Raw genomic sequence first — 45,363 nt, forward strand, 5'->3', positions numbered from 1 at the left:
CAAGGTGCGCGTCGCCATGAGCAACGCCTTCGCCATGGGCGGTACGAACGCAGTTCTGGCATTCAGGCAGGTGTAGAAGCCATGCAAGACGCCTCATTTGAGGTCACCTGTCGTATCTAGCTGCTTGAGGGGCGGGGCATTGTGATACAGGGAGAGCTGTGGGGTCCCTCCTTCTCGGCCTCGACGATGTGGAAGGAGCCTGTGCGGCGAAACGGGCTAGACGCCCCCAGGCCCAGAACTTGGGCGAAACCAACTCCCACCAAAGGACAGCCGGTTTAGTAGCCGAACAATGAAACCTCGCTCGACGAGCCGCCGTCTCTACTGTCTCCGGCCTCACGCGGTTGAAGCGAACAGCGCAGCAGCTACTGTTCCGCACAACTCGGATGGCAATTGGGACAAGTCCGCACATGTCGTCACGTACGCTGAACGCCGCAGGTACAGCCAAACTGGGGCGGGGCGTTTCTGCCGTTTTGATAGAATTCTATCAAACTGACAATTTTCCTTGCATAAATGCAAGGAGAGCTCGGTTGACTCCCCTCCTTTCTTGTCAAGGATGAGTTTGCAGGCTGCGGTGCGGCAGAAGCCGGACAGAACAGCGACCGGTCGAGTAAAGGCCTGCGCAAACCGCATATTGCGAGCGCCCGCGCGGAGGAAGACGCTCGTCCTGGTGAAAGGCAACGATGCTCAGGCGCCATTGCCATTTGCCGAGGGCGTCCGCGCGCCGAAAATTTCGAAGCAACAAAGGTGAGATCGAGAATGATGATGACGAAATACAACACAGCTCACCGTCCAGTGCAGTTCTACCGGCGGGTGGCGGAGTGGGATGGGCTGCCAAATGGAACGTAAAAAGATCAGCAAGGAGATGCTTGGCGATAGTCAGGCGCTGCGCAAGCTGCGTGAGCACCTTGTCAAGGTGGCCAAGGCGAAGACTACGGTCCTGTTGCGAGGTGAATCCGGAACCGGTAAGGAGCTGGTTGCCAAAGCCATTCACGAGCTCTCGCCTCGCGCCAAGCAGCCCTTCATCAAGGTCAATTGCGCGGCGCTCACCGAGACGCTTCTGGAATCTGACTTGTTCGGTCATGAGAAGGGTGCCTTCACCGACGCGAGCAGTTTGCGCAAGGGGCGCTTTGAGGCTGCCGACAAAGGCACATTGTTTCTGGACGAGATTGGCGAAATATCGGGCTCGTTCCAGGCTAAGCTGCTGCGTGTCCTGCAGGAGCAGGAGTTTGAGCGTGTCGGCAGCAACCACACCATTAAAGTCGATGTTCGCGTGATTGCCGCAACCAACAGGGACTTGGAAAAGGCAGTTCAACGCAAGGAGTTCCGGCAAGACCTCTATTACCGCATCAGCGTCGTCACTTTACGCGTGCCGGCATTGCGCGAAAGGCGAGGTGATATTCCGCTCTTGGCCGCTCAGTTTCTCAAGAATTTCAATACTGAGAATGATCACACGCTGACCTTCGCTCCCGAAGCGATTGAGGTGCTAATGAATTGCGAATTTCCAGGCAACATCCGAGAGCTCGAAAACTGCGTTCAACGGACGGCAGTTCTGGCGACGGGTCCATCAATCCTCAGAACTGACTTTGCCTGTTGCGTGGGTGAGTGCTTGGCCGCGGCGCTGTGGAAGAACGGACCGCCGACGTCAGAGAACTCGACTACGATCGAGCCTTCCGCCGCCCGTGCCGCCCCGCCCGTCGGCGACGGGCAAGCGCCGATAGGCCCTGCCACGACTCGTGGTAGGGTGCCCGATGCCGATACGGTCATTGCCGCCATGGAAAAGTGTGGCTGGGTGCAGGCAAAGGCGGCGCGCCTGCTCGGTTTGACCCCGCGCCAGATCGGCTACGTGCTGAGAAAACACGGCATCGAGATCAAGCGTCTCTGAAACAACCCGCCGAGCAAGAGCTGGAGCAGGTCAAGCATTGGTGCTCTGGCGCCGAGCCCATCGGCCACCTTACGAACGTGGGTGTGAACAGCGCTGCCAAGATTCCGGCCGTGTGCTTTCTACCACCAGTCGTACTGGGGCTCTGCGGCTGACAAAACTAAGAAGGAGGAATCCTATGGCTAGTAACTTCGCTCTACACCGCAAGGGCAAATCCAATCCGACGTGCCTGAAATCCAGAAATAATCGATGTATCATTGGTGACACGCCAGCATGCGTAGAGGCGACGCGCAGATCTCCGCTGGCGGGACCTGGTCGATACATAAGCTGATCGCTTGCCGCTCGATATCGCGCCAATCTGATCTGAAAGAAATAAGTAGTTTTGGGAATAGGGATTAAGCATGCCAACGCGCTTCAGAACGATCAAATTGTTTTTAGCAACAACGGCGCTCTTCGCACCAAATCTGTCCTTGGCCCAGGAATCAGTCGCGTCGCCTGCGCCGGTGGCAGATGCCGAATATTCCAGAAATTGGGGCCTGAGTATGATCAACGCCCTGCCCGCCTACCTTAAAGGCTATACGGGCAAGGGCGTCGTCGTTGCGATTGTGGATACAGGACTGGATATCAACCATCCCGAATTCGTGGCGCGCATTTCGAAGGCGCTGCACAACTTCGGGACGGATAAACGCTTGGCTGACGTCAGCCATTCTGTCGACAAAGACGGTGTGCCTGACGGACACGGGACCCATGTGGCGGGGATAATCGGCGCCGCGCGCGACGGCACGGGCATGCAGGGCGTGGCCTATGAATCGACAGTATTGCCCCTTCGAGCAGTGGATATCGGCGACCCAGATGATCCCGAGATGGACCCGACCAATGAAGCGATCGAATACGCGATTGGTGCGGGAGCTGGCGTGCTCAATGGGAGCTACGGGCCAGGCCTGTTGCTGGGGCGGTATCTCAAGGACGAGAACGGCCAACTGAAACTCGATGGCAAGGGATATGCCATCGATAATAAAAACTATGAGATTCTCGACTATCAGGCCATCTATGATGATCCGAGCAATCTCGTCGATACCTACAATACGTTGAAGAAGGCGGCTAAGGCGGACATCGTGCTCGTCTTCGCCGCCGGTAATGATGCCAGTACCGACGACCAACCCGGCGCTGCTTCGGCGATTCCCAGCGGCATCGGCACGTTGCCGTTAATAACGCCAGAAAATACCAAAGATGGAAATCTTTATAAGTTCATCGACACAAACGATCAAACAAACAAAGGTTTCGATTTCAATAACCCAAATACATACAAGATAGTGAGCGGGTCTGATGTCTCGAAGCTCGACTTCTCGGATCTGGCAGGCTCGCTGATAACAGTCGTTGCTGTCGGCAAGGATGGCAAGATTGCCAGCTATAGCAATAGATGCGGAGCCACAGCAGAGTGGTGCCTCGCGGCTCCGGGTGGCGATATTAATGCCGATCCCGATAATCCGATTGATGAGAACGGCATTTATTCTACCTGGCCACAAGGGGATCGGGCGAACAAGAACAACCCGTATAAGTACGAGGAAGGTACTTCCATGGCAACGCCGCATGTTGCTGGCGCGGCGGCAGTGATCCGGTCGGCATTCCCTTACATGAACGCCCGCCAGACCATTGAAACCCTCCTGACAACGACGACCACCAAAGGGTTCGAGGATGAACAAGTCTTCGGCCAGGGTCTGCTCAATCTCGGCGTTGCGATCGAGGGTCCGGGCGAGTTCCGCTACGCCGGCGTCTTCGACGTCGACACCAAAGGCTACTCCTCGATCTGGTCGAATTCAATCTCGGGCGCCGGAGACCTGACGAAGCGCGGCGAAGGAGCGCTGATCCTGTCCGGCGAAAACAGCTACAGCGGGCCGACCAAGGTGCTTGGAGGCATACTCGCCGTCGATGGCCGCATTGTTTCGAAGGTAGGCGTCTCGGCTACTGGTACCCTTACGGGTATCGGTGCAGTCGGCTCTCTTACGGTTGGCGCAGGCGGCACCGTCGCTCCTGGCAGCGTGCTCGATCCAAGCAAGGGGGTTGCAGTGCTCACCGTCAACGGTGACTTCGTGCAGCAGGCCGGGTCGACCTATTTGGCGGGTATCGCACCGAGCAAGGCTTCAGATCTCATCGACGTTGCCGGCAGTGCCGCCATCAACAAGGGAGCGAGCGTCAACCTGGTGCGTGAAGGTGCCGGGCATTTCTCAGTCGATACCCGCTACACGCTTCTGACCGCCGCTGGCGGCGTGATCGGGACCTACGGCGGGCTGACAGGAGGCCTCTTTACAGACTCGCCCTTCGTCGATTTCGAACTCGCTTATGACCCGACCAACGTCTATCTCGACGTCGATCGCAATTCTGTCACCTTTGCCGATGTCGGCAATACCTTCAATCAGCGATCCGTGGGCGCGGCTGCGGAAGCCCTTGGTTCCGGCAACACGATCCACGACAACATCCTCTTCCTGACGGGACAGGGATCCCGCAACGCATTCGATCAGCTTTCGGGCGAGATCCATGCTTCCGTTCACAGCGCCTTTGTCGAAGACAGCCATTTCGTCCGTGACGCCGCCGGCGATCGCATTCGCGCAGCGTTCGCAGGCGTGGGCGCATCAACCGTGCCGGTCATGGCATATGGACCGGAAGGCCCGGAACTGGCTCCCGCGACCAGCGAAAACTTCGCCGTCTGGGGCAGCGGTTTCGGCGCCTGGGGACATTTGGACGGAGACGGCAACGCTGCTCGCCTCGACCGCTCGACGGGAGGCTTTATTGCAGGCGGCGATGCGGCCATCGGCGAAAGCTGGCGGCTCGGGCTTCTTGCCGGTTATAGCCATACGTCCATCCATGTGGATGATCGCGCCTCCTCCGGCTCAGGCAACAATTATCACCTCGGGATCTACGCTGGCACGCAGCGTGGCCCTCACAGCTTCCGTTCCGGCCTTGCCTATACGTGGAACCGCATCGAGACCGGCAGGTCGGTGGCGTTTCCGGGCTTCTCCGACAGCCTTTCGGCCGATTACCATGCCGGCACGTTCCAGGCTTTCGGCGAACTCGGCTCTCGACTGGATACAGCTTCCGTATCTTTCGAGCCCTATGCGAACCTAGCCTATGTGAACTTCAACGCGGATGGCTTCACAGAGCATGGCGGTGCCGCTGCGCTTTCCGGAAAAGACCGGTCGAGCGACACGACATTCACCACGATAGGGCTGCGCGCCTCGACCGCTTTCCCGCTTGGTTCCGTCAATACAACCGCCCGTGGCGGTATCGGCTGGCGTCATGCGTTCGGCGATGTGGTGCCTGAAACGGCGCTTGCCTTCACAGGCGGCTCATCCTTCGCCGTGGAGGGAACGCCAATCGCAAAGAACGCTGCCGTCTTCGAAGCTGGTATCGATGTCAACCTTACCGACAAGGCAACCATCGGGCTTACCTATAAAGGTCAGCTTGCCTCGGACGCGCAGGAGCATGGCTTCAACGCCAAACTCAGTGTTCGGTTTTAATCGCCGCAAGGGAGGGCGATATGTCATGCCCGATTCCAGCAGCGAACTGACAGCCATCTCTATTGAAAGATCTTATCGCCTTGCAATGGCCGACCATCCTTCGGCCATTGCTGCTTTTGCTTTCCGGAAGGAGTGTTTCGTGAACAAAGTAATTCTAATTGCGATTTGGCAGGGTGCCTTTCTTTCGCTGCCGGGTGCAGTACGTCCGACGGCGGCAACTGGGTGAAGGACGAGACGCCGCGCAGTGCTGCCCAGCAGGACTACACTGAATGCAAGTATCAGTCGGAAATGGCGACGGCGACGATCGGAACGAATAGCCGCCCGAAAACGATGACAGATGCAATCGGGGACGGTGTCGGGGATCGTATCGTCAAGGGTATGGAACAAGGCAATCTCGTCAAGGATTGCATGAGAGCCCGCGGCTACACTCAATCCTGACAGGCAACTCATGGGCTTCCGCCGCTATCGAAGGGATTGTAAAGGACGCGTCGATCTTCGAGAAACGAGGAAGCGGCGTACGATTTCTGTCTCTGAGGGGCTGGGGTCCGACCATGACACGCCGAAGACAGGTGTACTGATACCGGTTACCCGGCGTGCGGTCTCGGCAGTGACCTTGCTGCTCTAGCGAATAAATTGCGCTACTGCCTGCTAGCCGACCCTAAGTCTGGCCTGCTTCAAATGAGGTTGATGCTCGGTCGGCCGAAGCGAATGAGCAGCCATCGCGGCAATGAAAACCTCGGGCGTTTTTAGGTAGCGCTCCAGCTTGTTCTCCCTCATGAGCACTACGAACAGAGCGCACGTTTTCGCCTGACAATTGACCGACTTGGTAGGGTTGAACTCTATGTCAGTGAAACCGGCATACCGCATTTCGCCGTCCACTCGATTTTTGAGCCATACACGGTGAGGAAAGATGGCATTGAGATAAAGCCAATCGTAGAACACGGTCGTGGGTTCTAGCGGGAACTCGAAGCCGTCGAATTTGAAGCCCACCAGTGCGCCGGATTCGCGGAGTCGTGGCTCGCGCTTCGCATCGCGCGGTTCAACCTCGTACAGATCGGTGTACGGCCCGCCACGCTCGAATACCTTACTTCCCTGAAAGGCGTTCTCCAGCGGTATCTCGCCGATGCTGGTCCTCACGCGCAGGTGAAACGCGCTAAGATGCTGGCCGGCGACTTCATCAGACTTGCTAGACACTTCTAGCAGCGGCGCATATCCGGCTTTCTTGGCGGCCTCATGCAGCGACCGTATATTCTTCTTCTTCTGAACCTCAGCGAAGCCACCGGCCCACGGAATTTCGAAATCCAATCGCCTGACGTAACCTTCGTCCTCGGTTGCAGGGATAAAGACTGGTCTCTCAGCCATTCTAAATGTTCCTTATTAAGCCCAGCAGAATGACATGGGGAACCAACACCTCGTATTTCTCCGCCTGAGTGAGACGCGCCTTAATCGCCGAATCCTTCCAGTCCGTTCGGGTGTAAAGTATCTCAAAATCGATTAGCGGTTCAGCCTCTCCGATAGGAATCGATTCGACGCCAGCTTTGTTCGCGACATCGTTGGTAAAACGAACACCCGTGAACTGCATTACCGAGGGGTGTATTTGCAGAAAGATCGTGTCCGTAATCCTCCCATCCTGCCGGGCAACGTACTCCATCGGATGGGTGCTACGAAAGCAAAGGTGGACGTAGTTGCCCATTCCCTTCAACGCGTCGGCGTCACGACTCCATTCATTGCCGCCCGGTGCCGGAACCTTGACCTTCTTCTGGTCAAGCTGCGCGAGTGGATAGAGTCCTCCCATTTCTTTAATCACCGGCAGGTTCCTCCGGTCGGTGAAGTGATAGAGCAGCGGCACCTTATCAAGAGTATCAATTGCCATGTTCCCCTCCGTCGCAGGCCGGTAGCAGCCTTGCCCCACACGGGTGGAATCTTACGGCAGTCATCGTCCGAACGCCATGATCCGAGGCGAGGTGTTCAGATTGGCGACGTTTCTCAATTGTTCTATACGATTAAAATAGAATTCTACATCGCCAACTATGGTTCGAAATCGTCGTGCACGGCAGCTCCACAACGATCATCATCCCGGATCGGACTGTGCGGGAGCTGCAATCGCAGCCGCGCGAAGGCGACCGTGTTGTCACGAGCAACGACGCGCTCCTCCTCGATGCACAGGATCTGGGCCAATTGCTGCGGGTCGGCGGCGACAAAGGCACTGTCTTCAACCGCGGCGGGCCTGGCGAAGCGGGCATTGTGAGCCGGCAGATAGGTCTGTGCGACGAAGCGGTTGGCGGCCTCGATATCAGCCATGCCGGCCAGTGCCAGTTCCCTCGGCAGTCGGTCCTGCAAGGTTGAGAACATCCGCTCGGAGCGGCCCCTGGCTCCAGGCGAATAGGCTGGAATATGTTCGATGCCGAGCCGCTCGAGCGCCCGACCGACCTGGGTCATGCGAATCTTGTCGACAGCCCCGCCCGCCTTGAGCGTCACGAAATAGTGTCTGCCACGATCGCTGTAGAGGCTTGACGGCAATCCCTTGGCGACAAAGGTCTCCAGAAGTCCCTGGAAGCTCGACGCCGTGCCTTCCTCCTCGATCAGAAAGGCCGAATAGATCGTGCTCGTCGCATCGTCCATAGTCACGATCAGATCCAGCATCGGCCCACTCGCCAGCCACTGATGACGGCTGCCGTCCTGGTGTAGCATCATCCCTTCGCACGGCTTCCTTTCCCGCTTGCGCCGGTGAGCACCGCGCCGCTTGGCCCGTTCCACCAGGCCCGCCGCGTGAAGCTGCGTCTTGATGAAGGTGTAGCCCCAGCTGAAATCGTGATCGCGCAGCAGGTGCTCGTGGAAATGCTTCACGTTCCAGCCAAGGTAGCGATGGCGATAAAGCTCCAGCATCTCCTCGATCGCCTCCACTGGCACCCGGCGCGTCGAAAGCTTGCCCAAACGCCGGTCCAGCAACCCAGCCTCCCCGGCCTCTTCGTAACGGTCGCGATAACGCCGAAATTGCCGCTCCGACATGCCCAGCAACTCGCCTGCCTCCATCATCGAGAGATCGCCGCCAGTCCAACGGCTCAATACGTCCCGAAACTTCTGTATTCTCCGTCCTGGAGCCACGCTGCCCGCTTCATCCCCAGCTTCCATTCGCTGGCGATGAAACCGGACAACTCCTGTGCTACCTAATCCGGACAAATCATGTGCTTACGACACGCCGGAGCGGAACGCTTGCCTGCGGCATCGCGGTCGGGTAATTGTTGCAGATACGTCGGCCCGAAGATCGGCATCGATTTTCGGGCCGACGCGTCGTTTCAATCGGATAGAGCGCCATTCTCGCCTCGAAGGCACGCGCGGCGCTCCACGACAAGGGGGCAACGGAGCTTTGCTGATGTCGGATTCGTCCAGGATTTGTGCGGTGGCCGCGGCCACCCTCATGGCGCTTTCCGCGTCGTTGGCAGCTCAGGAAGCCGGGCTGCCGGGCGGTGCTTCCTCGCTGAAGGAGACCTATGAGGACTGGGATCTCTCCTGCCAGGCCACGCCGACGCTGGTATGCGCGGCTACCTATCAGCAGTCGCAGCAGAACGGACGGCGCCTGCTTGCGGTCGAATTGGGCAAGGGGCAGGAGGACGGCATTGCGGGCAATCTCGTCCTGCCCTTCGGCCTGCAACTCGCCGTCGGCGCGACGCTTCAGGTCGACGATGGGCAAGCGGGCAAGCCGCTGCCCTTCTCGACCTGCCTGCCCGCCGGCTGCTTCGTGCCCCTCAGCTTCGACGCGAAAGCAGCCGCGTCGCTGCGCACGGGCACAACGCTCAAGGTCACGGTTAAGAGTCTCGACCAGAAGGATGTGCCCTTGTCGGTTTCATTGAAGGGTTTGACGGCGGCGCTGGACAGGTTGAAGGTGCTGCTCGGGGCTTAGATTGGGGGCTGGCTGGCTGATGATCTCGGTTGTCACTTTCCTTTGTTCCACTACGGCTTTTCGACATTTTGGTCAGATAATCCCCACGCGCGAGAAGCGCGCGGTCTCGGCCTGAGTGATCTCGGGCGGGCGAGTGGCGCCCGACGCTTCCGACTCCGCGGCAGCGATCCGCTCGATCGCCTTCTTCACCTTTGCACGAACATTCTCGTCGAACGTCCGTACACTGACCTTGAGGAGGGTCTCATCCGGGATTACGTCGTACTTTGTCCCCGCATTGATCGCGCCCACCTTTACAATCATCGCGGCTGTCCTGAGGGAGAGAAGAGTAATGATGCGCAGAACGTTTCTCATGGCGGGCGTGTCCCTGTCTGCCGTAGCGGTCGGCAAGTCCTTAGCCGCGTCGGTATTCCTCGACTACACACAGGAGCAACTGGATACGGCGTATGACCAGTCATTCTGGGCGCCGCGGATGGCGGAACTGGAGGAAGGCGATGGCATCGCCAGCGCCGAGGTCCGGCGCGCGATGCCGCCGCGTCCGGCAAAATACGGTCCAGATGCCAGAGATCTCATCGATGTGTTCGCGCCTGGGATGCCAAGGCCGCCCCGGTCCTGGTCTTCATCCATGGCGGTGCCTGGACCCGAAACACTCGCGAGGATGCATCCTATCCGGCCCCGACCTTCGTTTCGCGCGGGGCGGCCTATGCCGCGCCTGACTTCGGCAGTGTGAAAACGCTGACGCTGCGACAGATGGTCGAGAATTGCAGGCGGGCGGTGGAGTGGACGATGAAGAATGCCGCCAGTTTCGGCGGCGACCCGAACCGGGTGTATGTGGCGGGTCATTCTTCCGGCGCGCATCTGGCGGCCTGCGTCCTCATCACCGACTGGACGGAGCGCAGCCTACCGGCGGATGCCCTCAAGGGCGGCTTGCTGATGAGCGGCATGTATGATCTCTATCCGGTGATGCTTTCCTCGCGCAGCAGCTACCTGCATCTGACGGAGGGGGGAAGAGGCGGAATTCAGCCCGATGCGCCATCTCGACCGGATCACCTGCCCGATTGCCGTCGTGTCAGCCGACCAGGACAGTCCGGAGTTCAAGCGCCAGTCCGATGTGTTCGGTGAAGCGCTGCGCGGCATGGGGAGATTGGCCAGTCGAACGATAGCCTTCAACGCCAACCACTTCCAGGAACCCGAGCATCTGAAAGACCCCGACACTGAAGTCAGCCAGGCGGCGTTCAAGCTGATGGGGATCTGACACGGATGTGTTGCAAACTCTTCAGCTAATGGGATTGTTAGTTTCGTACAAAACGATGCACTTTCTCAATCTTAGAGGGTGTTTGGGAATTAAGTATTTCGGCGTTCGAGCGCGTTGCGCCGCGCTCATGGCACCCGTTGAGATGGGCATGAAAGTGAGTTCGACCGCTGGACAGTTGCCGACTTCGTCAGGTATTGGCCCTGCGACCGGTTGATCTGCGATATTTCCAAAATTCGCAGAAGTTGGTCGAGACGAAACTGTCGCCCCGGCTTGACCACGCGCCCGGCAGACCGAGTTACAAAGTTGCCGAGGCAGTTTGATGTGCGTTCCTGCATCACTGCACGGGACACGACCTGACGGGAGACTATGATGCGTAGCCAGAAAGAAAAGATGCTCGCAGGCGAGTTTTACAATGCGGCGGATCCGGAGATCCAAGCTGACCTGTTGGCCACCGGGGCTTGGCTCAAGCGGTACAATGATACGCTGGGGCAGACCACGGAGCATTGGCATGAGCTTTTGTCCGAGCGGCTGGGAGAGGTTGGGCGCGGAACGGTCATCCGTCCGCCCTTTTTTTGCGACTACGGATTCAATATCCGCATTGGCGCCAATGCCTACATCAACTTCAACTGCGTTATTCTTGACGTGGTAGAGGTCAAAATCGGGCAAGGAACGGCAATTGGGCCTGCCGTGCAGATTTATACCGCCGATCATCCACATGATGCCGAGCAGCGACAGGCCGGCCTGCAGGTCGGGCGTCCTGTTCGCATTGGCAGCCGTGTCTGGATCGGCGGTGGAGCAATCATTCTGCCTGGCGTCACGATTGGCGATAATGCGGTCGTAGGCGCTGGCAGCGTGGTCACACGCGATGTTCCCGCCGGGGCAAAGGTAGTGGGAATTCCTGCTCGCGTCGCCAACCCACATAAACAGGCATAATCAACCTCCTTGACCCTGGAGGTGCATGCGAACTGTCGAAACTGTGCCAAATTTCTGCCGAAGCCATTGAGCGCTGCATATCTTGTCGCGGTTCGGCTCGGGCGCTTCAGTTCTTTTGCCACGGGTGTCACAAAATCATGTGCGTAATGCCGCCGCAACGTGCTCACGTCCCGCAGCAGCGGGCCCTTTCACATGGCCCAACGAATTCAGAGCCTCCGTTGTGCTGCCAGTAGCATTACTGCTCAGATGTATTCCCAACTGAGTTTTCGCCCTTGGAGGCAAGCGACTCACCAGCAATCGCCGGCCATTAATCCTGGCTAGCATCGACCCCGACGAGGCGAGCCGCGGCGTTGCCGATCGGCATGTCGATGACCGTGATTGCGCCTTCGGCAAGGAAACGACGTTCGTTTCTGGTCAGCGTAGCCGAATCGATCACCGCAAAATGTGGGCCAGTGGAGCGCTTCATCATCTGTCTGGCATATGTGCGCAGCATCTGATCGTTGAAGCGACAGCCAACGAAGAAAAAGCCCCGGTTGACGCGCCGTTGCTTCACCACGTCCGGGATCGGCGTCTGGATATCAATTTCGGTTAGGACTTCGACGTAATCGGAATCAGCCACGAGGAAGTTTGCGGCCGGCCTGACGCTGCCGTGCGGCGCATAGAGCACCGTCCGTGCCACTTGTTCGGCGTCGAGTTCTGTTCCTGACAAATCGTAAGTTCTCGTCCAGATGTTACCAATTCCGGTCGCTCGCGTGGTTCCTTGTATCTCGACAACGTCTGTTTGGCCGGCCTCTGCAAGGGCTGCCCGCATGGCGCCATCGTACCAGCTGTCGATGATGACAGACAGTTGAAGGGTTGCGAGCCAGGCGTGAAGAACGGTCGGCTCGGCGGGGGCTGCGAATATCTCCGCCATCCACGCTTGAAGAGTCCGACGATGTCGGCGCTGCTCGATAAACTGCGCGACCGACCACATATTGGTGCGAATCCTGGAAGGGGCAGGCGCCCGCTTGTTGAGCGCCGCGGCGACATCTTCAGGGGTGCAAGGTGCAGGTGATTCCGGCGTGTTAAGCTGCAGAAGACCAGGACCGAGATAGGGGATCACTCGATCGGCCTTGAGAGCGCCCTTCAGCAGGTCAATCAGCTTTTTGGCAAAACTGCCCCGGACGACGACGAGATGGTCCCAGCTCAGCATCGTGTTCATACGCGTTTCCTCTCCGCCACTGAACCCACCGGCATCAGGCCCCGTCGGAAATCTTCATCGCCTCGACGGTGATCGGCAAACGCGTATCGCGCGGAAGGTCGGGCAGCATGAGCCGCCAACCGTTCCTGAGCGTCACGGTCCCGCCCCATAAGTCTGCGTTCTCAATCTCGGTGATCGGCTCTTCGAGATCCTTCTTGGGGACATAAGCCGACAAGCCAGTAGCGGTCCTGCGAATCATTACTTTCATCCGGCTGTTCCTCCGTTGGAAATGCCTTCAGCTCCGCAGGGAACCTCGACTTTGTCGAGGCTAATGAGTTCGCGCGCTCGCATGCCGACGACCGTGCCACGATCGATCCATTCGACCGCATAGATGAAGAATTGCTGGAGAAAGGTTCCAATGTCGCGCACGTAGCCTTCGTCGCCCTTCCGCACGAGGTTTTCGCCGATCTCCTTGCCGGGATAGGTGCCGTCGTTTTTTATGTGGCGTGTTGCACGGACCCGCTCACCCTGCATGAACCGTGGCGGTCTGCCGATTTCGACCTCCTGTTCGCGTCTGGACCACATGCTGTCCATTCCTTTCTCGAGGCTTTTGGTGTGGTCGCGGGTTGCAGGCGTCCTCGCGCGGCGAACCCGACCGTTTCGGTAGGAATCAAGCGGGAACGCAGGTTTTCGGTACCGGACAGACCGACACGCATTGCTGCTTATCGAAGGCCTCCTTGCATTCGGTGCACTTGATTGGATCGATCACATAGGCGTCGCCCTTGAACTTGATCGCTTCCGAGGGACATTCGAACTCGCAGGCCCCGCATTGGGTACATTGGGATGCGATGATCTTGAAAGCCATTCTAACTCCTGGTTATCGGACGAGACCGCTCAGGCCGTCGCCGCTAGTGGTCTGATCCCAAACTCTGCCGCGTAAAGTGCGCTGACTGCGGTCTCGATGTAGTCATGGCCATAGGCGTCGGTTACGCGCAGTCCAGCTCGCGAGAGTTGTTCCTTCGGGCGATTTCCGATCTTGGCGCATAGCACTATGTGTATGCCTTCCAGCGCAGCGAAGACGCCCTCGAGGGTGGCGTCTTCGCCCCCGCCTCCGAGGCAATACCGCTCGACCTTCCGATGCCCGACCAAGCTGATCCCTCTAGGCGAGACTTCATAAACCTGGAATTCCTTCGCGTGGCCGAAGTGTTCGTTGACGCGTCCACCTCCCTTTGTGGCCACCGCAACCAGAAGCGACTTTTCGGAGTCTGTTGCCTTGACCATACCGATGGCCTCGCTCCTCGCCGCCTCATGATCACGGCGCTCGTGTGCGACCACCTGCCGATAGGCCTGACGCTTGCCAGCATCGTAGGTGACATCGTCGGGAATCCCATCCAGCGTGAATTCCTGGCCACGATCTTCACCGAGCAGGCCGACAGCATCTGCCCGGCACTGCCGGCAGTGGCGCATCAACTTGGCGCCACCTTCAAGTCGATCCTGAAGAGCCATCATCTCCATTGCCGTTGGGCCGCGCTGCCCGATGAGTCCGTAGTGGGTGCCGTGCGCCGGGTCCGAAATCAGAGGCATCACGTTGTGCAGGAACGCGCCCCGCTCCTTGACCATTTTGTTCACCTCAAACAGGTGCTGGTCGTTCACTCCAGGAATCATCACCGAGTTGATTTTGGTGAGGATGCCGCGCGCGCTCAGCATCTCCAGGCCCAGCATCTGCCGCGCGTGCAAGATTCGAGCGGCTTCGATGCCGAAGTAGCGGCGATTTTCATAAAAAATCCAAGGATAGATCTTTGCGCCGACTTCCGGGTCGACCATGTTGATGGTGATCGTCACGTGATCAACATTCATTTCGGCAAGCTCAGCTACATGGTCCGGCAGCACGAGCCCGTTGGTGGAGACGCACAGCTTTATGTCGGGGATTTCCCTGATGACGCGGTCGAACGTTGCCTTCGTTTTCTCCCAGTCGTAACAGGCATCCCCCGGCCCAGCGATGCCAAGAACCGAAAGCTGCGGAACTTCGTTGGCAACCGCGATGACCTTGCGTAGCGCTTGGTCGGGCGTCAGCTTCTCAGACACAACACCAGGCCGGCTCTCGTTGGCGCAATCGTATTTGCGATTGCAGTAGTTGCACTGGACATTGCAAGCCGGCGCGACCGCCACATGCATACGCGCGAAATAGTGATGCGCTTCCTCCGAAAAGCAGGGGTGATCCTTGATCTTGTCCCAAATAGCCGGATCCACATCGCCCGGGCTGGTCGGCGACGAACCGTAGGAGGACGGTGCGCAGCCACCGGATTTCGCGGCTGCCAGAAAACCCTCGGATGTCGTGCTGGTCGGCCCCTCAATCGAAACTGTCGGTGAGGACATCAAACGGCTCCGTTGCTGGTAACGTCGCGGTTCAAGGTGCAAGAGCCATACCAACTTAAAAAAGCGGCTTCAGTTCACTATTTGGGTCGATGTCGGATTGTGTGAGGCCGGCGCGACACAATTTTGTCCTGCTTGCGACAGTGCAAGTCCAAATCCGTTCAGAAGCACAAAGCACTCCTTGTCGCGCAGAGGGCGCGCAAGACCACTGGCCTGACGATTGGCTCATCAGGCTCTTAGAATTTCCTTCACCTCGAGACTATGCCGGCGTATCGCCTAGCCGACTTGTCGCGGCGTGAGGCGGAGAATTCGAGCCGCATTAGCCTGAACCCAGCCGGCCTTCTCCATTGTGTCGATCAGCCGGTCACGCTCCGTCCGTCGCGGTCCCAGCGCCGGTCCGGCCGTATCGTTAGAATCGCAACCGGCTATCTCGTGTTCAGGGGCGCCGATGCGCCTAACCGGCTTCGTGCTGGGCCGTGAGAGCTCGTCGATGCCATTGCCACGTTCCGAAAGATTGGTTCCTTCCAGAGGAGAACGCGCAAGTGTGGCTGTTCTTTACACGCAGTTCTCCAGCTCGCGGACGTTGCCGGGGAAATAGCATTGCGAGATCAGCTCAACTGCCGACGGCGTAAAGCCATGGTTCTCCATATTTTAAGGGTAAGCGCTGTGTCCTTCCAGGAGTGCCCGCGATCTGTGGGCCTGCCGATTCTGAGGTGGATCGGAGATCGGCTTGTGTCTGAACTTGAACTTTACGATTGACCCTGAGCGGCAGCCTCGGCGTTTCAAGGTGATCAACGGCGCTGTTAGTCGGCAGGCATTGGTCGATGGACGACAAGGGACGGAGTCATCGCCGAGACCCTGGGGCCGAACGTGGTGATCTCGGAGGTTGCCCGGCGCTACGGGCTGCGGCCGCGGCGGAACGCTCGCAAGCTTGCGACGTCGGCAGGACAGGCCACTCCCGCCTTTGTTCCGGTGGTGGTTTCGGTGGCGCCACCGGAACGACCCGTTGGGCCTACATCCGTGCACCAGAACTCAAGGCCGCGGCCTGAGAATCGGCCGCCCGCTCACCCTTTACTTGGTTCCTCAGCCGACAGCGCTAAGAAGGAGAGCAACTTCCGTCGGTGCGAGGATCATTGCGTCGTGGCCAGTGGCGAGTTCCTGCCACGCCCAGCCATCCTGCTTCGCGACCCATTCTCGCGCTCCCGCCGTCGGCGGGTGGAGCGGATTAGTGCAGACGACATAGGTTCGGGGCCTGCCGTTGCCGAGCGGGGGCTCGAGCTTAAGTCTGCTTTCGTAGGTGCTTGCCGCATGCGGTGTTATCCGGCGCCGCACCCAGTCCGTGAGCGAGTGTCCCTTGGGAATGCCGAATGCTGTTGGCGGCGGAGTCGGCATGAAGATACCCCGTCCTTCCTCCGCAACCAATTTTCGACGGGCGGCGACGATGTCGGGGGGCATGGTGCTGAATACACTTTGACCGCTCTCGACGATGGCGCCGTCGAGCGAGATAAACGAGATGGCTGATATGGTCGGGTATCCGGTCGGCGGCGCCGGTGATGCTGATGCCGCCTAGACTGTGACCGACAAGGATCACATCGCTCAGCTCTTCCGTTACAATGTGGTTGACGATGTCGGTCACGAATGTGTCGGGCGTGATGTCCTTGCACAGCAAATGTGCGCGTTCGCCGACACCTGTCTGGGTCGGCGTGGTCACGTGGCATCCCATCTTGCGAAGATTGGCGGCGACGTCCCGCCAACACCATCCGCCATGCCAGGCACCATGCACTAGCACATACGTCTTTGTCATGGATTGTGCCGTTCCATTTGCTCACCGGCCGTTGTGGCTGCCATCCGGCACGATGGCCGAACGTTGTCCCAAAGGGGCTCGACCACGTTACCGGTGGTAAGTCCGGCGCACAGGCCGCCGCCGTGGCCTGAGGACACCCCTACCAGTCGAGGAAATTTGAATTGCGAACGCCCAATATTCACTAGCTCTTTGCAAGTGGATGGAGAGGCTCATGGTGTGCCGCAGTTGCTCGCTGCCGGCATGCTCTTGGCACGGTCCCGGCTGATCATCCGAACTTGAACAGGACACCAAAGCCGCCGCGCGGATAGTTCCACTCGATGTCGCCGCCTTTCTCGCACAATATCCGGCAGGTGCCGCATTCCATGCAGCCGTCGGCGGTGATCTCGACTTGGCCCCTGTCATTCAACTCATAGCATTTCGCTGGACAGACGTAGGTCAACGCAAGCAAGTTCGCGCTTGGCTTCTCGTGCGGTCGCACTATGATATGGGGGCGGCCGGAATCGACCAGGTAGCGGTTCTGGTAAAGCTTGTCCTCGACACGAACCTTCGTCACTGCGATCGTCATCTTGTACCCTCTTCAGCGCCATGCCAATGCCAGCCGGACCGCGTCGCTGACCAACCCCCAGCGCGAGCGCGCGTTGATGAAGGCGGCCGTGGTGGCCCTTTCCTTCTCGATCTTCGGCGTGCCGTCGACACGCATGAAGTTCTGAGCGGCATACGACATCAACCGCGGATAGCTGGTAAAAAAGTTGCTGGAATTGGTGTGGAGTAAGGCTGGCATGTCCTTGTATTTCTTAAGATCCTTGATCACAAAGGATTCATCCAGCATCGTCTTGTAGAGCGCAAGGTTCCCTTTGGTCATAGGACCGTTGCGGCTTTTGACTTTGATGATCGCCTCAGCCGCGACACGACCCGAGGTCATGGCAAGGTTCGAACCCTCACGGTGAATGGCATTGTTCAGTTGCGCTGCGTCGCCGACGATGACCCAACCGTCGCCGAAGAGCTGCGGAATGGCCCTGTAACCACCTTCGGGGATAAGATGGGCGGCATATTCTTTCACCTCCGAGCCAGCGATCAGCGGCCGGATCGAAGGATGGTTTTTCATCGCGTCTAGGAGGGCGGACGGGCTCTCCAACATCGCGGCGAAATCCGAGACCAGGCAGCCGATGCCGAGTGAAATCGACTCCTTGTTGGTGTAAAGGAAGCCGAGCCCGGCCATGTCGCGAGAGATCGTGCCCACGGCCTCGATTACGCAGCCTTCATCGCCCTTGACACCGAACCGCTGGTCAATGACCTCTTCGGGCAAGAAATGCATTTCCTTGACGGCAAGCGCCACGGTCTCCGGCTTCGGCATCTCGCGCAGGCCTGCGCGAGTGCCAAGCAATCCCGACACCCCTTCTGCGAGAACGACCACATTCGCGAAGACCACTCCGCCAGCCCGGTCTGTGCGGACGCCGATCACCTTGCCATTGCCATCACGGACGAGTTCCGTCGCGGTCGTCTCACACAGGACCGTCGCGCCAGCCTCGCGCACCTTGCGGGAAAACCATTTGTCGAACTGGGCGCGGATGATCGTGTAGCGGTTGGGTTTCGCCTCATTGAAGTCGTCCGACCGGTAATGAATTCCGGTGTGAGATGTGTTGTCCATCACCCAAAGTCGCTGTTCGACCAGGTGCCGCTCGAGGGGCGCATCATCCCGGAAGTCCGGGATGATCTTCTCCAGCATGTTCGCGTACATTATGGCGCCCTGGACGTTCTTAGAGCCCGGATATTCCCCGCGCTCCAACTGCAGTACCTTCAGCCCCTGGCTTGCCAAAGTGTAAGCAGCTGCGTTTCCGGACATGCCGGCTCCGACCACAATGGCATCGAATTGTTCAATCATGTCCTCTCCCTCAACTCGCAAGCTTGTCTCGACTGTGCGGCGACAGCCGCCGGGTGAAGGCTTCCGTGAGTGCGGGCAGGAAGCGGATTGCATCCGTGACGATCCCGAGGTGGGCGAACTCGAAAATCGGCGCGTTCGGATCGGTGTTGATCGCGACGATGAGATCGGCCCCCTCGACCCCAACTCGGTGCTGGATGGCGCCGGAAATTCCGGCCGCGATGTAAAGCTTCGGTCGAATGGTCTTGCCAGTTTGGCCAATCTGGCGATCAGCCGGCATCCAGCCCTTCTGGACCAAGGGGCGCGAACAGCCATGCTCGGCGCCGATCGCTCGGGCAAGATTCTTCACAAGCTGAAGGTTCTCCGCCGCACCGAGACCGAGGCCTCCCGCAACCACGACATCCGCATAGGCAAGATTTGCCATTGCCGACTGGTTATCCGGTAGGAAGCCGAGGACTTTGGTGACGATATCGTCCTCAACGAGCGACAGCTTGTGCCGCATGACACGCCCGACCGGCTTATCCACCCGTTGCGGCATAGGCATGACCCTTGGTCGCACCGTCGCCATTTGCGGCCGGTAATTTAGTGTATAGATCGTACACAACAACGAGCCACCAAAAGTCGGACGGGTCGCGGCGAGTGAACCGTCGGAATCTACATCAAGTTCGGTGCAGTCGGCCGTGAGCCCCGTCTGCAGGGTCGTCGCTACCGAGCCCGCAAGATCCCTGCCCAGTGTGGTCGCGCCGAGAAGGAGGATTTCGGGTTTATGGGTATTGACCAGATCCGTGAGCGCCTTGGCGAACGGCTCGTTGCGGTAGTCGGCGAGCGGCGGCGCATCGACGATGTAGACAAGATCCGCCCCGTAAGCGAAGGCCTCGGCAACAGCGTCCTCGACCATCTCGCCCGGCGGTCCCAGCACGACGCCCGCGAGCTGGACTTCAAGCTTGTCGGCTAATTTGCGGCCTTCACCCAGCAGTTCGAATGATACAGGATGCACATTGCCGCGTTCGAGCTCGAGGAAGACCCACACGTGCCGGTAGTCTTTGAAACGGTCGGGAAGTTCTTTCTTTACACCGGCACGGCCGGGGGCAAGGCGAGGGGTAGCTTGGCTTGCGGTCGACATTTTCTGCTCCTGGCCGTCACGTGCCGCTCTTGAAGGCCAACTCATGTTCCAGCGCCGGCCGGCGGGTTAAGATATCGGCGATGAGTTCATCGGCGATGTCCTGCAAGCCCTTTTCCGCGGTGTCGATCTGCGCCGCGCTTTCTGCCCGTGCGGTGGGGGCGAAAACACGCTTGACGACTGTCGGCGAGCCACGCAGACCGCACCGGGTGAGATCGTCAATGCCGGCGTCGGCTGCAGTCCACTTCACGACTTGGCTGCGCGCCGCGCAAAGAGCCTGCTGGAGCGAGCCCCGGCGGATTTCGTTGGTGTCTTCCAGCATGGTAATGAGGCAGGGGAGTCTGCTCTTCAGCAACTGGGTGCCGCCTTCGGCGCGACGCGCGACTTCGATCTCGCGCGTTTTGAGATCGATGGAGGCAATCTTCGCGACGTAGGTAAGTTGCGATAGATTCAGGCGCTTGGCTATGCCTGGTCCGACCTGGGCGGTATCGCCGTCAATCGTCTGCTTGCCGGTGAAGACGATGTCTGGCCTGCCGAAAGTCTCCCCAATTTTTGCGATTGCTTGCGAAAGAGCAAAGGAGGTCGCCAGCGTATCGGATCCGGCAAAATAGCGGTCCGTCAAGAGAACTGCTCGGTCAGCACCGTAACCGAGCGCCTTTCGCAGCGAGTCCTCCGCCATGGGCGGACCCATTGTGAGCACAGTAACCTCGCCACCATGAACGTCGCGCAGTTTGAGCGCTTCTTCGAGGGCGAACAGGTCGTAAGGATTGATGATGGTCGGCACACCCTGACGCATGATCGTGTTCGTCACCGGGTGGACGCGGATCTGGGCCGAATCCGGCACCTGCTTGATGCAGATTACGATGTGCATTGGCGATTTCTCTAAGCTCCCAGTCCGGATGCGTGCTTGGCGGTTCACCTCATTGCCTGCATCGTTCATGCCAAGTCTTCTTCCTGCCTCTATTCCAGAAGGTGGCTTCGTTTGCGTCCGAGGAGGCGTCATGAGGACTGGATTTGTCGACTTCCCGACATTGTCGCGTCGCAGCCGTGTCGGGCTCATTACTTTCCGAACCGCTTCAGTGCAGAGTCGAGCGGGACGAAGGCGCGGCCAGGTGCGGGACATATGTTTGGATCGTGGTCCCTTAGCACCTTGAACACACGTTGCGTGAGCGGCGAGGAAGTCGCGAAATCTTCGTAGGCGCGTTCCAGCTTGGCGCGCACCCGCGCGGCGATTACCTGGTCAGGCAGACCGGAGAAATCTTCTTCGGCAAGGTATTGGCCCACGCGCTTCATGATATGGAGCCGCGAGACATTCATCACTTTCGGGTCGTAGGAGACGCCAAGGCAGGCGAAGAAGTCCTCCGCAGCCGACAGGCCCTTCAGTCGCGCCAGGATATCGGTGGGATCAATCGGGCGGCTGTCAGCGGAGCAGTTCATTGTATTCTCCCGGCGCGAAATTGTGGTGTCGATGCGTTGGTGACATTGCTGACGGCGTGCCGACCTCTGGCACGGCGGCTGGGGCAAGAGACTTGGCGATCTCAAGCTTTTCTGAAGTGGTGAAGGCGACCCCGGGTTGCCTGCTCTCCATTGCGTAGGGTCGTCACGTTGAGGAAGTCCTCACGGCTCATGAGTGGGCGTCGGCTATTGTGCCGCTCGGGCCCGGGCCGGAATGAAGGTGTTCTGCACCTCGCCCGCACAGTCCAGCACTGGGAACGGCACGTAGTTTCTCGATGATCGCAGGCAGGACCTCAAGCACGCGGTCTACGTCATCTTCGCCGTTGTCACGCGACAAGGAGAAGCGGACTGCCCCACATGCCGCGTTCATAGCGATCAGAACATGGCTCGGTTCCATTGAGCCAGAGGCACAGGCGGACCCGGCGGAACAGGCGATTCCCAGCCGGCTGAGGACAATTGGGATTGCATCGCCTTCGATACCTTCGAATCCAATGTTTGCAGTGTTTGGCAATCGCTCCTGCGGATCGCCGTTGATGGATGCGTTTGGGATGCGCTGGATGATCCCGTTCTCAAGGCGGTCGCGCAACCATTTTATTCGTGTTGTCTCGTCCATGAATTTCAAGGCGAGTTCGGCCGCCATGCCCAGTCCGACTATGCCGGGTGTGTTTTCAGTGCCTGCACGCCGGTCGCGCTCTTGGTGGCCACCCTTGATCAGGGAGGAGAAGCGCACGCCACGTCTTACATAAAGCGCGCCTATCCCCTTTGGACCATGCAGCTTGTGGGCGGAGAGCGACAGCATGTCGATCGCGGTCGATTTCAGCTCAATCGGAAACCTTCCGACCGCCTGCACTGCATCAGTGTGGAAAAGCGCGCCGACTTCCCTGGCTAGGTCGGCAAGCTCAACCACGGGAAAGATCGTACCGGTCTCACTGTTCGCCCACATTATCGAGACGATTGCCACTTGTGGGGTGAGGGCGGTTCTGTAGGCGTCCAGGTCGAGCCGGCCGTGGTGATCGACTGGGATAATGTGCACCTTGACGCCGCGCGTCTTTTCAAGGTGCGCGCACAACTTCAGAACGGCCGGATGTTCAACCGCGGAAGTCACTATTTCCGTTCGACCGGGCATTACCTCGAGCGCCGAAAGGATGGCTGTACTGTCGCTTTCAGTCCCGCCCGAGGTGAAGATGATCTCGTCCTCGAATCCCGCGCCGATGAGGGCTTGCAACTGCCGCCTCGCCTTTCTCACGGCTTCAGCAACCGATGCGCCATAGGCGTGCATGGACGAAGGATTGCCAAATTGCTCCGTAAAGAAAGGCAACATCGCTCCAAGGACTGCAGGATCAACCCGCGTCGTTGCGTTGTTGTCGAGATAGACAGGTCTCATGGGAGTGATCCTTCAACTGCTGAAATGATTCAAGGGTAGGCGGGCCATTGAACCTCTGGCGCATATCGTATCTGGTGAGGTGGGCGGCCGGGCGAGCGATGGCTTGGCTGACCGGTCGCTGCCGACATTGCCATTTGGTGGCGGCATCCGCCGGGAATTCAGCTGTTTCGGGCAATGTTGTTTGCTTGCCCACGGCAACGATCGATGATCGCGATTTGGCACATCACCGAACGCAATTGTTCCGGGCCGACAGTGCGTGTCGGCTGGTTCCAGAGCGCCGGGGGTTACCGGTTTGACGCAGTATTCCTTGGCGTCGCTATAGTCGAACATAGCCTGTTCCCCTGCAATCATTTGCAGGACTTGCCGCAGCTGCACTTCTCCTGCGCATTGGGGTTATCGAAAACAAAGCCGGATGTTTCGAGCCCTGTGACGAAGTCGACGGTCATGCCGGCGGCATGGGGTTGGGAGCCTCTATCCATGAACACCTTGAGCCCATCTCGCTCGATGATCGTATCGCCCTCATGTGAGACGCTCTCCAGGCCCATTGAGTATTGGAAGCCGGCGCAGCCGCCGGCATGGACCATGATGCGAAATCCTTCCGCCGGCTCGCTGGCGCGGTAAAGAGCGGCCTTGATGGCGGCAACAGCGTTGTCGGTGAGCGTAATCATGGCTCGATTTCTCCTCGGTCCGTGACGTTTTCGCGGATCATCTCGCATGAACCGTGCCAAAGGGAAGACGTGTGTAAAAACGGTAGGACATCCCGACGTCTCTATGCTCGATTGCTGGGGAGACGTCCGACAACCGACACTTACTGTCGGGTTTGTCGCGTCCGCGTCACAGGAGGGGCGCCTGAGTTCGCGATGCACTCACGCGTAAAGCAATGAACAGAGCCAAAGATGTTCAGAGCTTGCCGCGGAGCAACTGGCACGACTTTTGAGAGCCTTCGTTGCGGCGGCAAAATTGCCGGCCGATTCACCTTTGGGTTGCCCTCGCAATCGAAGAACGAAGGAAGCAATATGTCGCTCCTCCCTCAGACCCGCCTTGTGTGGGAAAGCAGCACCGCCGGTGGAACCCGAATGCTCGATCGGCCGATTGGCGCCGACCACCCAACAATCGCTCTCTACCGGCGATTGGCCGCTGACCGCCCGGAGACAGGATTCGACTGGCGTGTGCCTGACGATCAATCGCGTCCGCCGTGCACACCCCTGAGGCCCTTTTTTCGACCGATCGTCAAAAGAAGAACGGGGCGGGGTTAAAAACATGGATCAGCGCAAGAAGCGGTCGCCCAACGAAATCCGGCGTGCGTGGGAAGTCTGTCCGAGCATTCCCGCGCGTGATTTCGCCGCCCAATTGGGCATTTCGGAAGCGGAACTGGTCGCGGCCCATTGCGGTTTCGGCGCGGCACGCATCGACCCGCGCGTCAATCACCTGCTGACGGGCCTCGAATTCGTGGGCGAAGTGACGGCGCTGACCCGCAATCAAGGTGCCGTGCACGAAAAGATTGGCGTCTTCAACAAAGTGATAACCGGCAACAATCACGCCATGGTCCTTGGTGACGAATTCGACCTTCGCGTCTTCCCGCAGGCTTGGAGGTATGGTTTCGCTGTTGAAAGGCGCCATCGCGGCGGAATCCAGCGCAGTTTGCAATTCTTCGACGCCGCCGGCGCAGCAGTGCATAAGGTGCATCTCAGGCCGGTCTCCAACCTTCATGCCTATCGAAAGCTGGTGGCCGAGCTCGTATCCGCCAACCAGGAGCCGACCATGTCGCTTAAGGCGAGAGTAGCCGACCTGGGCGCGAGGACTGCGGACCGGGCCGGCACGGTGGACGACCTACGCGAGCACTGGAGCCGGCTGACTGACGTCAACCTTCTGAAGACGCTCAAGCTCAGCCGCTGCCAGGCTTTGCGCATGGTAGGCCAGGATTACGCTTGGCTGCTCGACAATGCTGCAGTTGGCGCCGTGCTCCAGCGTGCGGCCGAAGACGAATTGCCGATCATGTGCTTCGTCGGCAACCGAGGCTCTATCCAGACCCATTCCGGCTTAATCAAGTCGGTCAAGCAGATCGGGCCGTGCATCTATGTGCTGGACGAAACCTTCCGGCTGCATCTCAGGAGCCACCAAATCCGTGAGGTTTGGGCCGTGCGCAAGCCGACCAATGACAGTCACGTCACCTCGCTCGAAGCATATGGGTCCGACGGCAAGATGATCATCCAGTTGTTCGGTGCGCGCAAGGAAGGCGAACGCGAGCGCGACGACTGGCGGGTTCTGGCGGAAAACCTGCCGCGTTTCCCCGACAGCTACATGAGAACAGCTACATGAGAAAGACCGATCGTTGTCGGTGGGACGCCGGCGCCCATCTGCCTCCGCAGCGAGTAGCCGGGCATTGAAGCCGAGATCGGGAACACGATGACGCAATAAGCGCGCTGTATTGTCATAACGCGATGAGCAGGTAGCAATTTGGCGCTGCCCCATCGAAGGCATGGTTACGACGAAGCCGCGGCCTTTGGCCGAGCTCAGAGGTGACAATAGCGTTAACGCCACCGACCGTCGTCACTCCCCACCAGGCGGTCAGCTGTTGCGGTTCGGGCCGAGCAGAAATACTGTCAAGACAGCGAGGAACGTGGCAACCGCGCTGTAGAGAAAGACACTGGCAATGCCCGTGTGATCCACCAATAGGCCACCGAAAGTTGTGCCGGCTGCGATCGCCACTTGGAAGGCTATGACCATCAGTACACCAGCGCTCTCGGCCTGTTTCGGAGCGGCGCGCAGCACCATCCAGGTCTGCAATCCGACCGGGACCGCGCCAAAAGCAAAGCCCCATACGGCAACTGCAATTGCCGAGGTCAAGGCCGATGCTCCCATAGTCAGGAGCGAGACAGCGGCTACGGCAATGAGCAGGGGCGGCAGGGCCGCGACTGCCTTGAGACTGTGTTTGGTGAGGAATGCGCCCGCTAAATTGCCGAAGACGCCGGCCGTGCCAGAAGCAAGGAACACGAGCGGGATCGACTTCTTGTCGAGCGGAGGAACGCTCTCGAGAAAGTCGCGGATGTAGGCGAAGCTGGCAAAATGGCCGGAAGCGACCAATAGCACGACTAGGACCGCAACCTTCATCGTCGGATTCTTCGCGACATCCAGCGGACTGCGGAATCTGCGCACTTCGATCGGAGGCAGTGGCGGAATGGTTACGAGTTGCACGAGCAGCGCAACGGCACTCACGATTGCGGCGACCTTGAACGAGGCTCGCCATCCCCAAATGTCACCGACATAAGCGCCGATTGGAGCCGCGCAGACGGAGGCGACAGAAACGCCGGTGAGGATGATCGACATGGCGCGCGGCATGAGGTGACTTGGAACCAGCCGCATTGCCAACGCTGCCGAAATTGACCAAAAACCACCGAGCGATATGCCGAGGACGACGCGTGCCGCCAGCAACACCGGCAGCGACCCCGCAACCTCCGCCAGAACGTTCGACAGGATCAGCAGCAGCGTCATCGCCCAGATGACGACCCTGCGGTCCAGACGCTTTGTCACGATGGCCATTGTCGGTGCCGAGATCGCCGCGACGATTGCGGTCGCTGTTAGCGCCTGTCCAGCCGTGCCCGTGCTGATACCGAGATCATGCGCGAGCGGTGTCAGAACGCTGGCGGGCAGAAACTCTGCCGTCACAAGCCCGAAGGTGCCGAAGGAAAGCGAAATGATCGCACCCCATGCGGGGCCAGACCGTTGATAGGGACTTTCTGGGTCAAGCCGATCTCGGTCGAACAGAGCCGCGTCCACTAAATCTGTCGCCGATTCGGTCATGAATGAGTTCTCCAGCTAGGAGCTGTTGCAGCAGGGGTGGCTATATCGCCGGGGATCAAAGCCGCTAGACCTTCCGGCGGCGGCCAGTCGGCCTCAGTCGAGGCCTCGGCGCCCACGCATCCGAGGCCTCATCGGAGGGCCGACGGACACAACCGTCGACAATGCGGGAGAGTTCTCGGCGCGGTCGCATCGATCGCATCCGTCGAAGTGCGGCCTGTTCACTGCGAACCAAGCAAGCCGAACGCGGTGTCCTCGATCGAGGCCTTGATGGGGGGATGATCGACGATCTCTATATTGCTTTGAAGCAGGAAGTTCCGTCGCCATATGCGGTTATCCTGGCAGCCAGAATTGAGCGGTCGTCGCAAGCACCAAGGCGGTCGCAATGAGTGCAACGAGGCGGAAGTCTGATCGATGGCTGCGGTTCGATGGCCGCGCGATCGACAGAATTGAGGTGATGAGTTATCCCTTTTGAAGCCGTTGCTCCCAATTCTGGGATAAGGTAATTGCAGGCGGTCCCAGCAACGTCGGGCGGCCTTTTTGGTGATTGAATTCATGGGACGACACTCTCGGTCCGTGACGCGTCTGCGAATGACTGCGCAAGTACCGTGCCATCAACGACAAATCTGGCTCTGCTGAGCGGGTGGTGGAGGCACGAGCGTGGGCTATCCCAAGAGCTTGCCGCAAGGTTGTTCGAAGTTGAGGTGCCGGATAGGCCGCAAATATGTCGGGCGGCCTGGGGTTCGCCAACACGAAGATGCGCAAGTTCAAAAGGACGAGCTGAACCCTTGCCGATATCCGTCCGAGGCTGATCTGGAGAAGGTCAAGAACTGCGTCTTGAAGGCTTTCCGCCGCACCGGCAAATGCGAAGCCAAGGTGCTGGGCAAGATGGACAGGGCCACACAACCCCTCGACTGGACGCTCATTAACGGCATCGGTGTGGCTCTGGTAGCTGGCGAGAAAACGCCGTGCTGAAAGACGAAAGCTCGTGTGGCCGGCTCTGAAGGAGGGCCAATGAGGCAGGCGAGGAGAGGCTATAGCCCATTCTTGTAGACTGACCTTGTCCCACGGAGGCGGCTAACCACCCCGCCAGACATCATCGAGGGGAGCGCCACTAGGCTCACGAACAAGTGTTGGTCATTTCCACCTGGGTGACCTCGGCCAAGTCACCAAACCGCTTAGCGCAACCTTTCGAACTGGATGCTCCCCGGGCACATGATCGGCTAGCGATCCCACCAATTGAGTTGCTCCAAGTCGGTGTCTAGCTTTCTACATTCTGTGTCCGACGCTGGACAAGAATGTTGCAATCCCGACCAGTAAGTCAGCACAGGCGCCACCTGTTGCCCAGCAAACGGCAAGGATTATCGAAAGACGAATTCGGCACGGAGCTTGCACCAACGATTGCATGCAAATGCCGACAGCATCTCATGAACGGTCTCTCGATTCTGGCGCGGTTAAATCGCGGCCGGTTCCAGATCATGTCCCGCCCGAAATGGTGAGGGACTTCAGCCTGTTTACGTCGCCCGGCATGTTGCCGACGGCCAACGGGGATCCGCATGCAGCGGTTGCTTGCGTTCATGCCGGGCCTCCGATCTTTTATTCAACCAGCAACACGCGCGACGGTCGGGGTACCTGGGTCATCACTCGCGCGAGCGACCAGCGCCGGGTGCTGCAGGACACCGAAACGTTTTCCAGCCATCGCAGCATCTTCGCCTCTGTGCTCGGCGAGAGCTGGCCGATGATCCCGCTTGAGCTCGATCCGCCATTCCACGGTGTTTTTCGCTCACTGCTCAATCCGCTGCTTTCGCCAAAGCGGGTAATGGCATTGGAGCCGGCTGTCCGGGAACGAGCGATCAAGCTGATCGACAGGATCGCCGCATCAGGCACGAGCTGCGACATCATGAAGGATTTTGCAGTTCCGTTCGCGGTCAATATCTTCCTTCGCTTTATTGGGCTTTCGGACGACGGACTAGAAACATTTGTCGGCTGGGCTAGAGATCTGCTCCACGGCGATAAGGAGCAACGACCACCCGCAGCCCGGACGATCGTGGCCTTCATCGACGAACTTGCCACCGAGCGCCGCAAGGAGCCGGTCGATGATTTCATGACCTTCATCGTGAAGGCAAAGGTCGAGGGCCGTCTGCTCAGTGACGAAGAAGTCCGTGGCATCGGCGTGCTTGTGTTCGTCGCGGGGCTCGACACGGTCTCAGCAGCCATATGCTTCGACTTGGCCCATCTCGCGCGCAACCCCAAAGATCAGGAATTGCTACGAAGCGAACCGGACCGGATTGCCGTCGCCGCGGAAGAATTGCTGCGCGCCTATTCGACCATTCAGATGATCCGAGTGGCAACGAAGGATGTCGACTTCAAAGGCGCGCCGATCCGCAAGGGAGACTATGTTTCCTGTGCCACGATGATTGCCAATCGTGACCCGGCGGAATTCGAATACCCGAATGAGATCGATCTGGCGCGCGAGGACAACCGGCACGCTGCCTTTGGCTATGGTCCCCATCGTTGTCTTGGCTCACACCTTGCCCGGCGGGAGATTGTCATTGGCCTGGAGGAGTGGCTGGCGCGCATCCCAGCCTTTCGGATCAAGACAGGGACTGAACCCATCACCTTCGGCGGCCATGTGTTCGGGATCGAGAATCTGATCCTGGACTGGTCCTGAAGTTTCCGCCAACGACATTGGAGTTCGCTATGCGTGTCATCGTACACAAAGCCAGATGCCAGGGTCATGCGCGCTGCTTGGCGCGGGCGCCGAGAGTCTTCAAGCTTGATGACGACGGCTACATCTTGCCCGGTGATATTGATGTTGCCGATGGGGAGCAACTGCTTGCCTCACAAGGGGTAAGAGCCTGCCCCGAACAAGCTCTGGAAGTTGACGAGCCCCCCGCTAACTCAATTGTAGAGAGAGACACACGCAAAGTGCAGACTGGCGTCGGGAAGGACAAAACAATCATACAATTCGCGACAGAACCTGTCGACCACGCGAAAATTACCGAACTGCGTGACCGAGAGGCGATCCGCAACTGCCTGTATCGGTACTGCCGCGGGATAGACCGCGCCGATGAGGCGGCGCTGCGTAGCGCATACTGGCCCGAAGCGTATGACAGGCACGGTCCCTATTGCGGACCGGCAGAGGACTTCATCCAATTTGCTCTCGGTCTGCCGGGGCAGCGTAACATCCATCAAATCACGAACAGCCTGATCGACTTCATCAGTTCAGCAGAGGCCGCGGTCGAGAGCTATTTCACCGCGCTGCAACGCGGACCGGATACAGACCAAGAAATACGTCAGACGCTGCTTTGCGGCCGTTACTGCGATCTGTTTCAGAAGAGGCAGGACGAGTGGCGAATTGCGGAACGGACAGTCGTCTACGATTGGGTTGAGGAGCAAATCCCGCCAGCGATTCTTGAGGCAGATAGGTTCGGCCGGCGACAGCCGATTGGAGCACCACATCCAGACGATCCCATCTACCAGCTGCTCAAGCGTCACATCCCCACCGACCAAGATGGCGTCGAGGGTCCCCAACTGGGAGCTGCATAAGTGGGTAGAAATGGAGGATGAGCGCCTTGCGGGATTGAGATCTGTGTGGGGCCGCAACTGGCGGTCACTGCAACGATTTGGCTCGACCCTTCATTCCGCCCAAGGTCGATGGGCTGAGATCACAAGCGGTCATCGTGGAGAAGCTCTCGTGAAACTGGCAGCACGCACCGTAATCATCACAGGCGCCGCGGGCGGGATCGGCCGTGCCCTGGTCGATATCCTTGCCGCGGACGGAGACACTGTAGTTGCGGTGGACCTTCCGGGCAGTGGTGTGGTTGAACTGGCTCGGGATCTCGGGTCGCCGCACGTCGGTCTGGAGTGCGATGTGTCGCGAGAGAAGGACATGCTCTCACTTTTCGGCCAGGTCGAAGCACGGTTCGCGCAAATCGATGTCCTCATCAACAATGCGGCGGTTGGACCCACGATGGATAGGATCATCGACACCGCTGTCGATACCTTCCGACGCGGCGTGACAGTGAACCTTATTGGGCCATTCGTTATGGCCCGGGAAGCGGCGCGGCGCATGAGGCCGGGCGGTGCGATCGTCAATGTGGCTTCGATGGCGGGCGTGGTCGGCAATCCCAGGCGCAACGCCTACGCAGCCTCGAAAGCTGGCGTGATCTCGTTGACAAAGTCCCTTGCGTGCGAGTGGGCTATGCGAGGAATCCGCGTCACGGCGGTGGCGCCGGGCTCCGTCCGCACCCCAATGGTCACAGAACTGGCACGCGCTGGCAAAATGGACCTCGCGGCGATACGCCGCCGCGTGCCGATGGGGCGCTTGGCTCGCCCCGACGAGATCGCCAGGGTCGTGCGTTTTCTGAGCAGCACGCAGGCGCGCTACATCACCGGCTCGGTGCTGGCAGTCGACGGAGGCTGGATGTCATTCAACCAGCCGGGGGATGCTCACCCGCCGGTGGATAGTGCGCTCCAAGCCGAGCTCTCCTGTCCGGCCGAATGCACAGATGCGCGAATCGTGCTCGTCACCGGTGGCGCAAAAAGCATTGGCGCGGCCGTCGCTCGCCGCTTTGCCGCGAACGGCGACACCGTCGTGATTGCTGATAAAGATGGCACTGCAGCGGCAGAGCTGGCTACATCGCTCCCCGGCAAGCATCTGGCGAAATCGCTGGACGTGGCCGTCGAGAGCGATGTGGTGTCGATGTTCGAAGAGCTGAGGCGACGCTTCGGGTATATCGATGTTCTGGTCAATAGTGCTGATACCGCCGACAGGATTGTGCCTGCGATCGAGCAACTGTCGAAACAGCTCGAACACGTCCTGGATGTCAACCTTACCGGCGCCTTCACCTGCGCGCGCGAAGCGATCAAGGCTATGCGCCCGGGCGGCGTGATCCTCAATCTCGGGTCGATCGACAGCTTTCTGCCGTTCGCGCCGCGCCATGCCTACGGCGCCTCCAAGGCGGGGATGGATATGCTGACCCGTTGCATGGCGGCCGAACTCGGCCCGGTCGGAATTCGGACAGCCACCGTCGCTCCTGGCCACATCCGCACGCCCGCACTTGCTCAGTTGGCCAAAGCCGGCCGCATCGACCTGGCAGCAATCGGACGACGCATCCCCATGGGCAGGATGGGACGGCCAGAAGACGTCGCAGATGCATCGTTCTTCCTTGCTTCGTCTGACGCCTCATACATCAACGGCTCGATCCTCTACGTGGACGGCGGCTGGACCTCGTTCGGTGATGCGGGAAACGCCAGCGAACTCTATGACGAATGTTTTGCGGAGGCCGCAGGTTAATTGCCAGGCATTCGCAGGGCGACCGGCCGAGCATTATGAAGCCTCGGCTCCACGACGCACCCGAGGTGCTTGAGATCCAAGCATGCGCATGCCGAGCACATTCCCGGTCGGCTGACGTGTCTATAACGAGGAGAAATCATGGAATTTGCCACTTTCATTCTGGCCGCCCAGCGTGGCTATCACCAATCCTCAGAAAGCGTCATCCGCAACTCCATCGAACAGGCCGTCGCTTCGGAGCAGGCTGGGTTCAACACCGCGTGGTTTGCTGAGCACCACTTCAACAATTACAGCCTCATACCATCCCCGCTGATGATGGTGGCGCACTGCGCCGGCTTGACAAGCACGATTCGCCTGGGCACTGCCGTCTGCGTGCTGCCGCTTTACCAACCGCAGCGCCTGCTGTCCGAGATCGGCTTCGCCGACATCGTTGCGAACGGCCGTCTCGAGCTCGGCGTAGGCTTGGGATACCAGCAGTTCGAGTTCGAACGGTTCGGCGTGGACATCGATGAGGCGCCGGCCGTCTTTTCGGAATACCTGGACATCATTCTCAAGGGCCTCAACCAAAACGTCTTCGAACACGACGGCCAGTATGAGAAGATCCCCCCAACAGCGATTTCGGTCCGCACAGTCCAGCAGCCGACGCCGCCTATCTGGATCGCTGGCGGAGCCGCACGGATGGCTCGGGCCTACCGCGAGGGGCACAATTTTTTTGTCACAGCCTTCCACGACGGCTTAGAGACTTTGACCACACTGCGTGAATCAGTCGAGAGGGCGGCGGCATCCGAGGAAAAGAACGTCACCGACGTCAAGATATCGCTGCTGCGCTGCTGCTATGCCAGCCACGACGAGTTGGAGATCAACAGCTATCTCGACAATGCCCGCTTCCAGCGCCGGCTTTCTGAAGCCCTGCATCAGCGCCGCCAACAGAGCCACGATGGCTACCTGCTGCAGGAGACACCGACCCAGCAGGATCTGTCCTTCGAGACCATGCGCAAAAATTTGCCGATTGGCAGCGTAAATCGCGTGATTGATCGCCTGCTGGAAGAGATCGATGTCTTGAAACCGGACCAGATCGCAGTTCAGACTCAATTGGGCGACTTCGACCAAAAGACGATGCTGCGCCAGATCGAGCTCTGGGGCGACAAGATCATCCCTGCGGTCAACAAGGCGCTTTGTCATGCCGGAAGCTGAAGCCGGCCGTTACGATGATGGCTGCCTATCCACGCGCGCAATGGCGTGGGTCCGAGCTAGGGAGGAGCTTCGATCAGCATGTGCTGCCCTGCGTGCTTTCGCGTTCGCTTGAGGAGGTCCAGGCGGGCGAGGTGTTGGCGACGGAGGGGACAGGCCTTTCGTCTGTCGAATTGCGTGATGTCTTGGCCGCAACTTTCCCGTCTACCTCCAGCAGCGTATTCGCTTTGGAGGAGTTGAGCGAGCCCGAGCCGGAACTGGAAGAGGAGCTGCTGCGCCGGCTGCTGCTAGCGCATGCTGCGCCGGGCGACCCGGCGAGCGCCCGCTTGGCCAAGATCATCGCCCGGCGTGCGATGCGCACGGACCATCTTTGGCGGGATCTTGGCCTCTCAAATCGCGCTGAGCTCAGCCGCCTGCTTGCCAGACATTTTCCCGCGCTGGCGGCAGGCAACACAGAAAACATGAAATGGAAAAAGTACTTTTACCGCAAGCTGTGTGAGGCCGAAGGCTTTTCGTCATGCACTGCACCCAGTTGTCGGGAATGCCATGACTTCGAAAGCTGCTTCGGCCCGGAGGAAGTTGAGAGTCGCCTCTCGCCGACCAGGAATGCCGGTTAGTCACTTCGCTTGATCGCAGCTGCGGACAACCGCTTATCACGGCGCCGTAGTATGGAGGAAGGGATGTTCATCGCCTCGCGATATTTGGTGACGGTACGGCGAGCGACATTGATGCCGGTCTGCTTGAGCTGAGCAACGATGTCTTCGTCGGAAAGTACCTTGTCGAGCGATTCTTCGGCGATGATTGCCTTGATCCGATGGCGGACAGATTTGGCGGAGTGCGCGTCGCCGCCCTCGCAGGATGCGATTGTCGCTGTGAAAAAATACTTCAGCTCGAACACCCCGCGCGGAGTTAACATGTACCTGTTCGAAGCCACCCGGCTTACCGTCGACTGGTGCATTTTGATCCCGTCAGCGACATTTTTGAGACAGAGAGGCCGCAGATGGGCGACGCCGTGTGTAAAAAAGGCATCCTGCTGGCGCACGATTTCGGTCGCAACCTTAAGGATCGTCTTAGCGCGCTGCTCGAGACAGCTGATCAGCCAGTTCCCTTTTTCCTGGCAATGGTCGAGAAACGCTTTGCCTTCCGGATTTTGATTGGTCAGCTGCGAGATTTCGGCGACATAGGTGTGGTTGATCAACACTTTGGGCAGCGTGGCCGGATCAAGCTCCACCCGCCATCCACCTTCGGACTTGGGCATTACCCAGACGTCCGGTACGATGGTTTCCGGCGTCCCGGACTGGAACCGGTCTCCAGGCTTGGGATCGAGCGCGCGGATTTCGTTCCTCATGTCGAGGAGATCCTCCTCGTCGACTCCGCAACGCTGCTTCAATCCCTGAAAATCCCCCCGTGCAAGCATCTCGAGATTGGCGACCAAAGCTGCCATAGCCGGGTCGAACCGGTCTTGCTGGCGCAGCTGAATCTCCAGGCATTCGCTGAGAGTTCGCGCAAAAATCCCCGGCGGATCAAATTGCTGCAAGATTCCGATGACCCGTTCCACATCAGCTTGCCGAACGTTTAACCTCCCGGCCAGATCGAAAAGGTTTACCTGAAGATAGCCAGTGTCCTCCAGATGGGCGGCGAGCTGTCCGGCAATCAGCCGCTCCTGCGGGGTGAACGGGGTGAGGGCGACCTGGCGGGCGACATGGTCGTGCAATGTTTCGGTGTGGGCGGTAAACTCCTCGACGGCAGGTCGATCGTTGCCGCTACTGCGTTGCGACTTCCATTGCCCGCGCCCGCCAGACGGCCCGCCAATGGGCGATTCGCCGATTTCGCTTCTGCTTTGACTGCTCCGCTGATCCACCCCTGACAGCGGCGAAACGTCGTCAAACGGGTCAGGCTTCAAAACGGGGTTCTTCTCGAGTGCCTGCTCCACGAGCTGATGGAGTTCAGTATGCGTCAATCGCAGCAAGCGAATAGCTTCAATGGCTTGAGGCGATAAGACCATACGTTGCTTCTGGCGTTGAAGCAGGCTTGCTGAGAGATGCATGTTGAACCGGTAATCTGCCGAGGAGGCTCTAGTGTGTGCTGGGGTTGTGTGAGACTTGCCACTTCTGGGTCATGCCGCCGCCTTCAGTTTGTCGAGAACGTTTTGCGGGGATGAAACGCCATAGGGGTCCGTCTCGCAGTTGTCACAGAAGCCTTCCTCCTCGAACCACTGCTCCACCACGCCATCGTCGATCAGAGCGGCGTATCGCCAGGAGCGCATGCCAAAGCCCAGATTGTCCTTCGCGACCAGCATGCCCATCTTGCGCGTGAACTCGCCCGACCCGTCTGGGATCAGCTCGATCTTCTGCAGCCCCAAGGACTTTCCCCACGCATTCATGACGAAAGCATCGTTGACTGAGACGCAGTAGATCGCGTCAATTCGCAGTTCCAGAAATTGATCATAGAGTTTTTCGAAATCGGGCAGTTGGAAGGTCGAGCAGGTCGGGGTGAAGGCGCCAGGCAGCGAGAACAGGATAACGCGCTTGCCCCCGAAATAATCGTCGGAGGTCTTGTTCTCCCACCGATAAGGATTTGGCCCCCCGATCGACTCATCGCGAACACGCGTGCGAAAGGTCACGAGAGGAACGTTCTTTCTATCGGTCATTGATTTGCTCCCAGGCCAAAGTGGTACGGTGCATTTTTCGGTTAAACTGAAGCGGCATCGACTTCGGTGGACAGTTCCGGCAGCCTTTCGCCCTGGCGTGGTTGCCTCGGACCAGTCTTGTGCAAGACCGCCCCCGAGCAGGGACGTTTAACGGCGACGAGCTTCCAGTTTTCCGCGGGGACGGGGAATGTTTGCTCGCGTGCTTTATCGAGCTTTGAGAGGTAGGCATGGTCTCCAACCGTGGTTTTGACTGCGTTCTAGCGACCGAGTCGCAAGCGCCATGCCAATTGACCCCATGCCTTGGGTTCACTTCGGTTTTTGCAGCAACTTTCGTGTTGTGCAGTAATGCCGGTCGATATTATTGCTCAAGCAGCACTGGAAATTGGGTGGGACTCCGTTCGGCAAACCCGGCCTTTGTCCGAAGCCGGACACGAATGTCGGAAATTAGCCAAACGCCAGGACCTGGGGCGGGTTAAGAAACGTTGCCGTGGGCACCGTTCTTCAGCACAATTGCGCCACGCGAGCATGGCTCCCAGCGTCAATGCCGTGCAGCAGCGAGACGAAAGTCACTGCAGAATATCAACCTCTGCGAAGTCGTTGAGACGATGGGACAGGATAGCCAAGGAGGTGCGCCGTCTTGCATGCCCCGCCAGCGAGGCGAACCCTCTTGGCTACGCGCGCCACCAGAGACGCTCCATATCGTCAGGCCCGCGTCTCATGCTCAGATGAGCCGGTATTTGGCTCTCTCATCAGCGAACCGAGAGAGCCCATGCCAAGACGGAAGCAAGCAAGACGAACGAGCGTCAAAGATACCCGGACGATCCTGCGCCTGACCCGTAAACAGGGCAGTCCGGTGGGCGAGGTGGCAGAGCAACTGAGGTTCGGCAAGACCTCGGTTTCCACCTATTTCTGCGGGCGCTGGAGGCGGGCTGTCGTGCTGGCCCTGCATGCGGCTTTGACGACGATGCGATGTTGAAACACCGTCTGTTGCGCCGAATCGGCCGTCGGCCACACGTTGGGTCGTCATCAGGTTCTCGACAGCTTCCCGGTGTCAAATCCAAACCGTGGTCGGCGATCCCACCAAGGTGGGAAGGCAGCGCTGACATAGCCGAACGTCGATCAAGTCACGATCAACGATTGCCTCATGTCACATGCCCTGCGGGACTGAAAAACGGAGAAGAACATGTGCGATGCAAAACTGAAGACCGTGCTTTCGCTCTTCTCGCCGGTGGCCAGCAAATTAGATGCTCTCTCGTCCAACGGACCAGCGACGGATGCAAATTACGTTAAGCTAAATACGAACGAGAACCCGTTTCCGTTGCCGAAGAGCGTAATGCAAAGTGCAATTGCTGCGATCGAACACCATTATCTTTATCCGGAAGACGACAATCTCAGCTTAAGGGCAGCTGCCTCCGACGCTTACGGATTTTCCAAAGATCAGGTGATTGCCGGCAACGGTTCGTCGGAACTGCTCGGACTCATCTACAGAGCTTTCCTCGCCCCAGGAGATACAGTGGCGATGCTGTCGCCCGGATTTTCGTTCAACCGTAAACTTGCCATGTTACAGGGTGCCGAGTTTCTCGAAATCGCATCGAGCGAAGCTCATCCCCTGCCGATAGAAAAACTTCTGTCCGGCCCCGCAAAAGACGCGAAGTTCATTCTGTTGGCTAATCCGAACAATCCGACCGGAACATTCGTGCCGGTGGCCGAAATCGAACGCCTTGTGGAGCAAGCAGATCGCTTGATCGTCTTGGATGAGGCCTACGTTGACTTCGCACCCGACCATGCCCTGCGCCTCGTCAATAGACATCCGAATCTTTTGATCTTGAGGACTTTTTCAAAGAGCTATGCTGCCGCTGGCGTGCGAGTCGGCTTCGGTTTCGGTCACCCAGAAATCATTGGCAGGCTGCGCAACATCCAGAATGTCTTCAACATGAACGTGATCGGGCAGGCGGTCGGGAAAAGCATTCTTGCGCATCGCCACGCCTACGAAGAGAACCACAGGCACATCAAGCATGAACGACAGCGAGTGACCCTGGCGCTGTTGCAACTTGGCTTTTCCGTAACACCCTCCCACGCAAACTTTTTGCTGGCCCGTGTGCCGGCGGGACAGGAGGGCTCATGCTGGCAAGCCGCGTTGAAAGAGCAGAAGATCCTCATCGCCAGCTTTCCTGACATAGATTTGAAGAACTGCATTCGCGTCAGCATTGGTAGCACAGAGCAGATGGACAAATTCCTTGCTGCCGCCAAACACGTCTGTATGAACTTTAAGAGGAATCGCGGTGTGCGCAAGCATGAAGTCAATTCACATTGCATTGGAAATGTATTAAGTAATAAGTGTCGATGTGTTATAAGTTATGATGTTTCCAATAGTGGATAAATCATAGGTAATTTGGAGAATAATTAATTGACGAAAATTTTCGCTTCGGGCCTAACCTTCGGCATCTTCGATCATCTGGACGAAAACGGCGATGACATCGCCCAACAATATGCAGATCGGCTGAGCCTAGCAGAAGCGTGCGATGGCTATGGCTTTTATGCGTATCATCTCGCAGAGCACCACTGTACGCCACATGGCAGAGGTCCATCACCGAATTTGTTCTTAGCGAGCGTCGCCCAGCGAACCCGCAGTCTTCGTGTTGGTCCCATGGTAATGCTACTTGCGCTCTATCATCCGCTGCGTGCCTTCGAGGAGATCTGCATGCTTGATCAGTTGAGCGGCGGCAGGCTTGAACTCGGCATAGGGCGCGGCTCTGCTCCGACTGAATTGGGATACTTCGGGGTTGCTGTAGAAGCAGCACCAGAACAGTACACGGAGGCCAGCGAGATTCTCATCAATGCGATGAAAGGCGGGACGCTTTCTTATGAGGGCCGCCACTTTGAGTTGAAAGACGTTCCGCTGACGTTGAGACCTCACCAATATCCCCAGCCGCCGACATGGATCGCCACCAATCGACCCGAGCCGGCTAGCTGGGCCGCCGCGAATGGGGCAAACATCGCCTGCGTCGGACCTTCCACTTCTGTTCGCAGCGTTACCGACGCGTTCCGCGCCGCCCGAATTCACGATGCTGACATTGGCCACCAAGCGCCATTTCTTGGATTGCTCCGAATGGTGGTGATAGGGCGTTCTGAAACAGATGCGTATTTGCTCGCAGCACCTGCCTATGAACGATGGCTCAAGAGCTTCAAATTTCTATACGAACTAAATGCCATTCCCACTCCACCAAACTTGCCTTTGAACTTCGATGCAGCAATTGAAAGTGAATTGTGCGTCGTGGGAACGGCAGCTTCTGTCCGAAAAGCTCTCCTTGATCAGCTGGAAGAGGCAGGTGCTAATTATCTTCTGTGTCAACTGGCATTTGGGGATTTGCCGCTGGATGCCTCGCTATACACCGCATCGACCATTCGATCCGAAATCATGGCTCGAGTTGCCGCATCGTGAATCCGTTGTGTGATTGGAGGAGCAGCGGCAGCGCTGCTGCTCATTCCGAAACGGTTGTGGGGGCCGGACTCTTGTGTCAGGCGTAAACACTAGGCCGGTGCTTGGTCGCCGACCGCGATACTGCAGCCCTCGCCCATTTCAGTCCCGATGACATTCCTGCCGCGACGGTTGCAGTGCCGCACTCCGCAAATTCCCCATACAGAAACAGACTTCTTGGCCTGCTCGACCAGCAGGATGGGTCCCTGCTCTCGCCGGATCTGGAGCACGTCGAACTGGCACTGAGCGATCGCCTTGAACAGCAAGGCAGGCCGATCAACTTCGTGTACTTCATAGAGGAGGGCTTCGGCTCTATCATCGCCAAAATGGCGCCCGGCCGGGATGCCGAAGCCGGCATTCTGGGCCACAAAGGCATGACAGGAACGGTTGTCGTCCTCGGCGACAATCTGGCGCCGCATGATTGCGTCGTCCAGCTCGCCGGAGAGGCGATGCGCATTCCGATAGCCCCCTTTCATGAGGCACTCGAGCAAAGTCCCACCCTGCGGCTGTTTCTTCTGCGCTTCGTGCAATGCCTGATGGTGCAGACCAGCTACACCGCTCTCACGCGAACGCCCGCCAGGGGCTCGAAAGCCGTCTCGTCCGATGGCTGCTGTTGTGTGAGGATCGCGCTGGCCCCGAGCTGAAACTCACGCGCGAATTCCTGTCGATCATGCTCGGCGTGAGGCGGCCGGGCGTAACCGTCGCCATCGAGGTCCTGGAAGGCAATGGCTTGATCCGCGCCACGTGCGGCAAGATCGTCATCCGTGATTGGGAAGGACTGATCAAACTGGCCGATGGCAGCTATGGCCCACCGGAAGCCGAGTACGAAAGGCTTATCGGTAGCAGTCCACTCCGCTGAAGGCTGTAGGGACCCTCGACAGCAGTGAGCCCATAGGAGATCACATGGCCGCCCTTTCCCTTAATTATTTTGACGTACGCAACAATGATCGGCTCTTTTCCGACACTGAAGGGACATGGTTAGCCGGCGGCATGGATTCCGTCAGGCTCGAGGCTTTCGCCGCGCTGACAGACTATGCGCGGGAAGTCACCCCCACCGTCATTTGCCGCCGCCTTACCGTTGAAGCCCGCGACGAAGACAGCAAGCCGCTCTTGGAAGCTGTTATGGACGTGGTCATCGGGGTCGTTTGTCTCAGACGACCCCGAACAGCCAAAGCGCTAAAAAAACGCCGAGCGCCAGCTCGGATGCCTTCCGGTGAACCGATCTGCGGGGCCGACTAGTCCTCTCGAACATCGGTCAGAGTGGCATGGCGCAGCCCGCCCTCGCCTTTCAGGAAGCTGATGTGGCCGACCAGGCCGGGCTTGATCCACTGCGCGTTCGGCTTCTTGATCGGAATTCCTTTGCGCGCCCGGCCGGGCATCCGGCGACGCGCTCGTAGAGCCGTTCCTTCATGGCGCGGTTCAGACCGATCACCGCGGCCCCGACATATTTTCGTGAGCCGTCGGCCTTGGCCATGAGAGCCATCGGCGCGGCGAGTAACCCTGAGGGTCTCGAGCTGCATCAGCATGGAGAGCCTGCCTATAACGGACCCCGTGCCGTCGTCGCGCTTTCCGAAGAAGTCGTCCGCCCACGGCAACCAGAGCGTCCTATCGAGGACAAAGCATGTTTGCCTGCGGCATTCTGAATCACATCCGAGACGAGGGTTGCCAGCTAATGGGTGGGCAGGCAGGGTGGCGCGCCAACGGCACACGGCCGCACGATGTAATGCAAATAGTACGAGGAAACCGATGCCCCCCATCACCCGTCGTCATGCCCTCTGCGCGCTCGCAGCCCTTTTTGGTGGAAAACACGCCCATGCTCAAACTTCTGTACAAGGCGGGCTCGATATCGTCCGCGGCAAGCGGACCACGTCTAAAGAGCATCCTTGGTACGTCGAACTCAATATTGTCACAGAGGATAAAATTGTCAGAGAGGATAAATCTTATCTATGCGGTGGAGTGGTGATCGGAGACCAATGGATCCTCACAGCGGCACACTGTTTAGCGGGTGCAACCAAGGTCGAGGCCTTTGTGAAGAATGGCGTTTCGTTAGATGTAACGGACTTTATTGTTCACGAAGAATATGTCGCGAAGACATTCAAACATGATCTGGCGCTCGTGCGGGTGCGCAGTACGCTACCCGCAGTGGCCATTCCCCTTGCTACCCCCCGGATGGACATTCCTAATGGCGAGCTCCTTACCGTGACGGGTAAGGGAGTTACACGACATGGTGGAGAGGAATCAGAAGAGCTCCGAGAGGGCAAGGTCCCATACGTCGACAACAAAACGTGCAGCCGCAAATATGGGGAGGAGATCTTTCCTGGGATGATGTGCGCCGGAACCGAAAGCGGCGGGACCGATCCTTGCCAAGGGGACAGTGGAGGTCCTCTGACCAAAGCCCATGGCAAAAACCCTATCTTGGTTGGAATTGTCTCGAGTGGGGCCGGTTGCGGAAGGACATACGGTGTGTATACGCGCGTGTCGTATTATCGCGAGTGGATCACGAAACATACCGGTGACTGAGGGGGCGAGTCGGGATGCGTGCAGGGTGGAAAGTTCACGTTGCCGCGTATCCGAACGCGCAGAATGTCCAGACTAATCGGAGTTCATCTAACAGGTATCCTGACCATGTCCCATGAAGGCTGTGCAGGCTAGGAAGCCCCGAGGCACCCGCGCCTGGCTCATCAGCGGAGCTGGGGGCTCTGATTAGACCCGCCGGAGATCAGGGCGGCGGGCTCTATCCAGCGGCACTGTATGACGCCAAGTCCAAACGCAAATTTGATGACGACGTGCGCGATAGCGGGCTTGGGGATTTTGTCGAGGCGGTCGAAGCCACCCCTCACGCCCTTGGCTAAGAAACCAAGCCTTCTTCAGCTTCCAAGAGACCGAGCACAGTGGTGCCAGAGTGGTCGGTCGAGGCATGCTGGCGAATGCGCGACAAAAGCAGCTTGTGGCCATAGAAGGCAGCGACACAAGCAAGACTGGTCGCCCCGCAATCGGTGATATCGCGCTGCTTAAACTTGCTGACCTTGCTTGACATGGCGGCTCGCTGACTGTCTGGAAATTGAAGATTAGTCGCCCGCGTAGAGCGGATTGAGCTAATCGTCGACTTTATCATAGAGGAGTTGCAGCAAAGTGCGGCCTGCAACGAGAAAGCGTGCCCAAACGGTAATGCCTTTCTTCAGGTGAGCGATGCCCCCGTTCTTAAGGACGAGTTGGTTGCGAGACAGCGCAAGGGGGACCTTGAAGAAGGGCTCCCGCCGTGGAGAATGGAGTCCTGCGCCACGTTGAGCACCTTGGCGTCAGTGACACCCCATTGATTGTAGTTTGTAGGCATCGATTTGGATATGCACCGACTGGCCCGGGTGCACAAAAGCGATGTCTTTGGGGGGAACGTAGATTTCCACCACCAGTTCGGTACCGGCGAAACCCAACCGACGTTTTGCCCGGCCTGTACGTAGCTGCCGGAAGTGAGGCCTGAGAATTGCTCAAGAGTACTGGGGCTCGAATATGAGTCAGATCCCGCTCGTTCTCGAGCTCATGCAAAGTGGCCGTGAGCTCCTTGAGGCGCAGGTTGATGTCGAAGAGTTGCTGGTTTCATTCGGCGATTTTTCGCCGGGCCAGGATCTCGCCCTGGAGCTCAATGTTGTGGAGGGCGAAAGTCTTTTCTTCAACAGTTTTCGCGGGCGCTGCAGAAGCCGAAAGCAGTCGCTTGGCACGGTCGAGTTCCGCTGCGGCATTGGTGCGGGCGTATTCGTTTTCCCGCAACAAGTTGAGGAAATGCGCGCGGTCAGCTTTGGCGGATTCGGTCGAGAGGCGGATCGGGTCCTTGGCCTGCGTGCCGGAGGAGATCAGGTTTTCGAGATCACCGGCAAGATCGCTCCTTGCGACCCATGCTCGCTCCAATCGGGCTGTGCGGAAATTCTCCCGGTTCACAAAATTGAGTCGCTGGAGTAGTGGGGGCGCAGAGAAATCTCCGGTCGCAGCCTTACCCGGTCAAAACAAGGATACCAATGATGAAGACTCTCGCCGTCTGCTCTGGCGGATTGGACTCCGTTTCCCTTGCTCACATGGTGGCAGCGGAGCACGAACTCACCGGCCTTCTATCTTTCGACTATGGCCAACGGCACAGGAAGGAATTGGGCTTCGCCGCTCTTTGCGCGCAGCGACTGAAGGTCCCGCACCAGATCATCGACATCGGCGAAATCGGCCGTGGCCTTTCCGGCTCAGCGCTGACCGACAGTGTCGACGTGCCGGACGGCCACTACGCCGAAGACACGATGAAGATTACGGTGGTGCCGAACCGCAATGCCATCATGTTGGCAATCGCCTTCGGTCTCGCCGCCGCCCACAACGCCGAAGCGGTGGCGGCGGCCATGCATGGTGGGGACCACTTCATCTATCCCGATTGCCGTCCGGCCTTCATTGAAGCTTTCCAGACAATGCAAGACCGCGCGCTCGACGGCTATGCGCAGATACGCCTCTATGCACCGTATGTGAATCTCGGAAAAGCTGACATTGTTGCGGATGGCGCAAGATACGGCACCCCGTTTGCCGAGACCTGGTCCTGTTACAAGGGCGGCGTGCGTCACTGCGGACGATGCGGGACCTGCGTCGAGCGGCGCGAAGCGTTCCATCTCGCCGGGCACGCTGATCCCACCGACTACGAGGACGCCGATTTCTGGCTCGAGGCGCTGCGCAGGAGGCGCGCGTAATGTTCCACATCAGCAAGGAATTCCACTTCTCGGCCTCGCATCAGCTCACCTCCTTGCCTCCCAACCATCAATGTGCGCGCCTGCACGGGCATAACTATGTCGTCGTAGTGGAGCTGTCGGCCAAGGAACTGGACGCCCACGGCTTCGTGCGCGACTATCACGATCTGGCGCCGCTCAAACGCTACATTGACGAGAGCTTCGACCATCGGCACCTCAACGACGTGCTGGGACATGAGAAGGTCACGGCGGAATGCCTGGCCAGACATTTCTATGAATGGTGCAAGGCACGTCTGCCGCAGACCGCGGCCGTGCGCGTTAGCGAAACACCGAAAACTTGGGCGGAATACCGTCCGTGACCGACATGCATCCCGTAATCCGTGTGAGCGAGATATTCGGGCCGACGATCCAGGGCGAGGGCGTGCTCATCGGCTTGCCGACGGTGTTCATCAGAACCGGCGGATGTGATTATCGCTGTTCATGGTGCGACAGCCTTCACGCGGTGGACAATCAGTATCGCCATGAATGGCTACCGATGCCGATCGATGCCGTGTGGCAAACCGTCCATGCGCTTTCCGGCGGCAGGCCGGTTATGGTCTCCTTGTCAGGCGGCAACCCGGCCATTCAGCCGTTCGGTCCCCTCATAGAACGAGGCCATCGCGAGGGCTATCGTTTTGCACTGGAAACGCAGGGTTCCGTGGTGAGGGAGTGGTTTGCGGATCTTGACGTGCTGACCCTTAGCCCAAAGCCGCCGTCCAGCGAAATGACGACCCGTTGGGCTGCGTTTGAGGCGTGCCTCGAAGCGGCGCAAGAGAAGCCGCAAATCGTGCTCAAGCTCGTCGTTTTCGACGAGAGTGACTATGCCTACGCCAAAGAAGTCGCGGCGCGATATCCGCACCTTCCGATCTATCTGCAACCCGGCAATCACACGCCGCCGCGCCCCGGCAGTGAAGACGCCTCTGTCGACTTGGACGGAATAATGATGCGAATGGAATGGCTTGTCGAAAGGGTGACCAGCGACAGGTGGTTCGAAGCCCGCGTGTTGCCGCAGCTGCACGTTCTGCTTTGGGGTAACAAGAGGGCGGTCTAGTCTGCGGCTTGCGTCGCACCGGAAGGCCGGGCTCCGACGGCTTGGCAGGCTCTCTTCGCGTGCCGAGTACAGCCGAGCTTTGTTCGCGCCAGCGGTCTCGCGATTGTGCGGCTGGAAACCGCCCGGACACCCGCTGCCGGCGTGTGTCACCTTGACTCCGATGAGCTGTCGTCACGCAAAGTTGAAATCCGCAAGAACTGGCCTTCTCGCCCCACCTGCTTGACTGTTTCCTCCGTCGCAAGCACGTCATCCCCTCATCCTTGTTCAGCTCTTATCGATGTATCTCATTGTCCGGCCTGACGCTCGACTGTCAGACACCAGAACGCCCAACGGGGCTGGCCCGCCGGTCAACGGCAGCTGCTAAACAGAACGGCGATGTGCATGGGAATGCATCCATTGCGTAAATGCCTTCCATAAAGAAGATCGATTTCCTCACTGGCCCAACGTGAAATATAGCAACGTCTTCGTGGCGTCGT

47 protein-coding genes and 4 pseudogenes are annotated in these 45,363 nt (G+C 58.7%); 26 read left to right on the top strand and 25 right to left on the bottom strand.

All coding sequences use genetic code 11. From position 1 onward, the window contains the following. Nucleotides 1-838: 838 nt before the first annotated feature. The 4 genes and pseudogenes from nifA to EOA29_RS01425 all read left to right on the top strand — a co-directional run. Nucleotides 839-1,882 (top strand): annotated as a pseudogene (nifA, locus tag EOA29_RS01410) (nif-specific transcriptional activator NifA); the annotation flags it as partial. A gap of 398 nt (nucleotides 1,883-2,280) precedes the next feature. Then, a complete protein-coding gene (locus tag EOA29_RS01415; protein WP_091599561.1) occupies nucleotides 2,281-5,394 on the top strand; it encodes an autotransporter serine protease in 3,114 nt (1,037 codons plus the stop codon). Between the two features lie 25 nt (nucleotides 5,395-5,419). Next, on the top strand, nucleotides 5,420-5,620 hold the full coding sequence (locus tag EOA29_RS01420; RefSeq protein ID WP_126057638.1) for a hypothetical protein: 201 nt from the start codon (nucleotides 5,420-5,422) through the stop codon (nucleotides 5,618-5,620). Then, nucleotides 5,617-5,832 (top strand): hypothetical protein, encoded by a 216-nt coding sequence (locus tag EOA29_RS01425; RefSeq protein WP_126057639.1) that lies wholly within the window; start codon nucleotides 5,617-5,619, stop codon nucleotides 5,830-5,832. Before EOA29_RS01420 ends, EOA29_RS01425 begins: the two co-directional genes overlap by 4 nt. Before the next feature lie 210 nt (nucleotides 5,833-6,042). On the opposite strand, the gene EOA29_RS01430 is transcribed toward EOA29_RS01425, so the two are convergent. The 3 genes from EOA29_RS01430 to EOA29_RS01440 form a co-directional block, all read right to left on the bottom strand. After that, nucleotides 6,043-6,756 (bottom strand): hypothetical protein, encoded by a 714-nt coding sequence (locus EOA29_RS01430; protein WP_091599555.1) that lies wholly within the window; start codon nucleotides 6,754-6,756, stop codon nucleotides 6,043-6,045. Between the two features lies 1 nt (nucleotide 6,757). Then, nucleotides 6,758-7,267, bottom strand: a complete 510-nt coding sequence (locus EOA29_RS01435) for a DarT ssDNA thymidine ADP-ribosyltransferase family protein (RefSeq protein WP_126057640.1) — start codon at nucleotides 7,265-7,267, stop codon at nucleotides 6,758-6,760. A 155-nt stretch (nucleotides 7,268-7,422) separates the two neighbouring features. Next, the gene (locus tag EOA29_RS01440; protein WP_126057641.1) at nucleotides 7,423-8,526 is read right to left on the bottom strand and encodes an ISNCY family transposase; all 1,104 of its coding nucleotides are present in this window, start codon (nucleotides 8,524-8,526) and stop codon (nucleotides 7,423-7,425) included. Nucleotides 8,527-8,794: 268 nt separating this feature from the next. On the opposite strand from EOA29_RS01440, the gene EOA29_RS01445 reads away from it, so the two are divergent. Further along, nucleotides 8,795-9,295, top strand: a complete 501-nt coding sequence (locus EOA29_RS01445; protein WP_236473430.1) for an invasion associated locus B family protein — start codon at nucleotides 8,795-8,797, stop codon at nucleotides 9,293-9,295. A 72-nt stretch (nucleotides 9,296-9,367) separates the two neighbouring features. Here EOA29_RS01445 and EOA29_RS01450 read toward each other — a convergent pair whose 3' ends face one another. Beyond that, on the bottom strand, nucleotides 9,368-9,595 hold the full coding sequence (locus EOA29_RS01450) for a peptidase dimerization domain-containing protein (RefSeq protein WP_206629970.1): 228 nt from the start codon (nucleotides 9,593-9,595) through the stop codon (nucleotides 9,368-9,370). 28 nt (nucleotides 9,596-9,623) lie between these two features. On the opposite strand from EOA29_RS01450, the gene EOA29_RS42695 reads away from it, so the two are divergent. The 3 genes from EOA29_RS42695 (at nucleotide 9,624) to EOA29_RS01465 (ending at nucleotide 11,480) form a co-directional block, all read left to right on the top strand. After that, the gene (locus tag EOA29_RS42695; protein WP_245468336.1) at nucleotides 9,624-10,022 is read left to right on the top strand and encodes a hypothetical protein; all 399 of its coding nucleotides are present in this window, start codon (nucleotides 9,624-9,626) and stop codon (nucleotides 10,020-10,022) included. 297 nt (nucleotides 10,023-10,319) lie between these two features. Beyond that, nucleotides 10,320-10,547: a hypothetical protein gene (locus EOA29_RS01460; RefSeq protein ID WP_126057642.1), complete on the top strand. Its 228-nt coding sequence runs from the start codon at nucleotides 10,320-10,322 to the stop codon at nucleotides 10,545-10,547. Nucleotides 10,548-10,913: 366 nt separating this feature from the next. Then, nucleotides 10,914-11,480 carry a sugar O-acetyltransferase gene (locus EOA29_RS01465; protein ID WP_091599538.1) on the top strand — a complete coding sequence of 189 codons (567 nt, stop codon included), beginning with the start codon at nucleotides 10,914-10,916 and terminating at the stop codon, nucleotides 11,478-11,480. Between the two features lie 307 nt (nucleotides 11,481-11,787). Here the strand turns inward: EOA29_RS01465 and EOA29_RS01470 are convergent, their stop codons facing one another. The 15 genes from EOA29_RS01470 to EOA29_RS01535 all read right to left on the bottom strand — a co-directional run bounded on the left by EOA29_RS01470 (nucleotide 11,788) and on the right by EOA29_RS01535 (nucleotide 23,343). After that, nucleotides 11,788-12,681 carry an SIR2 family protein gene (locus tag EOA29_RS01470; RefSeq protein WP_091599535.1) on the bottom strand — a complete coding sequence of 298 codons (894 nt, stop codon included), beginning with the start codon at nucleotides 12,679-12,681 and terminating at the stop codon, nucleotides 11,788-11,790. Between the two features lie 34 nt (nucleotides 12,682-12,715). After that, nucleotides 12,716-12,928, bottom strand: a complete 213-nt coding sequence (nifT, locus tag EOA29_RS01475) for a putative nitrogen fixation protein NifT (protein WP_024505230.1) — start codon at nucleotides 12,926-12,928, stop codon at nucleotides 12,716-12,718. After that, a complete protein-coding gene (locus EOA29_RS01480) occupies nucleotides 12,925-13,245 on the bottom strand; it encodes a nitrogen fixation protein NifZ (protein ID WP_029356589.1) in 321 nt (106 codons plus the stop codon). Before EOA29_RS01480 ends, nifT begins: the two co-directional genes overlap by 4 nt. A gap of 85 nt (nucleotides 13,246-13,330) precedes the next feature. Beyond that, a complete protein-coding gene (locus tag EOA29_RS01485) occupies nucleotides 13,331-13,525 on the bottom strand; it encodes a 4Fe-4S dicluster domain-containing protein (protein ID WP_091599532.1) in 195 nt (64 codons plus the stop codon). 29 nt (nucleotides 13,526-13,554) lie between these two features. Then, on the bottom strand, nucleotides 13,555-15,036 hold the full coding sequence (gene nifB / locus EOA29_RS01490) for a nitrogenase cofactor biosynthesis protein NifB (RefSeq protein ID WP_091599529.1): 1,482 nt from the start codon (nucleotides 15,034-15,036) through the stop codon (nucleotides 13,555-13,557). A gap of 273 nt (nucleotides 15,037-15,309) precedes the next feature. Beyond that, complete coding sequence (locus tag EOA29_RS01495) at nucleotides 15,310-15,561, bottom strand: helix-turn-helix domain-containing protein (protein WP_311202830.1); 252 nt, start codon at nucleotides 15,559-15,561, stop codon at nucleotides 15,310-15,312. Between the two features lie 751 nt (nucleotides 15,562-16,312). Further along, nucleotides 16,313-16,837, bottom strand: a complete 525-nt coding sequence (locus tag EOA29_RS01500; protein ID WP_128345484.1) for an alpha/beta fold hydrolase — start codon at nucleotides 16,835-16,837, stop codon at nucleotides 16,313-16,315. Between the two features lie 265 nt (nucleotides 16,838-17,102). After that, nucleotides 17,103-17,402: a ferredoxin family protein gene (locus EOA29_RS01505; RefSeq protein WP_091599526.1), complete on the bottom strand. Its 300-nt coding sequence runs from the start codon at nucleotides 17,400-17,402 to the stop codon at nucleotides 17,103-17,105. Between the two features lie 12 nt (nucleotides 17,403-17,414). Further along, entirely contained in the window at nucleotides 17,415-18,719 is a 1,305-nt protein-coding gene (locus EOA29_RS01510; RefSeq protein ID WP_091599523.1) for an FAD-binding protein, read from the bottom strand. Nucleotides 18,720-18,729: 10 nt separating this feature from the next. Beyond that, the gene (locus EOA29_RS01515) at nucleotides 18,730-19,839 is read right to left on the bottom strand and encodes an electron transfer flavoprotein subunit alpha/FixB family protein (protein WP_091599520.1); all 1,110 of its coding nucleotides are present in this window, start codon (nucleotides 19,837-19,839) and stop codon (nucleotides 18,730-18,732) included. Between the two features lie 16 nt (nucleotides 19,840-19,855). Next, complete coding sequence (locus tag EOA29_RS01520; protein ID WP_126059306.1) at nucleotides 19,856-20,707, bottom strand: electron transfer flavoprotein subunit beta/FixA family protein; 852 nt, start codon at nucleotides 20,705-20,707, stop codon at nucleotides 19,856-19,858. A 188-nt stretch (nucleotides 20,708-20,895) separates the two neighbouring features. Continuing rightward, complete coding sequence (nifW, locus tag EOA29_RS01525) at nucleotides 20,896-21,273, bottom strand: nitrogenase stabilizing/protective protein NifW (RefSeq protein WP_091599514.1); 378 nt, start codon at nucleotides 21,271-21,273, stop codon at nucleotides 20,896-20,898. Nucleotides 21,274-21,460: 187 nt separating this feature from the next. Next, nucleotides 21,461-22,675, bottom strand: coding sequence for a cysteine desulfurase NifS (gene nifS, locus EOA29_RS01530; protein ID WP_091599511.1), 1,215 nt, complete (start codon nucleotides 22,673-22,675; stop codon nucleotides 21,461-21,463). A gap of 12 nt (nucleotides 22,676-22,687) precedes the next feature. Continuing rightward, the gene (locus EOA29_RS41065) at nucleotides 22,688-23,005 is read right to left on the bottom strand and encodes a hypothetical protein (RefSeq protein ID WP_127284186.1); all 318 of its coding nucleotides are present in this window, start codon (nucleotides 23,003-23,005) and stop codon (nucleotides 22,688-22,690) included. Between the two features lie 17 nt (nucleotides 23,006-23,022). Further along, nucleotides 23,023-23,343 carry an iron-sulfur cluster assembly accessory protein gene (locus EOA29_RS01535; protein WP_091599508.1) on the bottom strand — a complete coding sequence of 107 codons (321 nt, stop codon included), beginning with the start codon at nucleotides 23,341-23,343 and terminating at the stop codon, nucleotides 23,023-23,025. A gap of 592 nt (nucleotides 23,344-23,935) precedes the next feature. Here EOA29_RS01535 and EOA29_RS01540 point away from each other — a divergent pair. Further along, nucleotides 23,936-24,994, top strand: a complete 1,059-nt coding sequence (locus EOA29_RS01540; RefSeq protein WP_091599505.1) for a ChuX/HutX family heme-like substrate-binding protein — start codon at nucleotides 23,936-23,938, stop codon at nucleotides 24,992-24,994. A 249-nt stretch (nucleotides 24,995-25,243) separates the two neighbouring features. Here EOA29_RS01540 and EOA29_RS01545 read toward each other — a convergent pair whose 3' ends face one another. After that, complete coding sequence (locus EOA29_RS01545; RefSeq protein ID WP_091599502.1) at nucleotides 25,244-26,476, bottom strand: MFS transporter; 1,233 nt, start codon at nucleotides 26,474-26,476, stop codon at nucleotides 25,244-25,246. A 657-nt stretch (nucleotides 26,477-27,133) separates the two neighbouring features. Here EOA29_RS01545 and EOA29_RS01550 point away from each other — a divergent pair. The 7 genes and pseudogenes from EOA29_RS01550 to EOA29_RS01575 all read left to right on the top strand — a co-directional run bounded on the left by EOA29_RS01550 (nucleotide 27,134) and on the right by EOA29_RS01575 (nucleotide 33,577). Then, entirely contained in the window at nucleotides 27,134-27,448 is a 315-nt protein-coding gene (locus tag EOA29_RS01550) for a hypothetical protein (RefSeq protein ID WP_091599500.1), read from the top strand. Nucleotides 27,449-27,965: 517 nt separating this feature from the next. Next, nucleotides 27,966-29,144 carry a cytochrome P450 gene (locus EOA29_RS01555; RefSeq protein ID WP_164746650.1) on the top strand — a complete coding sequence of 393 codons (1,179 nt, stop codon included), beginning with the start codon at nucleotides 27,966-27,968 and terminating at the stop codon, nucleotides 29,142-29,144. Nucleotides 29,145-29,173: 29 nt separating this feature from the next. After that, a pseudogene (locus tag EOA29_RS42700) lies at nucleotides 29,174-29,296 on the top strand (ferredoxin); the annotation flags it as partial. 138 nt (nucleotides 29,297-29,434) lie between these two features. Next, nucleotides 29,435-30,022 (top strand): nuclear transport factor 2 family protein, encoded by a 588-nt coding sequence (locus tag EOA29_RS01560; RefSeq protein WP_236378846.1) that lies wholly within the window; start codon nucleotides 29,435-29,437, stop codon nucleotides 30,020-30,022. Nucleotides 30,023-30,170: 148 nt separating this feature from the next. After that, a complete protein-coding gene (locus EOA29_RS01565) occupies nucleotides 30,171-31,772 on the top strand; it encodes an SDR family oxidoreductase (protein WP_091599495.1) in 1,602 nt (533 codons plus the stop codon). Nucleotides 31,773-31,910: 138 nt separating this feature from the next. Beyond that, a complete protein-coding gene (locus tag EOA29_RS01570) occupies nucleotides 31,911-32,963 on the top strand; it encodes an LLM class flavin-dependent oxidoreductase (protein WP_091599492.1) in 1,053 nt (350 codons plus the stop codon). 17 nt (nucleotides 32,964-32,980) lie between these two features. Then, on the top strand, nucleotides 32,981-33,577 hold the full coding sequence (locus EOA29_RS01575) for a nitrogen fixation protein NifQ (RefSeq protein ID WP_245468338.1): 597 nt from the start codon (nucleotides 32,981-32,983) through the stop codon (nucleotides 33,575-33,577). Here EOA29_RS01575 and rpoN read toward each other — a convergent pair. Both rpoN and EOA29_RS01585 read right to left on the bottom strand, forming a co-directional pair. Beyond that, nucleotides 33,574-35,007, bottom strand: coding sequence for an RNA polymerase factor sigma-54 (rpoN, locus tag EOA29_RS01580; RefSeq protein ID WP_091599489.1), 1,434 nt, complete (start codon nucleotides 35,005-35,007; stop codon nucleotides 33,574-33,576). The two genes, EOA29_RS01575 and rpoN, sit on opposite strands and share 4 nt — an antisense overlap. Nucleotides 35,008-35,076: 69 nt before the next feature. Beyond that, the gene (locus tag EOA29_RS01585) at nucleotides 35,077-35,610 is read right to left on the bottom strand and encodes a peroxiredoxin (RefSeq protein WP_029356553.1); all 534 of its coding nucleotides are present in this window, start codon (nucleotides 35,608-35,610) and stop codon (nucleotides 35,077-35,079) included. Between the two features lie 769 nt (nucleotides 35,611-36,379). Here EOA29_RS01585 and EOA29_RS41070 point away from each other — a divergent pair. The 6 genes from EOA29_RS41070 (at nucleotide 36,380) to EOA29_RS41075 (ending at nucleotide 40,327) form a co-directional block, all read left to right on the top strand. Beyond that, the gene (locus tag EOA29_RS41070) at nucleotides 36,380-36,586 is read left to right on the top strand and encodes a hypothetical protein (protein ID WP_127399749.1); all 207 of its coding nucleotides are present in this window, start codon (nucleotides 36,380-36,382) and stop codon (nucleotides 36,584-36,586) included. A 207-nt stretch (nucleotides 36,587-36,793) separates the two neighbouring features. Next, the gene (hisC, locus tag EOA29_RS01590) at nucleotides 36,794-37,990 is read left to right on the top strand and encodes a histidinol-phosphate transaminase (protein ID WP_091599485.1); all 1,197 of its coding nucleotides are present in this window, start codon (nucleotides 36,794-36,796) and stop codon (nucleotides 37,988-37,990) included. Nucleotides 37,991-38,017: 27 nt separating this feature from the next. Then, complete coding sequence (locus EOA29_RS01595; RefSeq protein WP_091599482.1) at nucleotides 38,018-39,052, top strand: LLM class flavin-dependent oxidoreductase; 1,035 nt, start codon at nucleotides 38,018-38,020, stop codon at nucleotides 39,050-39,052. Nucleotides 39,053-39,372: 320 nt separating this feature from the next. Beyond that, nucleotides 39,373-39,732 carry a hypothetical protein gene (locus EOA29_RS43965; RefSeq protein ID WP_348628846.1) on the top strand — a complete coding sequence of 120 codons (360 nt, stop codon included), beginning with the start codon at nucleotides 39,373-39,375 and terminating at the stop codon, nucleotides 39,730-39,732. Beyond that, on the top strand, nucleotides 39,618-39,947 hold the full coding sequence (locus tag EOA29_RS42710) for a helix-turn-helix domain-containing protein (protein WP_245466525.1): 330 nt from the start codon (nucleotides 39,618-39,620) through the stop codon (nucleotides 39,945-39,947). Before EOA29_RS43965 ends, EOA29_RS42710 begins: the two co-directional genes overlap by 115 nt. 44 nt (nucleotides 39,948-39,991) lie before the next feature. Further along, nucleotides 39,992-40,327: a hypothetical protein gene (locus EOA29_RS41075; RefSeq protein ID WP_187331497.1), complete on the top strand. Its 336-nt coding sequence runs from the start codon at nucleotides 39,992-39,994 to the stop codon at nucleotides 40,325-40,327. Here the strand turns inward: EOA29_RS41075 and EOA29_RS01610 are convergent. Then, entirely contained in the window at nucleotides 40,324-40,614 is a 291-nt protein-coding gene (locus EOA29_RS01610) for a hypothetical protein (RefSeq protein WP_126057644.1), read from the bottom strand. The two genes, EOA29_RS41075 and EOA29_RS01610, sit on opposite strands and share 4 nt — an antisense overlap. 220 nt (nucleotides 40,615-40,834) lie before the next feature. On the opposite strand from EOA29_RS01610, the gene EOA29_RS01615 reads away from it, so the two are divergent. Then, complete coding sequence (locus tag EOA29_RS01615) at nucleotides 40,835-41,608, top strand: serine protease (protein WP_164747232.1); 774 nt, start codon at nucleotides 40,835-40,837, stop codon at nucleotides 41,606-41,608. 260 nt (nucleotides 41,609-41,868) lie between these two features. On the opposite strand, the pseudogene EOA29_RS01620 reads toward EOA29_RS01615, so the two are convergent. Beyond that, nucleotides 41,869-42,125, bottom strand: a pseudogene (locus EOA29_RS01620) (cysteine peptidase family C39 domain-containing protein); the annotation flags it as partial. A 58-nt stretch (nucleotides 42,126-42,183) separates the two neighbouring features. Continuing rightward, nucleotides 42,184-42,973: pseudogene (locus tag EOA29_RS01625) on the bottom strand (HlyD family efflux transporter periplasmic adaptor subunit); the annotation flags it as partial. A 128-nt stretch (nucleotides 42,974-43,101) separates the two neighbouring features. Between EOA29_RS01625 and queC the strand changes: the two are divergent. Genes queC through queE form a run of 3 tightly spaced genes read left to right on the top strand, consistent with a single transcriptional unit; the run spans nucleotide 43,102 to nucleotide 44,887 of the window. Then, nucleotides 43,102-43,800: a 7-cyano-7-deazaguanine synthase QueC gene (queC, locus tag EOA29_RS01630; protein WP_091599584.1), complete on the top strand. Its 699-nt coding sequence runs from the start codon at nucleotides 43,102-43,104 to the stop codon at nucleotides 43,798-43,800. Then, nucleotides 43,800-44,156 (top strand): 6-carboxytetrahydropterin synthase QueD, encoded by a 357-nt coding sequence (gene queD, locus EOA29_RS01635; protein WP_063169374.1) that lies wholly within the window; start codon nucleotides 43,800-43,802, stop codon nucleotides 44,154-44,156. Before queC ends, queD begins: the two co-directional genes overlap by 1 nt. 5 nt (nucleotides 44,157-44,161) lie before the next feature. After that, the gene (gene queE / locus EOA29_RS01640; RefSeq protein ID WP_164747234.1) at nucleotides 44,162-44,887 is read left to right on the top strand and encodes a 7-carboxy-7-deazaguanine synthase QueE; all 726 of its coding nucleotides are present in this window, start codon (nucleotides 44,162-44,164) and stop codon (nucleotides 44,885-44,887) included. The last annotated feature ends 476 nt before the right edge of the window (nucleotides 44,888-45,363 follow it).

The organism is Mesorhizobium sp. M1E.F.Ca.ET.063.01.1.1, assembly GCF_003998155.1.
Lineage (GTDB): Bacteria > Pseudomonadota > Alphaproteobacteria > Rhizobiales > Rhizobiaceae > Mesorhizobium.

Excerpts from the sequence above, each read along its gene's own strand:
- EOA29_RS01435 (WP_126057640.1), bottom strand. The coding sequence starts at position 7,267 with ATGGCAATTGATACTCTTGATAAGGTGCCGCTGCTCTATCACTTCACC.
- nifT (WP_024505230.1), bottom strand. The coding sequence starts at position 12,928 with ATGAAAGTAATGATTCGCAGGACCGCTACTGGCTTGTCGGCTTATGTC.
- EOA29_RS01515 (WP_091599520.1), bottom strand. The coding sequence starts at position 19,839 with ATGTCGACCGCAAGCCAAGCTACCCCTCGCCTTGCCCCCGGCCGTGCC.
- EOA29_RS01610 (WP_126057644.1), bottom strand. The coding sequence starts at position 40,614 with ATGCTGATGCAGCTCGAGACCCTCAGGGTTACTCGCCGCGCCGATGGC.
- queE (WP_164747234.1), top strand. The coding sequence starts at position 44,162 with ATGCATCCCGTAATCCGTGTGAGCGAGATATTCGGGCCGACGATCCAG.
- EOA29_RS01500 (WP_128345484.1), bottom strand. The coding sequence starts at position 16,837 with ATGACAAAGACGTATGTGCTAGTGCATGGTGCCTGGCATGGCGGATGG.
- EOA29_RS01430 (WP_091599555.1), bottom strand. The coding sequence starts at position 6,756 with ATGGCTGAGAGACCAGTCTTTATCCCTGCAACCGAGGACGAAGGTTAC.
- EOA29_RS42695 (WP_245468336.1), top strand. The coding sequence starts at position 9,624 with ATGATGCGCAGAACGTTTCTCATGGCGGGCGTGTCCCTGTCTGCCGTA.
- EOA29_RS01570 (WP_091599492.1), top strand. The coding sequence starts at position 31,911 with ATGGAATTTGCCACTTTCATTCTGGCCGCCCAGCGTGGCTATCACCAA.
- EOA29_RS01520 (WP_126059306.1), bottom strand. The coding sequence starts at position 20,707 with ATGCACATCGTAATCTGCATCAAGCAGGTGCCGGATTCGGCCCAGATC.
- EOA29_RS01545 (WP_091599502.1), bottom strand. The coding sequence starts at position 26,476 with ATGACCGAATCGGCGACAGATTTAGTGGACGCGGCTCTGTTCGACCGA.
- EOA29_RS01505 (WP_091599526.1), bottom strand. The coding sequence starts at position 17,402 with ATGACGATCGCAGTGACGAAGGTTCGTGTCGAGGACAAGCTTTACCAG.
- EOA29_RS01460 (WP_126057642.1), top strand. The coding sequence starts at position 10,320 with ATGCGCCATCTCGACCGGATCACCTGCCCGATTGCCGTCGTGTCAGCC.
- EOA29_RS41075 (WP_187331497.1), top strand. The coding sequence starts at position 39,992 with ATGGCCGCCCTTTCCCTTAATTATTTTGACGTACGCAACAATGATCGG.
- EOA29_RS01420 (WP_126057638.1), top strand. The coding sequence starts at position 5,420 with ATGCCCGATTCCAGCAGCGAACTGACAGCCATCTCTATTGAAAGATCT.
- EOA29_RS01575 (WP_245468338.1), top strand. The coding sequence starts at position 32,981 with ATGGCTGCCTATCCACGCGCGCAATGGCGTGGGTCCGAGCTAGGGAGG.
- EOA29_RS01555 (WP_164746650.1), top strand. The coding sequence starts at position 27,966 with ATGGTGAGGGACTTCAGCCTGTTTACGTCGCCCGGCATGTTGCCGACG.
- EOA29_RS42710 (WP_245466525.1), top strand. The coding sequence starts at position 39,618 with ATGCCTGATGGTGCAGACCAGCTACACCGCTCTCACGCGAACGCCCGC.
- EOA29_RS41065 (WP_127284186.1), bottom strand. The coding sequence starts at position 23,005 with ATGTTCGACTATAGCGACGCCAAGGAATACTGCGTCAAACCGGTAACC.
- EOA29_RS01465 (WP_091599538.1), top strand. The coding sequence starts at position 10,914 with ATGATGCGTAGCCAGAAAGAAAAGATGCTCGCAGGCGAGTTTTACAAT.
- queD (WP_063169374.1), top strand. The coding sequence starts at position 43,800 with ATGTTCCACATCAGCAAGGAATTCCACTTCTCGGCCTCGCATCAGCTC.
- EOA29_RS01450 (WP_206629970.1), bottom strand. The coding sequence starts at position 9,595 with ATGATTGTAAAGGTGGGCGCGATCAATGCGGGGACAAAGTACGACGTA.
- hisC (WP_091599485.1), top strand. The coding sequence starts at position 36,794 with ATGTGCGATGCAAAACTGAAGACCGTGCTTTCGCTCTTCTCGCCGGTG.
- EOA29_RS41070 (WP_127399749.1), top strand. The coding sequence starts at position 36,380 with ATGCCAAGACGGAAGCAAGCAAGACGAACGAGCGTCAAAGATACCCGG.
- EOA29_RS01540 (WP_091599505.1), top strand. The coding sequence starts at position 23,936 with ATGGATCAGCGCAAGAAGCGGTCGCCCAACGAAATCCGGCGTGCGTGG.
- EOA29_RS01480 (WP_029356589.1), bottom strand. The coding sequence starts at position 13,245 with ATGTGGTCCAGACGCGAACAGGAGGTCGAAATCGGCAGACCGCCACGG.
- queC (WP_091599584.1), top strand. The coding sequence starts at position 43,102 with ATGAAGACTCTCGCCGTCTGCTCTGGCGGATTGGACTCCGTTTCCCTT.
- nifB (WP_091599529.1), bottom strand. The coding sequence starts at position 15,036 with ATGTCCTCACCGACAGTTTCGATTGAGGGGCCGACCAGCACGACATCC.
- EOA29_RS01585 (WP_029356553.1), bottom strand. The coding sequence starts at position 35,610 with ATGACCGATAGAAAGAACGTTCCTCTCGTGACCTTTCGCACGCGTGTT.
- nifW (WP_091599514.1), bottom strand. The coding sequence starts at position 21,273 with ATGAACTGCTCCGCTGACAGCCGCCCGATTGATCCCACCGATATCCTG.
- EOA29_RS01415 (WP_091599561.1), top strand. The coding sequence starts at position 2,281 with ATGCCAACGCGCTTCAGAACGATCAAATTGTTTTTAGCAACAACGGCG.
- EOA29_RS01535 (WP_091599508.1), bottom strand. The coding sequence starts at position 23,343 with ATGATTACGCTCACCGACAACGCTGTTGCCGCCATCAAGGCCGCTCTT.
- EOA29_RS01440 (WP_126057641.1), bottom strand. The coding sequence starts at position 8,526 with ATGGAAGCTGGGGATGAAGCGGGCAGCGTGGCTCCAGGACGGAGAATA.
- EOA29_RS01470 (WP_091599535.1), bottom strand. The coding sequence starts at position 12,681 with ATGAACACGATGCTGAGCTGGGACCATCTCGTCGTCGTCCGGGGCAGT.
- EOA29_RS01485 (WP_091599532.1), bottom strand. The coding sequence starts at position 13,525 with ATGGCTTTCAAGATCATCGCATCCCAATGTACCCAATGCGGGGCCTGC.
- rpoN (WP_091599489.1), bottom strand. The coding sequence starts at position 35,007 with ATGCATCTCTCAGCAAGCCTGCTTCAACGCCAGAAGCAACGTATGGTC.
- nifS (WP_091599511.1), bottom strand. The coding sequence starts at position 22,675 with ATGAGACCTGTCTATCTCGACAACAACGCAACGACGCGGGTTGATCCT.
- EOA29_RS01510 (WP_091599523.1), bottom strand. The coding sequence starts at position 18,719 with ATGATTGAACAATTCGATGCCATTGTGGTCGGAGCCGGCATGTCCGGA.
- EOA29_RS01615 (WP_164747232.1), top strand. The coding sequence starts at position 40,835 with ATGCCCCCCATCACCCGTCGTCATGCCCTCTGCGCGCTCGCAGCCCTT.